Here is a 57,671-nt window from a genome sequence, read left to right on the forward strand (position 1 = left end):
AGCATCGCGACTTTGTAATATTGGGGGCCGCTGCCCGTTTTGTTAATTGGTCCGCTCATTTAAGGTCTCCCCGTCTCCGCGTACAGGTCTTTGTTCATCAGCATCGGCCGGCGGCCGTCCGCCGTGCGGGCGAAGCCGACGCTGCCGTCGGTGTAATAGAACTTGAGCCAGGCCGGGTCGCCGTCGCGCAGCGGCACCGCGGTGAAATTGTTGATCTTCAGCTCCGCCGGGCCGTCGGCCGGCAGGCCGAGCGAACCGAGATACTGCGGCCAGTCGCGGGGCGGCATGGGCATCAGGACGTCGTCTTCTTTCTTGCCGGTCTTGTTGTAGACCAGGGAGAAAGCCACCGGTTTGCCGGCGCGCATTTCCACGACCGCGCCGGTCATGTCTTTCCAGCCCATTGATTCGTTGATGCCGACGTGGGCCGCGGCCCGGTCGATCTGGAACGGCGCGACCCGCTCGATCCCGTCGCTCCCGCGGTAACGCAGTTCGATGTTGGCGTCGATCACGCCGACCCCCTTGCTCAGGTCGAGTTCCTTCAGGGGGAACGGATTGTCGGCCTCGATCGCCCGGTCGCCGACCGGGTAGCGCAGGACCAGGTGGATGAACTTGTCCCGTTTGGCCCGCTTCAGGATGGTCGGCAGCAGGGTGTAAGAATTGACCTGGATGTCGTTCTTGTCCATCATCACGCTGAAATCGAAAGCGGGCGGCGTGAAGACGTACGGTTTAAGGTCGTCATTGGCCAAATGTCCCTGGTAGGGGAACTCGTAGCCGGCCGGCAGGGGCGCGGCGCCGGGGCGGTGGCGCAGGGCCTTGACCGCCGGGTAAGCGTTCTGGTCGCCTTCCGCCACGTAGTAGAAACTGGTGATCGGGACCTGGCGGCCGTTGACGGGCACCACGATCGCCTGGTCCGCCGGAAGCGTAAGCTCGACAAAGCCTTCGTCGCGGCTCGGCCGGTTGTCGACACTGGAGACGAAGCGGGAAGTGGAAAGGTATTTCCGGTTCTTCTTTTGCAGGTCGACCATGACCTCTTCCGCCCGGACCCAGAGGTATTTGGCGCCGGCCAGGGTCCCCGGTTCCGCCGTATAACTGAAGTTCGGGTTCGGCACCTGGGTCCAGTCGCCGCTGATCCAGTCTTCCTGCGGATGGCGGGTCTTGTCTTCTTCCGTTTCGGTGTACCACCCCTTGTAGATCGTCAGGCCGCGCATGATCAGGCCGGCCGCGACGTTCTCCACTTTCCGGACCTTCCGTTCGTCGCCGGCGACCGCTTTGCGGGCGACCGGGATCTTCTTGACCAGGTCGGGATCGTAACAGTGGAGGAGGCGGGTCCACTCCGCGTTGAAATCCTCGGCGGAAATATAGCCCTTGTCCAGCTTGCGCTGGAGCTTGTCGGCCAGCTGGCGGAACTCGTCCCCCCTGATCTCCAGCTGTTCAAAGGCGGCGCGCCGGTACTCGGCGACGTCCTGGAACGGTTCGAACCACCCTTTGTTCTTGGCGGTCAGGGCGTTGAGCGTATCGACCAGCGGGCCGCGGTAGTGGCGGGAGAGGGCGTGGAGATTGGCGATCAGCTGCCGGTATTTGTCGGCAAGCTTCATCGGGCCGGCGATCCCGCCCCGCGCCAGGTCGAAGATCCCGGCCTGGATCCTGGTAACTTCGGCCAGGAACTGTTTCTCCTGCCGGTGGTTGTTCCGGTTCGGCAGGTCCTGTCCGTCCTTTTGCGAGAGGATGTAATCGTACATGCAGATGAAAGAGAGGCCCGGTTTCCGGTTGAGCAAGACGCTGAACAAGAGCCCGTAGGTATGCTCTTTCATCCCGGTGTGCGGGTTAACGGCCAGGATCCGGGCGCTATCGGTCAGTTTTTTCTTCTCGGTCTCGCCGACCAGGTCGCGGCTCGAGGCTTTGAGCGAGGCGATGTAGCCGAGGTTAGTGTTAAGCGAATGGCCGGCGCCGTGCAGTTCGTTCAGGAAGAACGTCGCCAGCGAACCGTAGAAGGTGGCGAAGCCGATCGGGCCGAGCAGCGCGGTCTGCCAGGAGCCGGCGGGCGCCCCCACGGCCAGGCTGATCACGGCGCTGGCGCCGAAACCGATGATCCCGCCCCAGAGCGGGAGGTTGATCTTGGTGTTGTCGAGCTTTTCCGCCTGCTTTTTCTCCGTGTAATAGCCGTCTTGCCAGAACGCGAGCTTTTGCCAGAAGGTCTTATGGACCTCCTTGCCCGGCGCCGCGATGTCGTGGCGGGCGCGCAGCAGGGCGGTGGCGCCGATCACCGCCAGCGGGATGGCCAGCGGGACGATGCCGAGCGTGCCGAGCGAGGCGATGACGTTGCCGCCGATGTAAAAAGCGGCCCCGCCGAGCAGCATCAGGCGGGTGCCGATGTAGTGGAGCTCCGCGGCGGACGAGAGGGCGGCGCTCCGCATCGATTTTTCCATGAAATGCCGGTTGCCGGGGTCCAGCTGTCCGCCGTGGGAGCGGCGCAGCTCGCCGAGTTTTTTGCCGACCCAGGTCTTGATGCCGAGGCCGAGGCCGCCCAGTACCGCCACGCTCCCTTCCAGGCCGAGCGAATCGAAAATGCCGGCGATCCGGAGGTTGTTGTCGTAAACCAGCGAACCAAGGTACAGGCCGTCGATGGCGTAGACGAACGGGGCGATCTTGCGCGAGACGAAGCGGGCGACGCTGCCGACCTTGCCGGCCAGGCCGTGGGTCGGGAAGCTGTCGCCGTACTTGGCGGCCAGGACGCAGAGCGCGGTCGCGGCGCCGAGCCCCAGACCCGCGCTCAGGGTGGGCAGCCCGAAGAACCAGGCGGCGCCGCCGACGCCGAGTACCACCGCCGCCGCTTTCGCGGCTTTGGTACCGGACGAGAAGGCGGCGGACAGGCCTTCCGCCGTGCCGGCGTAATGGCAAATGCTGTAGTAGCCGGAAACGATGCCGCGGCCGAGCTTGGCAACGACGGTCCGGTTCTCGGCGATCAGGGCGGCGGAGTCGAGGCCTTCCACGCCCCAGGCGCCGACGGTCTCGGCGGTGATGTTCGCCTTGAGCATGAACGGCCTCAGCTGGTCGAGCGAAGTTAAATCCTTGGTGAAGCGTTGTTTGATCGTGCCGCTGGCGATCAGTGAATCGAGCAGCAGGTCGTGGCGGTTGGCGGCGCTGGCGCGCAGGCCGGCGACGAGCTGGGAGCGATCGGCGAAACCGAGGTAAGCGCAGCCGCTGGTGACGCGGGGCGTGACTTTTTCCCGGACCAAAGTCCGGAACCTGCCGATTTGACCGATCATGTTGGTTGGGCTCATATCTTCTTCATCCTTCCGTATATATATCGGCAAAAAACGGAAGGAATTTCAGGCAATATCAGGCCTGGAAGAAGCGCTCCACGACCATATCGGCCAGGCGGCTGGAGTTGTTGAACAGGACGTCCCTGATCGGCAGGCCGGTCAAATAATCGATGACCTGGTTGTGGTGGTTGGAGATGCCGGTATCGGCGATCTGCTCCAGCACCCGCTGGAATTTACCAGCGAACAGCTCCGCGATCCGCGCCGGCGCGACCGCTTTGAAGTTCAGGGTCAGGGTGACGATCTCGCCGCCCCGCGCCGACTGCTTGTTCGGCAGGTCGATCACGTCGAAATCGTGCCGCCGGCCGATAAAGATCTTGCCGCCGTCGCGGGCAATGTAAGCCTTGGAATCGGACGCGATGGTCCGTTCCAGCGAATTGGTCTGATAACCGGCGGCCGCTCCCTTCATCGTCGCCGGCAGTGTCCGTAAATAGACGGTATTGTCCGGAGCGATCTCGTATTCGCGGACCAGCGAGCCGGTCACTTCGGCGACCTCGAACAAGGCCTGCAGGTGTTCCCGGGCGGTGACCGAGAGGGCGTTCAGGTAAACGGGGTCGTTGAACAGGGCCAGGGAAAGCGGCTGGTCCGCGCTCCGGGCGTCTTCCGCCAGGCGCGGCAGGGTCGGTTTGAACGGCCGTTCGATGAAGATCGCGCCGCCGGCCGACTGGAGCAAACCGATATATTCGGCGAACTTCACGACCTCGGGATTGTCTTCCATCCGCCGCATCAGAAGAAGCGTCGGCAGGATGTCGACCGGGTCCTTGAGGTTGCTGATCGAGGCGGGCGGGTCGTCCTTGATGAACCGGGTGCGCAGGTAAAGATTGCGGTCGCCCTGCGGGACCTTCGGGTCGATCCGGACCAGCAGCTCTTTCCCCTGCGGTTCGATGGTCGGATGCAGGTCTTCGATCATCCCGCTTTCCATGATCGCGTCGTCGACGGCGTTAGGGTTGAAGAAAGCGTTCCGGTTCAGGTTCAGGTTGGTGATGTCGCGCGGTTTTAAGGCCGGCGCGCGGTTAGACTCGAGCACTGCGTTGGCGACCGCATTGTCCGGCTGGGTGACCGCCGCCAGGAAGCCGCCTTTTTGCGGGTTCTTCTCTTTTTGGCCGACGATCTTCATGAACATCTGGACACCCTGTTCGCGGCCGAGTTTCTCGACGTAAGCCAGGTAGGTGTAGTCGTACGGCTGGACATACTGGCTGGTGTCTTCCACGCTCTCCACCACCAGGGTGGTGACGTTGGCCTGGAAATCCTTGTAGTCGGTAGTGGTGATCCGCTCCTCGCGGTAGCCGCGCGGCGCGCTGTCCGGTATGACCCGGAACCACTGGCCTTCCAGGTTAGATTGGAACGGCAGCAGGCCGTGATTACCCTGCGACATGTTGGCCGCGTCGGGCCGCAACCCCCCGTTCTCGGCGACCTCCCAGGTCGGGTGCTGCGCCTGGTACATGAAGATGACGTTCTCCGGGTTCAGGCCGAAGAAACGGCCTTTAATGAAATTCTCGATGATCACGCCGCCCGATTGCTCGTTGACGATGATCTTGAACTTGAGCGATTGCAGGATCCGCCGGAAGCTTTCGGGGGTCACGCCGAACTTGGTGGAGGCGATCTGATAAATGTCGTGAATCTTGGCGAGGAAGATCCGTTCGCCGATCGTCCAGTCGTGCAGGCCGGCGAATTTGGTCAGGACGGAGGGCAAGCCGCCCTGTTCGGCGAGCTGCTCGCGCAGGGTAACGTAGGTCGGATCGTCACGGAACTGCGGTTCCGCGCTCCGGTCGGCGAATTTTTTCAGGCAGGCCAGCAGGTCGGCGGGGGTCATGGTGAATTTCGGTTTTGGCGATTCCAGGCGGGTGCCCAAACCGGCATAGTGGCCTTCGGAGGCGATCGTCCCGTTGACCAGCGCGGTGTAGACGCCGCCCAGCAATTCGCTGACGTACTTGATGCGCCGCTCCGGCGACAGGCTGGCTTCGCGTTCGATCAGGCCGCCCTTTTTGACGACGAGGAACGATTCGTCCTGCAGCGGCTGGGGATTGAACGGCCGGGGAAACTCCATCAAGCCGGCCTGCTGGCCGGCCAAGGCTTTTTTAATGTCGTCTTTGGACGCGTTCTGGCCCCGCAGTTGCGTGACCTGGTCCTGGAGTTTCCGGGCGAAAATGAAAAGATCGGGCCCGCTCAGGCCCCGGCGGGCGTAAAAGTTCAGGATGCTCCGGCTCATCTCCCGGCGGAAACCCTCGATCGTTCTTGCCATCATTGCCATGCAACTCCCTCCGTAATTGGTTACCCTTGATTATCGTGCCGAATGGCGGGAAATTTCACCAAAAAGCGGCCAGGCGGCCGAGCGGCTGGGCCGGGAGATATTTGATCCGGAGCGGCGGGGGGAGCAAGTCAATATTCCAGCCGCTCTCTTCCTGGGTCCAGCCGGTTTGCTGCGGCAGAAAAAAAGAGAATCTGGTGCCGGCCAGCTGGGAGCCGGTAAAGCGGCGGCCCCAGATCTGGCCGTCCCGTTTTAGCAGAAAGACCCGCTGGCCGCTCGATTCGACAAAGGCCCGGCTCCCGGGGCAGCCGTTCAAGACCTGGTTCAGCGTCAGGAAAATACCGTTGCCTCCTTCGGTGATCCCCAGCAGGAGCCGGCGCGCATACGGTCGGAACGAATAATTGCTCCCCAGGTGGTCCAGGTAACTGCCCAGGCCGGGACCGAGGTCGCGCGCTTCCACCAGATAGTAGTTCGGGAATTTAGCGTAGGTCAGCAGCACGGGAAGCGGGGCAATATGTTCGGCGTTCATGCCGAGATGGTAAGCGCTGTAATGGAGGACCGCTCGCCGTTCGGCCGGCTGTTCCAGGATTTTCAGGGCGTCATAATGCGCCCCTTCACCGGGCCGCGAGAGGACGTCCCAATCGCGGAGGTTATTCGGGTCTTTGACGTCGCAGTAGTTCAGCTGCCAGACCGTGTTGAGGTGGGTCAGGGCTTTACCGGCCGCCCGGTTGTTCCGCAACAGGGCATCCTGCATCCGGTGGATCAGGTGAAAACGGACGGCGCTGCGCGCCTTATTGTGCAAATTGCCGATCACGGGTGGTTATCGGGCGTTCAGCCGCGGAATTTCATTCGGGGATGTGTTAAAATAGGCGGCGAGGGAGAGTGATCTTTATGATGAAGCGTTCGGCTTTGGTTTTACTCGGTTTAATGGTCTTGGCGTTCGCGGCCGCAGCCGTGCCGCAATATGTTAATTATCAAGGATTACTGCGCGACAGCGGCGGCCTGCTGATCAACGGGAACAAGGCGATGGTCTTCAAGCTTTACGACGCCGAAACCGCGGGCAATCTGCTTTGGACGATGACCTCGGCCGAGGTCAAAGTTTCCGGCGGCATCTATTTTGTCCAGCTTGGCCCGTTGACCGCCAGCGAGCTTGGCGCCGGGCGGCGCTGGCTGGAGCTCGCGGTGGGGGGCGAAACGCTCTCCCCACGGATGGAGATTTTAAGTGTTGCTTACGCGGTGACGGCGGATAACGCGGCCACGGCCGGCACGGCGAACTACGCGGCGCTGTCGGGGAGCGCGTCGACCGCCGCTTACGCGACGACCACCGGCAACGTCGATTATTCGACGCTCTCGGGGAGCGCGTCGACCGCTGCTTACGCGACGACCACCGGCAACGTCGATTATTCGACGCTCTCAGGGAGCGCGTCGACCGCCGCTTACGCGACGACCACCGGTAATGTCGATTACGCTGCGCTGTCGGGGACAGCCACGAATGCCGGTTATGCCATTTTGACGGGGACAGCCACTAATGCCGGTATGGTCGACAACTTTAGCGCCAGCAGTACCGAGGCGATTGCCGGTCAGCTTCTCGCTCTTGACGGGAGTAAACGGTTAAAAGGGCTGGCGGTGTCGGCGGAAGCGAGCGGCACGAACAATGCTCTCTACATTCTTGCCGGCAAGATCGGAGTGCAAGCCGGCGCGAACATGTCGGCGGGCAATAACACCGTTCCGTCGGGGACCGCCGGGATAACCGTGACCAATAACAAGGTGACCGCCTCCAGTATTATTCTGTTAATGGTCGGCGAATCGGACGAAAATACCGATGAGGCATTAAAGGTGTCGCAGATCAATGATGGAGTTTCTTTCGTCGTTAAAACCGTTGATGGCACTGCTGGGGCGTCGATCCCGTTCCGTTACCTGATCATTAATTAGATATTAGCGGCTATTCGCAGGTTTCGTAATTGATCGTCACGTCCTGCAGCTGAGGCGTGAGCTGGTCGATCGAGGTTTGCAGGGTGACGATGTAGCGCAAATAGCGGCCCACCACGCTCGACGGTATCAGTTCTCCCAGATTATTCGTCAAGCCCGACTGGCAAACTGCTCCCGCCATTCCCGGGTCGTCGGCGGCGCAGATCTCCAGCGAGATCGCCGTGCCGCTCGGGATCAATTGCGACCAGCTGATAATGGCGCCGCTGCCGATGTTGTTGGCGGCGCTGCCGGTATCGACGATCTCCGAAGTGTAGGTCCCGCTGGGGACATAGGGGAGAACGTCGCCCCCATTGTAATAACAGAGGTAGTCCCAGAAAGCATGACTGTCGTAGGTGCCGGCCGGGTCGTGGAACCGGAGGTTGCTGGTGCCGATGTTGGAAGCGGCCGTGCCGCTGATCCGGACCGTGCCGTCGACCGAGATCGCGTATTCGCCGTCCCGCTCTGTGACCAGGTATTCGTAATAGCTCAGCCGGGGATCCATCATGTATAAATGGCCCACCACGTTGTTGTCGGCGATCCGGTCGTTCTGGAAGCGGAAATCGATGTTAAAATTATCGTCCTGGATCTGGACCGAACAGGCGCTGCCGCCCTGGCTGTTCACCAGCTGGATCCTGGCCCGCACCATCCAGCCGGTCGTGCTGTTGAAAAGCGGATCGAGCGAGTAGTTGGCCGGCTGGTTCAGGTCTTCGCTGTTCAGCTCCAGGATCCCGCCGCTGGTCACTTTAGTCGTCCAGCCGATCGAAGCGGTCTCCGTCCACCCGGCGGTTTCCGGCAGGACGCTGCCGTCGTAGCAGACCCAGGCGGACTGGTCGGGGACCAGTGAGACCGAGCCGCTGCTGACGATCGCGTTGGAGTCGGCCGCCCCGGCGGTGAAAGTCGTGTCGGAATATAAGTGCGGCGTGCAGGCTGGCCCGGTGTCCGTGTCGGTATCGGTGTCGGTATCGGTGCCGCCATCTTCGTCGGTATCCGTATCGGTATCGGTCCCGCCGTCGATGTCGGTATCGGTATCCGTGTCGGAATCGGTGTCGACGTCGGTATCGGTATCCGTGTCGGTATCGGTCCCGCCGTCGATGTCGGTATCGGTATCCGTGTCGGAATCGGTGTCGACGTCGGTATCGGTATCCGTGTCGGTATCGGTGTCGACGTCGGTATCCGTGTCGGTGTCGGAATCGGCGTCAATGTCCGTGTCGCTGTCGGCGTCGACGTCGGGCCCGGCGTCTTGCCCGCCCGATAACGCCTCGCCGATAAAACCGCAGCCGGCGGCGGAAGGGGTAGGGGTAGAGAAGATCGAGCCGATATAATCGACTGCGTCCTCAAACCACGAACTCTCGGTCGGCGCGGCGGAGCACTGCGCCTTGACCTGTATTAAGGGGCGAGGGGCCCCGACCGGGCTAATGCTTGTCATCGTTTCTATATCGCCCCCTGGTTTTGAGAATTTCAGTTAATATGCTAAAATTGGCCATGGCCAAAGATAAACATCTCTTTTCCGGTTTCGGTAAACCGGGAGAAAAAGCGGAAGAACGGGCCGAATCGTATTATCTCTCCGGCAAAGGGACCGACCTGGGCTGCGTCCTGGAGGTCCGCGAAGAGATCGCCAACCCGACCCTGCTCGAGTTCGAGGTCAAAGGGACGATCGAAAAGGAGCAGCACTGGACCCGGCTGCGCGTCGAGATCTGGGACAAAGGGAAGCCGGAGCAGCCGGCCACCTCGTTCGAAGAGGATTACCTGACCAAGGACATTTCCGCCGCCGTCTTCAAGAAGTTCTCCTTCCCGATCCTGGGGATCGTCAAAAAGCCGACCAAGGTCCAGATGATGGTCGTCGGCCCTTCGGAGACCGACCTCGAGATCCGCAATGTCCACCTTCGCTAGAATATGCGTTATTGCCCTGATCATTCCCCTGGTCGGTTGCAGCAGCTCTCCGGTGAATAACGCGACCACGACGACAACGGTCCCGCCCCAAACCTGCGCCATCGGCGCGTTCGTCAACGGCCTGGATAACCTGGCCGATTTTCAGGCCAAGATCGACCGGCAACTGGCCGTCGTCCTCTGGTACGTCCACTGGCAGGAGCCGTTCCCGCAAAGCGAAGCCGACCAGGTCGCCAACAACGGAAGCGTGCCGCTGATCACCTGGGAGCCGTGGATCACCGATCCGGCCGGCACGCTCGAAGCGATCGCGGCGGGGAGTTACGAAAGCTATGTCCGCGCTTTTTTCCAGGCGGCGAAAGAGTGGGGCAAGCCGGTCCTGCTCCGTTTTGCCCACGAAATGAACGGTAACTGGTATCCCTGGGACGGCGCGCACAACGGCGAAAGCGCGGGGCCCGACAGTTATAAAAAAGCTTGGACCTATATATATAATGTAAAGCAAGCGGTCGGCGCCGCCAACGTCGCGCTGGTCTGGTGCCCGAACAACTACAGTTTGCCTGACGCCGACTGGAACGAGCTCGAACGGTATTACCCGGGAGACGCCTGCGTCGATTGGATCGGGATGGACGGCTATAACTGGGGATACGATAAGTGGCAGTCGTTCGACCTGATCTTTGCCGACGCTTACGCCGCGCTGGCGGCGCTGACCGCCAAGCCGCTGATGATCGGCGAATTCGCCTCGGCCGAGAACGGGGGGAGCAAAGAGGCCTGGATCGCCGACGCGTTCGCCCGGATCGGCGCGGATTACCCCCGGATCAAGCTTTTTTGCTGGTTCAACATCAACAAGGAGCGCGATTGGCGGATAGAGTCGTCCGCCGGCGCGCTGGCGGCGTTCAAAAAAGCCTTGCAAAACGAGCATTTTTCCAGTAAAATGTAACTGGTTTTTGCCGCGCGTAGCTCACCGCTAAGCGTTATAAGTCCCAGTGAGGTCTTGAGAAGGGATACTTCCGTTTGAAGAGGCCAAACAACAAGCAGAAAAAAGGACTGTGGCACCGGGTAAAGCAAAGTCGCATTGCTTACTACTTCATTGCGCCTACCGCTCTGGCCATGCTGTTCCTCCACGTCGTGCCGATCGCCCAGGGCATCTACATGTCGTTCCTCAACCTGAACCAAATGACGCTGCAAAGCTACCTGCTTGCCCCCTTCGTCTGGTTCGATAATTATTACAAGGTCCTGATCGACCCGACCAGCCCGATCCGGATCGGATTATTTGAGGCGGTCCGCAACACGGTCATTTACACGGTGGTGGTGACCATCGGCACCCTCGGCGTCGGCATGGTCGTCGCCCTGATGCTGCACCGGAAGTTCTGGGGCCGCTCGCTGGTCCGCACCCTCTTCCTTTTCCCCTGGATCGTGCCGACCTACGTTACCGGCCTGCTCTGGGGGATCATGTGGTTGAAAGAGGGCGGGCTGGTCAACGTCATGCTAGTCGACTGGCTCCACCTGCTGCCGTTCAAACCGTCCTGGCTGACCGGCGGGAACACGATGTGGGCGATCATTATCCCGACGATCTGGCGCTTCTGGCCGCTCTCCATGCTGATGCTCCTGGCCGGCCTGCAAACGATCCCCGACGAGCTGTACGAAGCGGCCGATATCGACGGGGCGGGGCCGTGGACCAAGTTCTGGCGGATCACCTGGCCGATGCTCCGGCCGGTCTGGTTCATCCTGATCCTGTTCGGCCTGATCTACAACACCTATTCGTTCAACATCGTCATCATGATGTTCGGCTTCGGCGCCGGCTTCCCCGGCGAATGGGGCGACCTGATGATGACCAACATCTTCCGCAACTCCTTCCAGCTCTGGAATTTCGGCACCGGCGCGGCCGCTTCGGTCCTCCTGCTCTGCGTGATGATCGCTATCGTCAACGTCTGGTTCCGCTACTTTAAGCGGGCGGAGGAGATGAACTGATGGCCCTGCCGTATTACGCGAAAAAACGGCTTACCGATATCGGCATCAGCATCATCATGCTGATGTTCCTGGCCCTGACCCTGCTGCCGGTCGGCTGGATGGTCTTTTCTTCGCTCAAGAGCTCGTCCGACATCGCCATCGGCCGGGTCGGCCTCTCCCGCAACGTGCAGGGGCAGGTCGAGGTCCACTGGGACAATTACGTTGACATGTGGAAGAACGTCAACTTCGGCCTTTACCTCAAGAACTCGCTGATCATCTGCGGCTCGACGATGGTCCTGGCGATGATCTTTTCCACCCTGGCCGCGTACGCCCTGTCGCGCTTCAAGTTCCCGGGCGCGGACTTCTTTTCCAACACGATCCTGGCGACCCAGATGATCCCGGCGATCATGTACCTGATCCCGCTCTACATCATGTTCGTGAAATTGACCGTCATGACCGGCATCCCGATCAAGGGGACCTACTGGGGGCTGATCCTGATCTATTCCGCCTTCTTTGTCCCGTTCTCGATCTGGATCCTGCGCGGTTTCTTCGCTTCGATCCCCAAAGAGCTGGAAGAGGCGGCCCGGATCGACGGCTGTTCGCCCCTCCAGGTCTTCCGGCACGTGGCCCTGCCGCTGGCGATGCCCGGCATTATCGCCACCGGGATCTATATTTTTCTCCAGGCCTGGGACGAGCTGATGTTCGCCTGGGTGCTGACCAACGGCGACACGATGACGATCCCGGTCGGCATCCGCCTGTTCGTCGGCAATTACCAGAACCGCTTCGACCTGATGATGGCGGCGGCCACCGTTGCCACCATCCCGGTCGTCGTGTTATTCTTTATGCTGCAAAAGCACATCGTGCGCGGCCTGACGGCCGGCGCCGTCAAGGGATAGGGAGGGAAAAATGAAACTACGAAAGAGCGCGATCGTTGGTGGTTTGATCTTAACCCTGGCCGCCGGCGCGGCCGTGGCGATGTCGGCCCAGGCGGGCGCCGCGCCCAAACAGACGGTATTCGTCGGCATTTTCCGCGAAGGGGCGCCCCGCAACCTGAACTATATCAAGCAATTCGAGTCCCAGACCGGCAAAAAACCGGCCATGGTGATGTGGTACCAGGATTGGGCGCAGGAATTCCCCCAGGCCGACGCGCAGAGCGTGATCGACTACGGCGTGGTGCCGCACATCGTCTGGGAGCCGTGGTACTGGGGCGACAAGGAGAAGATCAAGCTCAAGGACATCATCAGCGGCAAGTGGGACAACTACATCCGGGGCTGGGCGCGGTCGATCAGGGACTGGGGACACCCGATCTTCCTGCGGCCGGCGCACGAGTTCAATATCGACGGATATCCGTGGGGGGTCTTGAACAACGACAAGGACCCGGGTATCTATGTCAAAGCTTTCCGGCATATCGTCGACGTTTTCCGGAACGAGAAAGCGACGAACGTCAAATGGGTCTGGGCGCCGATGAACTATTCGTTCCCCGACGAATTGTGGAACGACTGGGAGAAAGCGTACCCGGGCAACGATTACGTCGACTGGGTCGGTTTCGACGGCTACAACTGGGGCACGACCCAGAGCTGGAGCGACTGGCAGGCGTTCAAATACCTGTTCCGCGACCAGGTCCGCAAAGCCCGCAAGCTTTGGCCGAAAAAGCCGATCATGGTCGCCGAGTTCGCGGCGGCGGAAAAGGGCGGCGACAAGGCGACCTGGATCAAGGAGCTGCCCAGCTACCTCAAAACGAGCATGCGCGACATCGACGCGATCATCTGGTTCGACCATAAGAAAGAGACCGATTGGCGGATCGCCTCCTCGGAGCGGTCGCTGGCGGCGTTCAAGGCGATCATGAAGGACCCGCTCTTTACCGGCAACGGCGCGCAAATGGCCGCGTTCACCGTGCCGCAGGAGCGCGAGATCAAGAAAACGGCCGTGGCGGTCAAAGCCTGCGGCCCGGTCAAGATCGACGGCAAGCTGAACGAATGGCAGGCGGCCGTGCCGATCGTCATGGAAGACCCCTCCTACTTTAAGGAAGGATTGAACTGGGCCGGCCTGGCCGACCTGTCGGGGAAGGTCTACTTGATGTGGGACGATAAATATCTCTACCTGGCGGCCCAGGTGACCGACAAGCTCCCGCTGGTCAACAAGCAGGAGCGCCAGGAGATCTGGAACGGCGACGCCATTGAAATGGTGCTGAGCGTCGACCCGGGCGCCGATCCCCGGCGCGAATCGTTCGAGCGCGGCGACAACCAGATCGGTTTCGGCACCGGCAACGGCAAGGCGAACAAGCCGACGATCTGGAGCTGGCAAAGAAGAAGAAGCCCGACGGGCAGTGAAATCGCGGTGAAAAAGGTCGATAAACCGTTAGGGCAGGTGATCGAGGCCAAGATCCCCTGGGAGTTCTTCGGCACGTTCGTGCCGCAGGGCGGGACCAAGGTTGGCTTTGACGTTGCATTAGACGACGCGGATCAGTCCGGTGAACGGGAAAAGCAGTTCATCTGGAACGGCGATTACTACTTCTATAAAGATCCCAGCGGCTGGGGTATTCTGGAATTTAAATAGGAGGATCGGAAAAAATGAATAAATTGATCGCAGCGGTCTGTTTGACGATGGTCTCTTGTTCCCTGGCGGCCGCCATGGGCGGCCCGGCCCCGCAAAAACCGGAAGCGGCGAAGGGCGCCGTGCCGGTGGCGCTGGCCGAAAAAGTGTTCCTGATCGATGATTTTGAGTCGGGGAGCATCAAGCAGCCCCGCGAATGGTGGACATTTGAACTGGCCAAGGTCGAACCGACCTTTAACCGGGACCTGACCGCGGGCGACGAAAAGATCGCCGGGCTGGTCGGCAAATATTCCCTGCTCCTGTCCGGCACCGCCAAGAACTGGTACGGCGGCGGCTGCGGCACCTACATCGCTAAGGAAGGGCTGGACCTCGCCCGCTACTCTTATTTCCAGGCCGACATTTACGGCACCGGCCCGGCCTCCGGCTCGCTCAAAGTTGAACTGGTCGACGACGACAACAACAACTGGCAGGCGGAGCAGGACCCGGCCAAGAACTACGCGCTGACCAAGGACGACAAATACACCTACGAGATCAAGGTGGACTGGACCGGCTGGAAACGGGTCAGCATCCCGCTGGCCGATTTTACCGACGAGAACCCGATGGTGGGCGACGACATCTGGAACCCGCAGCAGCTCAACGGCTCCGGCGGCCTGCTCCAGCTGCAGTTCATCTGCCTGGGGAGCTCCGACAAGGGTAAGATCAACTTTAACGCCGACAATATCGCCCTGACCATCGAGTAATGGCACGCTGGTTGCTGGGCGGCGTGGTCTTACTGCTCCTTTGCGGCGCGGCCGCGGCGGAGACCAAGCCGTTCGCCGAACTGTGGAACAACGTCGCTTATTACGGCACCAATATCGAGCGGCAGGGCTTTTCCTCCGTCCTCGGCCGCTTCGAAGGCAAGCTCGGGCTGACGCTGTTCGATTCCCCGCTGCAGCTCTACGGCGCTTACTACTGCATGGCGTCGCAAAGCCCCGACTATTGGGACAACTCGGTCTTCTACGGCCCGGGCGTCCGGGTCAAACCGTTCGCCGGGCTGCAGTTGTCCGGCTGGGCGATCGAGTGGCTGCCCGACCTTAAAGTGTTCGCCGAATCCCTCTCGGCCGGCTATCTGAAGAACGTCGCCTCGGGGGAAGCGAACCGCCAGACCGACCTGCGCTACGGATTCGACCTCTGGCACGAATGGAACCTGGATAAGCCCGATTACAACCAGTTCTGGGGCGAACTGTGGAGCAATTTTTCTTACCGCTCCACCAATTTCAGCTGGACCGACTTCAACGGGTCTGTCTTCTATTTTCAACCGAAACTCGGGCGGCACCTGGGGCACGGGATGGAGGCTTATCTCAAGGCGGACGTGACGATGTCGAGCCAGGACGATTACTGGCTGAACGTCGCCGACTATGGCGTCGGTTTGCGCTTCGAGCCGTGGCGGAGCGCCTATAAGACCGATGAGGATTCCCTGCTGAAAAAGTTCAAGATGTTCGCCGAAGTGCTCGGCGTCTCGTACCTGAAAGACAAACCGGCCGATCCGCAGAAAACGGTTGCGTCGGATGTCCGCTTTGGTATAGACTTCTCCTACGGTCGCTAAAACGATGTTTTTGGTCGTTGGGCTCGGTAATCCAGGGGCGGAGTACGCTGACACCCGGCATAACTTAGGTTTCCGGGCCGTGGATGAATTGGCCGTCCGCCTCGGGCTCAGGAGCTTCAAGGAAAAACATCAGGCGCTGCTGGCCGAAACTGAGCTGGCCGGGCATAAACTGCTGCTGGTCAAACCCCAAACCTTCATGAACAATTCCGGCCTGGTCGTGCGGGCGGTCGCCGCCTGGCACAAGATCGAGCCGGCCAAAGTGATCGCCGTTTACGACGACGTTGACCTGGCGGTCGGCCAGCTTCGGCTCCGGGAAAAGGGGTCGGCCGGCGGCCACCACGGAGTGGAGTCGCTGATCGCCCAGCTGGGGACGGCCGAATTCCCCCGGGTCCGGATCGGCATCGGCCGGGAAGACCTGGCCGGCGACGTGAGCGCTTACGTCCTGCAAAGGATCCCGCCGGCCGAGCGCGAGCCGCTGGCGGCGGCGGTCACGGCCGCCGCGGAGGCGATCGAGGCTATTTTAGCCCACGGCCTGGCCGCGGCGATGAACCAGTACAACGCTTAGGCCAGCATGCAGCCAACAGAGTTAACTACCGCGATCGCCAGCGAGCTGAGCTCCGCCGCCCGGCGGAAGATCTCCGGCCTGGTCGGTTCGGCCAAAGCGGCCGTCCTGGCCGCCCTGGCCGAGAAAGAAGCTAGCCTCCTTATAATAACCGCTTCCGCGATCAAGGCCGAACGACTGGCGCGCGAGATCGCCATTTTCACGACGCGAACGCCGGCCGTTTTCCCGGCCCTGGACGTGCTGCCCGACGAAGAGCTGCTGCCGAGCAAAGAGCTGGTCGGCGAACGCCTGGCGATCGTCGAACGCTGGCTGCGCGGCGAAAAACAGTGCGTGATCGCGCCGCTCAAAGCGGCGCTGCAGAAGACCAGCGGCCGGCCGGAGAGCTTAAAGCTGGCCGTCGACCAGGCGGTGCGGCTCGACGCGCTGATCGGCAAGCTGGTCGACCTCGGGTATAAGCGCTTCGAGATCGTCGGCGAACGGGGGGAATTCAGCGTGCGCGGCGGGATCATCGACATTTTCCCGATCAACGGCCAGGAGGCGGTCCGCCTGGAACTGATGACCGACACGATCGTTTCGCTCCGCCGGTTCTCCCCGTATTCCCAGCGTTCCACCGGCAAGATCAGGGAGATCGCCGTCCTGCCGGCCAGGGAAAAAGGGGAGCACCTGATCTTTGACCTGCTCCCCGCCGGTTCCCGGCTTTTGCTGGACGAGCCGGTGGAGCTGGAAAAACTGGCCGGTTTTAACGAACTGGCCGGGCGGGGGGCGCTCGAGCTTTCCAGCTTTTTGGACGCGGGGGAGACGCCGTTATTCGACCCGGCGCCCGATTATGCCGGCCGTTTGGAGGATATTCCGCCGGCGGCGCTGATCGTCAGCCGGCACGCGCCGCGCCTGCTGGAGGAGCTGCCCGGACGCCGGATCGTGGCCGGCGAACTGCGCGGCGGTTTCGTTTTCCGCGGCCAGATCGTCCTGAGCGACCGGGAGCTGTTCGGCGAAGAGCCGGCCCCGCCGCGCCGGGAAAAGCCGGTAAGCGAGGGGGTGGCCGAAGAGCTGCTGGCGGACCTGAAACTGGGCGATTTTGTCGTCCATGAGAATTACGGGATCGGGATCTTCCGCGGGCTGCAAGTCCTGGAGCTGGACGACCTGAAACAGGAATACCTGCTGGTGGAGTACGCCGAGGGGGACAAGCTTTACGTCCCGCCGACAATGGCCGGGCTGGTCGAGAAATACAACGGCGGCCGCGAGGCGCGCCCGCGCCTGAGCCGCCTGGGGACCAAGGAGTGGCTGCGGACCAGGAAAGAGGTCAAAGAGTCGGTCCGGGAGATGACCAAAGAACTGGTCCAGATCTACGCGGCGCGGCAAAAGCTGGAGGGGAAGGCGTTCCCGCCCGACGATCTCTGGCAAAAGGAGCTGGAGGCGACTTTCCCTTACGACGAGACGGCCGACCAGCTCAAGGCGATCGGCGACGTGAAGCAGGACATGGAATCGCCCCGCCCGATGGACCGGCTGGTCTGCGGCGACGTCGGCTACGGCAAGACCGAAGTGGCGATCAGGGCGGCGGCCAAGGCGGCCGCGGCCGGCAAACAGGTCGCCGTGCTGGCGCCGACGACGATCCTGGCCGAGCAGCATTACAACAGTTTCCGCGAGCGGTTCCGGAACCTCCCTTACGTCGTGGAAATGCTCTCCCGTTTCCGCTCCAAGGCGGAACAGCAGGCGGTGATCGAAGCGCTGGCGGCGGGCGGGGTGGACATCGTGATCGGCACGCACCGGCTCCTCTCCAAGGACATCAAGTTCCGGGACCTCGGCCTGCTGGTCGTCGACGAGGAACAGAAGTTCGGCGTCACCCACAAGGAAAAGATGAAAAAACTGCGGACTACGGTCGACGTCCTGACGCTGACCGCCACGCCGATCCCGCGGACCCTCTATTTTTCCCTGGCCGGGATCCGGGAGTTCAGCCTCATCGCCACGCCGCCGGTCGACCGTTCGCCGATCCGGACCCATATTCTCCCCTATAACGAAACGGTGATCGCGGAAGCGATCCGGCGCGAGATCGACCGGGGCGGCCAGGTCTATTTTGTCCATAATTTCGTCGAGACGATCGCCGGGATGGCCGCCAAGATCGCCAGGCTGGTCCCGGAGGCGCGGGTCGCCGTCGGCCACGGGCAGATGGACGAAAAAACGCTGGAAAGGACGATGCTCGATTTCCTGGAGAAAAAGTCCGACGTGCTGGTCTGCACGTCGATCATCGAATCGGGCCTGGATATAACCAACGTCAACACGATCCTGATCGACCAGGCGGACCGGCTCGGCCTTTCCCAGCTCTACCAGATCCGCGGGCGGGTGGGGCGCTCGGCGGTCCGGGCTTACGCTTACCTTTTTTACCATCCCGCCCGAAGCCTGTCGGACCAGGCGGTGGAGCGGCTCAAGGCGATCCAGGAGTTCACGGCGCTCGGTTCGGGCTACAAATTGGCCATGAGGGATCTGGAGATCAGGGGGGCCGGTAACCTGCTTGGCGCGCAGCAATCGGGCCATATCTACGAGGTCGGCTTCGATCTCTATTGCGAGCTGCTGGAAGAGGCGGCCAGGGAGATCAGAGGGGAAAAGGTAGTGGCGCCGCGGGAGGTCGAGATCGACCTGAAGGTCGAGGCGTCGATCCCGGTCAACTACGTGACCGACGACCGCCAGCGGATCGCCCTCTACCGGCGGCTTAACCTGATCACGACCCCCGAAGCGCTGGCCGAGATCGGGGGCGAGCTGGCGGACCGCTTTGGGCCGGTCCCGCCGCCGCTGGCGACGCTGCTGCGGATCGTGGAGTTGAAGGTCGAGGCCTTAAAGCGCGAGGTTAAGAGCGTCAAGGAGCGCGACGGCCAGATCAAGATCGAATGGTTGAACAAAAAGAGCGTTTCAGTAGCGGTCGGCGGTCAGGATAAGATCAAGCTCGCGCGGCAAGGTATTGCTGGATAAGCTTCTTGTCGCGGACGATAACGAGCGGTTTCCCCTTGGGGGTCTTGATCGTCAGTTTATCCGGCGTGACCTCGACATTGCCTGTCCCCGAATCCTGTTTGGAGGTCTGGACCAGGTAATTGATCACCAGCAGTTTCAGGATGTCCGGGTTCATCTTGTCGCCCAGAAAGACCATCGGCTCCACGACGAACTCGGTATGCTTGGCGGCGATGACCGAAGCGCTGCCGCTCTGCCGCCAGAGGTCCTTGAGCAGCTCTTCCAGTTTTTCTAAGGCGCTTTTTTCCTGTTCCATCTTATTATTGCCCCGCCAATAAGGACATTTCGGCCTTTACCGCTTTAGCGGCGTTGTAGATCTTTTCCAAGCCGGGGACCCCGCCGGACAACAAAGTGCAGATATCGGTATTGCCGACCAGCTGCTGGTAGGAGGACATGGAATCGTCAAAAATCGGCGTTTCCGGGCTGAGGTCGAGGGTTTGGGCCTTCAGTTCCGGCACGGAGATCGAAGCCCGGTCGACCGGATTGCTCGACATCTGCCGGACTTCCGCGCGATGGATGTCCGGCGTATTAACCTTGCGGAGGTTAACTTGCGTTTGTTTGATATATTCGGTTGACGCGCCTATGCCCATTTTATGCTTCCCAGCCTAATTTGCCCGCTTTCAGGTCCCGTTTGACGACCGAAGCGAGCTGCGGGAGCTCGCTCGGTTTCATGTCGAAATTCTGGGTGAAGAACTTGACCACCTGTTCCGCCTTGACCGCCGGGTTCAGGTGCGCTTTGTCGTCGGTGATCACCGGCTTGCCGTCGATATTCATGGCGCCCAGGATATCGATGACCTCCATCGGGGAATTCAGCCCCAATGATTTGAGGTCGGGTCCATTCGAATTTCCTTGAACCGGTCCAACTGCCATTTTGTTACACTCCCTTTCCACCTTTATTATCGAGTTTGGGGGCCGAAAACTTGCATGGAAATGGGGTATAATTGAGGCCATGGACAGCTTCCGGGAATTTGTGGAGATAGTGCGGAAATTGCGGCGGGAATGCCCCTGGGACCGGGAACAGACGTTCGTGTCCCTTAAGCCGTACCTGGTGGAAGAGGTCTACGAAGCGATCGAGGCGATCGACCAAAAGGACTTCCCCCAGCTGGCCGGGGAGCTCGGCGACATGCTGCTGCACGTCGTCATGCTCTCGGTCTTTGCCGAACAGGAGAAAAAGTTCACCATTGACGACGTGATCGGCTCGATCGCGGCCAAAATGGTCCGCCGCCACCCCCACGTTTTCGGGAAGGCGGAGGCGCGGGACAAGGAAAAGGTTTGGCGGAACTGGGAGAAGATCAAACGGGCGGAGAAGCAGAAAAAGAAAGGGATGCTGGAGTCGATACCGCAAAGTTTACCGGCGCTTTACCGGGCGGATAAGGTGCAGCGGAGGGCGGCCAGGGTCGGGTTTGATTGGGATGAGGTCGCCGGGGCGTGGAACAAGGTGCACGAGGAACTCGACGAGGTCCATGCCCTGCTAAAGTCAAAAGTTAAAGGTCAAAAGTCGAAATTAAGGGATAATATTAAAGAAGAGATCGGTGATCTGCTGTTCTCGATCGTCAACGTTGCCAGGAAGCTCGATCTGGACGCGGAAGAGGCGCTGCAGCTTGCCAATACCAAGTTCATGCGGCGGTTCGCGCGGATCGAAAAAAAGCTGCAAAAAAAGAAATTGACCCTCAAGCAGATGGACGCCCTCTGGGACCGGGCCAAAGCGGCCGAAAAAGTGGTATAATTATCGTCATGAAGTCCAATTGGCGCAATATCTTGACCTATATCCTGTTGACGCTGGTGGGGATCGCGATCGTCGCCCCCCTCTTTCCCAGCGAGAAACCGGTCAAGGAGATCCCGTTCTCCGCGTTCCTCGACCGGGTCGACCGGGGAGAGATCAAGACGGTCAGCATCAATAACGACCTGATCTCCGGGACGGCGGGCGACAAGGCCAAGTTCAAGACCCGGGCGCTGAACTACCCGAACCTGGTCCCGCTGCTCCGGGATAAAGGGGTGGCGATCAACGTCGAGGCGCCGGTCGAATCGAGCTGGGTCGTCAATTTGATCATTCAGCTCTTGGCCCCGGTCGCTTTTTTCGCCTTGCTCTGGTGGCTGATGCTCCGGCAGGCGCAGGGGGCCAATTCCCAGGCGATGTCCTTTGGCCGGGCGAACGTCAAGCCGCAGACCGGCAAGGTCAACGTCACCTTTGCCGACGTGGCCGGGGTTAACGAGGCCAAGGAAGAGCTGCAGGAGATCGTCGAGTTCCTCAAGAAACCGGAAAAGTTCCAGGCGCTGGGGGCCAAGATTCCCAAAGGGCTGCTCCTGATGGGACCGCCCGGGACCGGCAAGACCCTGCTGGCCAGGGCGATCGCCGGCGAAGCGGGAGTCCCGTTCTTTTCCATTTCCGGCTCCGATTTCGTCGAAATGTTCGTCGGCGTCGGCGCCGCTCGCGTCCGCTCGGTCTTTGAGCAGGCCAAAAAACAGACCCCGTCGATCATTTTTATGGACGAGGTTGACGCCGTCGGCCGGCACCGCGGGGCCGGTTTGGGGGGCGGGCACGACGAGCGGGAACAGACCCTTAACCAGCTCCTGGTCGAAATGGACGGCTTCGATCCCAAGGTCAACATCATCGTTATCGCGGCGACCAACCGGCCCGATATCCTCGACCCGGCGCTCCTGCGCCCCGGCCGTTTCGACCGGCAGATCGTGCTCGACAAGCCGGACCTGAAGGGGCGCGAAGATATCCTCAAGATCCACGCCAAAGGAAAACCGTTCGCGGCCGACGTCGACCTTAACGTCGTCGCCCGCCGGACCCCGGGCTTTACCGGCGCCGACCTGGAAAACGTCCTGAACGAAGCGGCGATCCTGGCCGCGCGGGTCGACAAAAAAGAGGTCGGCATGGAAGAGGTGGAGGAAGCGGCCGACCGGGTAATGGCCGGGCCGGAAAAAAAGAGTCGGGTCATCTCCGACCGGGAGAAAAAGATTATCGCTTATCACGAGGTCGGCCACGCGATCCTTTCCACCGTCCTCCCCAACGCCGACCGGGTCCACAAGATCTCGATCCTGCCGCGCGGCCTGGCGCTCGGCTACACGCTCCAGCTCCCGCTGGAAGACAAGTACCTGGTCACCAGGGGGCAGGCGATGGACCAGATCACCGTGCTGATGGGGGGGCGGGTGGCCGAAGAGCTGTTCTTTGCAGAGGTCACGTCCGGCGCCCATAACGACCTGGAACGGGCGACCGACCTGGCCAGGCGGATGGTCACCGAGTTCGGCATGTCCGGCCTCGGACCGCGGACGTTCGGCCACAAGAACCGCCAGATCTTCCTCGGCCGCGATATTACCGAAATGAAAGATTACAGCGAGCAGACGGCCGACGAGATCGACCACGAGATCGAAACGATCATCGACGAGTGTTACGCCCGGGCCAAAGAGGTCCTCGCCAAGAACCGGGCGAAAACGGAGGCGATCGCCCAGGTCTTGATCGAGAAGGAAACTCTGGAGAACAGCGACCTGGAGTCGGCCCTCCAGGGGCTGCAAAGTGCCTAAACTGATCGAGTGCGTCCCGAACTTTTCGGAAGGGACCGACCTCGAGCTGGTCCGGGAAATAGCCGCGGCCGTTAAGACCGCCAAAGTCATCGACCTCCACTCCGATCCCGACCACAACCGCTCCGTCGTCACACTGCTCGGCGAGCCGGGGGCCGTGGGCCAGGCGGCGTTCGACCTGACCGAGCGGGCGATGCAGCTCCTCGACGTCAACCAACATGCCGGCGTCCATCCCTTTATCGGCGTGGTCGACGTCATTCCGTTCATCCCCGTGCGGGATTGCACGATGGGGGAGGCGGTCGACCTGACCTGGGAGCTGGGCAAAAAACTGTGGGAGCATTTGCGCCTGCCGGTCTATTTTTACGGCGAAGCGGCGGCTATCCCGGAGCGGCAGGACCTTCCCTTTGTTCGGCACGGCGGCTATGAAGCGTTGAAAAGCGAGATCAATTCGCCCCGCCGCCGGCCCGACGTCGGCCAGGGGCTCCATCCGACCGCGGGCGCGACGGCGGCCGGCGCCCGCAACTACCTGATCGCCCTTAACTTTGACCTCGACACGGCCGACGTCGATATCGCCCGGTCGATCGCCAAGAATATTCGGGAAAAGAGCGGGGGTCTGCCGGGGGTCAGGGCTTTAGGGGTCGAATTAAAAAGCCGGGGGATCGCCCAGGTAACGGTCAATATCGTCGATCACCAGAAGACCTCGCTCAAGAAATTGAACAAAGAGGTCAAGAAATGGGCGAAAGAGTACGGGGTCGGCATTGCCGGCGCCGAACTGGTCGGCTTGCTCCCGGCGTCGGCCGTCTACGCGGGGCTGAAAGACGAGTTATTGTTGCACAATTTTGCGGAAAATAAGATAATTGATAATTATTTATGAGCGAAGAACTAGCTAAAGTTTATGACCCGGCCCAGGTCGAGCAGAAATGGTACCGGTTCTGGGAAGAGAGCGGCTATTTTAAGCCGAACGATCAAGCCACTAAACCACCGTTCACCATCGTGATCCCGCCGCCGAACGTGACCGGGTCGCTCCACATGGGGCACGCGCTTAATAACTCCATTCAAGACCTGTTGATCCGTTATAAGCGGATGCAGGGCTTCCAAACGCTTTGGGTCCCGGGGACCGACCACGCCGGGATCGCCACGCAGAACGTCGTGGAGCGGGAACTGAAGAAAGAAGGAAAGCGGAAAGAGGACCTCGGCCGGGAAAAGTTCATTGCCAAGGTCTGGGAGTGGAAAAAGGAATACGGCGGCCGGATCACCCAGCAGCTCAGGCGGCTCGGCGCCTCCTGCGACTGGTCGCGCGAACGGTTCACCATGGACGAGGGGTTGAACCGGGCGGTCAAGAAACATTTTGTCCAGCTTTATCACGAAGGGCTGATCTACCGCGGCAAGCGGATCATCAACTGGTGCCCCCGCTGTCAGACCGCGTTATCCGACATTGAGGTCGAACACGAGGCGAAAAAAGGGTCGCTCTGGCACCTCAAGTACGGGCCGCTAACCGTCGCTACCACCAGGCCGGAGACAATGCTCGGCGACACCGCGATCGCCGTTAATCCCCGGGACGAGCGGTACAAGCATATGTGGGGGAAGACCGTTGAGCTCCCGCTGGTCGGCCGGCATATCCCGATCATTCAGGATGACTTTGTCGACCCGGCCTTTGGCACGGGCGCCGTCAAAGTTACTCCCGCTCACGACCCGAACGATTATGATATGGGGATCCGTCATAATCTCCCTTCCCTGAATATCCTCACCCCGGACGGCCGGATAACCGGCTCGGGCATTCCCGAGCTCGACGGCCTGGACCGCTTCAAGGCGCGGGAAGAGATCGTTAAACGGCTGGAAGCGGAAGGGAAACTGGTCAAGATCGAGGATTACGATACCTCGATCGGCCACTGCTACCGCTGCAAAACGGTCATTGAACCTTACCTGTCCGACCAGTGGTTCGTCAAGGTCGGTCCACTCGCTAAACCCGCGATCGAGGCGGTCGAAAGGGGGGAGGTTAAGTTCGTTCCCGAGCGCTGGACCAAGGTCTATCTCCAGTGGATGACCAACCTGCGCGATTGGTGCATTTCGCGCCAGTTGTGGTGGGGGCACCAGATCCCCGCCTGGTATAAGGGGGACGAGATCTACGTCGGTGAAGAGCCGCCCAAAGGCGAGGGGTGGGCCCAGGACCCGGATGTCTTTGATACCTGGTTCTCGTCGGCCTTGTGGCCGTTCTCGACGCTGGGGTGGCCCGACCAGACGGAAGACCTCAAGACTTACTACCCAACCGACGTCTTGGTCACCAGCTATGACATTATCTTCTTCTGGGTGGCGCGGATGATCATGGCCGGCCTCCATTTTATGAAAAAGGCGCCGTTCCACACCGTTTACTTCAACGCCCTGGTCAAGGACGTCCACGGCAAAAAGATGAGCAAGTCGTGGGGGAACGTTATCGACCCGCTCGAGGTGATCGACCGGGCGGGGGCGGATGCCTTGCGGTTTGCCTTTCTCTCGCTGATAACCGGGCAGGGCCAGGACGTTAAACTCTCCGAAGACAAGATCACCGAAGCGCGGAACTTCGCGAATAAAATATGGAACGTTAGCAGGTTCGTTCTGATGGGGGTTACGGATCGCGAGTCGCGGGTCACGGGTCAGGGATTGGAATTGGCTGATAAGTGGATCCTGTCGCGGTATAACCAGACGATCAAGCGGGTCACCGCGAATATTGACGCTTACGAGTTTGGCGAAGCGGCACACGGGCTTTACGAGTTCATCTGGTCGGAATTCTGCGACTGGTACGTCGAGATCGCCAAGATCCGGCTTTACGGCCAGGACGAAAAGGCCAAAGCGGTCGTCCAAAGCGTCCTCTTAACGGTCCTGCAGGGGACGCTCAAGATATTGCATCCGTTCATGCCGTTTATCACGGAGGAGATCCACCAAAGGATCGCGGGGACGGAGGGGCCGGGGACGAAGGGGCTGAAAACGATAATGCTCGAACAGTGGCCGGCGGCGGACGACAAGGCGCTCGACCCGAAAGCGGAAGCGGAGATGGCGGTCGTGATGGACGTTGTCCGGGCGGTCCGCAATATCCGGGCGGAGTTCAACGTGCCGCACGGGAACGAGCTCGAAGTGACGATCGTCGGCGAGAAAACGTTCAACGAAGCATATTTAAAGTCCCTGGCGAAGGTCGGCAAGATCACGGCGGTCAAAAAACTCGACCAGAAACCGGCCCGGTCGGCCTCGGCGGTCGCCGGCGGCCTGGAAGTTTACGCCGTGCTCGCCGGCTTGATCGACCTGGAAAAAGAGACCGCCCGCTTGACCAAGGAGAAGGAAAAACTGGTCTCGGAACTGGCCAAGATCGAGAACCGGTTGCACGACCAGAATTTCCTCGCCAAAGCCAACCCCGAATCGGTGGAAAAAGAGAAACAGCGGGCGGCGGAATTTGCCGCCAAGATCAAGCTGCTGGCGGACCGGCTGACCAGCCTGGCCGGCTAGTCCTGCTTAGCGTTCTTATCCTCTTTAGAGATATTCAGCGGTTCGGTGACGCGGTTGATCCGTTTAATTGCCAGCGCCTTGCCGGTCGCGGTCTCGACGGTCAAGAGGACGGCGTTAAATAGACCGGGCCCGCTGTCATACGGTTCGAATTTCTCCGGCAGGCAGGTGGTGAACCGCTTCAGGATCTGCACCTTATTCATCCCGATCACCGAATCCTGGGCGGCGCACATCCCGGCGTCGGAGATAAAAGCCGTCCCGCCCGTTAAGATCCGCTCATCAGCCGTTTGGACATGGGTGTGGGTGCCGATGACGGCGGAAACCTTGCCGTCGAGATAATACCCCATGGCCGCTTTCTCCGAGGTCGCTTCGCCGTGGAAATCGACGATGATCACTTTTGCTTCGGCCTGAACTTGCGGGATGATCTTGTCCGCCGCCTGGAACGGGCAGTCGACGCAATTCATGAAGACCCGGCCGAGCAGGTTGACGATCCCGACCTTCACCCCCTGGCAGTCGAGCGCCAGGTGGCCCCGTCCCGGGAGGCCCGGCGGGTAGTTGGCGGGCCGGACCAGCCGGTCGAAGGTGTCGATCTTGGCGACGACCTCCTTCTTTTCCCAGACGTGGTTCCCCATCGTGACCGCGTCGATGCCGTGGTCCAGCAGGTCGCGGTAGATCTTTTCGGTAATGCTGTAGCCGTGGGCGGAGTTCTCGCCGTTGGCGATCGTCAGGTCGACGGCGAGCTCTTGCTTCAGCTCCGGCAGCACGTAACGGACGATCTCCCGCCCGTACGAGCCAACGATGTCGCTGATGAACAGGATGTTCAGTTTACTTGGCGACATCCGATGCCCTGGTCTCCCTGATCACCGTCACCTTGATCTCGCCCGGATATTCGAGCTCGCTTTCCACTTTCTTGGCGATGTCGTGGGCGAGCTTGACCGCGCCCAGATCGTCGATCCGGTCGGGCTGGACGACGACGCGGACCTCGCGGCCGGCGGAAATGGCGTAGACCTTTTCCACGCCGGGGAACGATTTGGCGACGGTCTCCAGCTTCTCCAGCCGCTTGACGTAAGCTTCCAGCGTGTCGCGGCGGGCGCCGGGCCGGGCGCTGCTGATCGCGTCGCAGACCTGGACGATCACCGCTTCGATGGTGCGCGGCTCCACGTCGTTGTGGTGGGCCTCGATCGCGTGCAGGACTTCCGGCGATTCGCCCGCTTTTTCCGCGAACGCGACGCCGAGCCGGGTGTGGGTCCCTTCGGTCTCCTGGTCGATCGCCTTGCCGATGTCATGGAGCAGGGCGGCGCGCTTGGCCAGGTTGACGTTGACCCCCAGTTCGGCGGCCAGCATGCCGGCCAGGTGGGACATTTCCACCGAATGCTGCAGCACGTTCTGGCCGTACGAGGTCCGGTAGTGCAGGCGGCCGAGCAGCTGGATGATCACCGGCGGCAGGCCGTGCACGCCGGTCTCGGTGGCGGCGCTTTCGCCGTGGTTCCACATGGCGGCCTTCAGCTCCTGCTTGGCCTTTTCGTAAGTTTCCTCGACGCGGGCCGGGTGGATCCGGCCGTCCGAGATCAATTTCTGCAGCGTCAGCTTGGCGGTCTCGCGCCGCAGCGGATCGAAGCTGGAGAGGATCACCGCTTCCGGCGTATCGTCGACGATCAGGTCGACGCCGGTCAGCGTCTCGAACGCCCGGATGTTGCGGCCCTCGCGGCCGATGATCCGGCCTTTCAGGTCGTCACTGGGGAGCTCGACCATGGAAGTGGTCGTTTCCACCACGTGGTCCACGGCGCAGCGCTGGATGGCGGTCGCCAGGATCTCGCGCGCCCGCTTGTCCGATTCTTTCCGGACCTCTTCTTCCTTGGCCTTGATCATCTTGGCCGCGTCGACCGCCAGCTCCTGCTCCAGGCGGCCGAGCAGTTCGCGCTTGGCGTCTTCCCGCGAGAACGCCGCCGCTTTCTCCAGTTCGGCGATCAACTGGTCCTTGCCTTGCTGCAGGTTGTCCTTGAGCTTGACCAGGTCGTCCTCGATCTTCTTGATCAGCTTCTCGCGGTTCTCGATGTTCTTTTCCTTGTTCTCCAAATGGTCTTCGCGCGACTGGATCCTTCTTTCCATCCCGGTCAATTCGCTCTTGCGTTCCTTGGCTTCCCGTTCAAAGTCGGCGCGGACCTTGATCGCTTCGTCCTTGGCCTCGAGCAGGGCCTCCTTCTTGGCCCGGTCGGCTTCTTTCTTGGCGTCCTCCACGATCCGCTTGGCCGTTTCCTCGGCGATCCGGACCTTCTGTTCCGATAACTGCTTCCTGACCATCAGGTAAGCGACCGCCAACCCAAAGACGACCAGGGCGGCGATGAGCAGATAACTCATTGTGTATATTTCCATGTTTGTTCTTTTCTCCTTTCTTTCGAACCGGCCGGGAACCGGTCCGCCAGCGGCGGACGGTTCCCGGTCCCTTTAGTCCCTATGCTTGCTGCGCGGTGATCGCTTTCCGGACCTCGCCTTCTATCTTGTTCGCCAGTTTCGAGTTCTCTTTCAGGAAGGTAATGGCGCCGTCAAAGCCCTGGCCGAGCTTGGTGTCGCCGTAATTGAACCAGGCGCCGCTTTTTTGCACCACGCCGAGCGCGACTCCCTGGTCGATGATGTCGGCCTCCCGCAACACCCCCTGGCCGTGGATCAGGACGAAACTGGCCTCGCGGAAGGGCGGGGCGACCTTGTTCTTGACGACTTTGACCTTGACCCGGGTGCCGATGATCTTGTCGTTCTCCTTGATCTTCTCGGCGGCGCGGACGTCAAGCCGGACCGACGAGTAGAACTTCAGCGCGCGGCCGCCCGGCGTCGTTTCCGGGTTGCCGAACATGATGCCGATCTTCTCGCGGAGCTGGTTGATGAAGATCATGGTCGTTTTGGACTTGCCGATGACCGCGGTCAGCTTGCGGAGCGCCTGCGACATCAGCCGGGCTTGCAGGCCCATGACCGAGTCGCCCATCTCCCCTTCGACCTCGGTCTTGGGGACCAGCGCCGCGACCGAGTCGACCACGATAATGTCGATCGCGCCGGAGCGGATCAGGGTCTCCGCGATCTCCAGCGCCTGCTCGCCGTAGTCGGGCTGGGAGATCAGGAGATTCTCGATGTCAACGCCGAGCTTCTTGGCGTACTTGGGGTCCATCGAGTGCTCCGCGTCGATGAACGCGGCGGTGCCGCCGCGCCGCTGGGCTTCCGCGATGGCGTGCAGCGAGACGGTCGTCTTGCCGCCCCCTTCCGGGCCAAAGATCTCGACGACCCGGCCGCGCGGCAATCCGCCGACGCCGAGCGCCAGGTCCAGGGACAGGACCCCGGTCGGGACGACTTCCACGTTCAACTTGGTCGTTTCCCCCAGCTTCATGATCGAACCTTTACCGAAATTCTTCTCGATCTGCGCGATCGCCAGGCCCAGGGCTTTGGACTTCCCTTCGGCATTGATGATCGCCGGGCTGACCGTTTTCGACTTCCCTTCGCCTTTTTCTTCTCTACCGATAACTCTCATGACTTTTCCTCCTCTGATATCTTTTCCACTCGCTAAGTTCCCCTTGCCCCCAGCTTGCCCCCTGCCGCCACCTCCCTTATTTCAGAACGTCTTCGCCGCCCAGGTACAACCAGAGCAGCCCGAGACACGCCCGCGCCGCTTTTTCCCTGATCTCGGCGCGGGTCCCCTGCAGGTTCAGTTCCTTGTACTCCACCGTGCTCTTGCCGGCCAGGGCGATAAAGACCTTGCCGACCGGCGCCGGCGGGACCGGGGCGGGGCCGGCCACGCCGGTCGTCGCCAAACCGATATCGGTCCGGAGCCGTTTTTTAACTTCCTCGGCCAGGGCGATCGCCACTTCCTTGCTGACCACGCCGTGCTGGCTGATCAGCGCCGGCGCCACGCCGACCTGGGTCACCTTGACCCGCGGCGAGTAACAGACGATCCCGCCGATAAAATAGTCGGAGCTCCCCGGCACGCTCGTCAGATGGCTCGCCACCAGGCCGCCGGTGACCGATTCCGCGGCCGCCACCGTCTGCTTGCTCTTGCGGAGCAGCTCGGCGATCTGCTGGTCGGTCGCCTTGCCGATCACCGAGAGGAACTTCGTGAAGAAGTCCTCTAGCTTGATCTCAACTGCTTGAGGAATTGGCTCTGCCATAAATACGCCCAACCGGAGACCAGGGACAGGAGCACCGCCAGCCAGAGGACGACGTCCGCCAGCGGCAGCGCGAAAAAGAGCATGAAGACCGCCAGGGTTTGCGTGGCCGTTTTCCACTTGGCGAGCGGACTGGCCGCGAAGAGCTTGCTGGTCCGGATGCTGGCGATCAGGAACTCCCGCGCGGCGATAATGATCACCGGGACCGGATCGGCCCGGCCGATCGCCGTCAGGCCGATCAAGACGCTGATGACGAGGATCTTGTCGGCCAGCGGGTCGAGCATCTTGCCCAGCTCCGAGACCTGGTTATATTTCCTGGCGACGTAACCGTCGACCAGGTCGGTGAGCGAGAGCAGGACAAAAAGGAGCGCGGCTAAGCCGAGCAAGCCGGAAAGCAAGAAGATAACGCAGAGAGGGATTAAGGCAATTCTGCCCAGGGTGATCTTGTTGGCTAACGTCAAGTCAAACAACCGTAGAGATCGTAGGCGGCCGCCTTGGTGACGCGGACCTTGACGATCTCTCCCGGTTGGATGGATTTTTTCGCTCGGACGATGACGCTGCCGTCGATCTCCGGGGCATCCATGCAGCTGCGGCCGACATACTTGCCGGCTCTGCCCCTTTCGATCAACACTGGTATTACCGTTCCGACCATATTATTTGTGGTGACGCGGGCCTGGGCCCGCATCAGCTTCTGAAACCGCTCGATTTTTATTTTCGGGGAAACCTGCTCCCTCATCTTGGCCGCAGGCGTCCCTTTTTCCCGCTGGTAGGTAAAGCAGCCGAGACGCTCGAACTTTGCCCACCGGACGAAATCAAGTAGCTCCCGGAACTCCGCCTCGCCCTCACCGGGAAAACCGACGATGACGGAGGTCCTTAAAGCGATCTTTCGCCTCCTGATTTTTGAGATTAAAGTTTCAAGATCATGGCGCGTATAGCGCCGGTTCATCGACCTTAAAATCTTATCACAAGCGTGCTGGATTGGCAAGTCGATATACTTGACGATTTTCCGCTCTTTGGCGATCAAATCGATGACCCGGTCGGTCAAATGGGCGGGGTGGGCGTACATCAGCCGGAGCCAGCGGAGCCCCGGAACTTTCGCCGCGCCTGCCAGGATATCGGGCAGGCCGGGGTGGGCGGTCGTATCCTGGGCGATCAGGATGACTTCCTTGACCCCCCTTTTGGCCAATCCCTTGATCTCGGCGAGCACGTCGGCCGCCGGGCGGAACTTGAGCCGCCCCCGGATCCGGGGGATCAGGCAGTAAGCGCAGTAATTATTGCACCCTTCGGCGATCTTGACGTAAGCGTACCAGGGCGGGGTCGCTTTGATCCGGGGAGTGCAGTAATTGAAGAGGCCGATCGAATCGATCTCGCCATCAATGTCACGGGTCACGAGTTGCGCGTCACGGGTCTTGGGGAGACATCCGGAAATATATAATTTCTTCCCTTTTTTTCGCCATTTGGCCATCTCTTTGATCGTCGCGATCGCTTCGTCACGGGCGGTCTGGAGAAAAGCGCAAGTGTTGATGATAATAATGTCGGCTTTAGCCGGTGTTTTAACGACTGCGTGACCGGCCGCGGTCAGTTTGCCCATCAGGACTTCCGTGTCGGTCAGGTTCTTGGGACAGCCGAGCGAGATGAAATAGGCTTTCATGCCGCTTTGCCGGCGAGTTGTCCGCAGGCGGCCAGGATATCCTGCCCCTTGCTCTGACGCATCACGGCGTTGATCTTGGCGGCGGCGAGGCCGTTGAGGAAATGATGGATGGCGGCGCGCTTGGACGGGCGGTATTTATTGCCGCAGGGATTGAAAGGGATCAAATTGACGTGGACGTCGAGCCCGGCGCAGAACTTACGGAGCGCCTGCAGGTCGGACTGGCGGTCGTTGACGCCGTCGAGCATGACGTATTCCAGGGTTATCCGCCGTCCGGTCTTCTGAAGATAGTAATCGATCGCGGCGCGCAGCCGGGCGAGGGAGTATTGCCGGTTGACCGGCATCAGCTGGGAGCGGACCTTGTCGTCGGCGGAATTGAGCGAGACCGCCAGGCGGACTTGCAGCTCCTGGTCGGCAAAGTTCATGATCCCTTCCGGTATCCCGCAAGTGGAGACGGTGATCTTGCGCTGGCCGAAGTTCGCCCCTTCCTTGGCGGTCAACAGCTGCAGGCTTTTAAGGACATTGGTGTAGTTCAGGAACGGCTCGCCCATTCCCATGTAAACGATATTGGAAATATCGGGGCCGCCCTCGGCGATCCGGTAGACCTGGCCGATGATCTCGGCCGGGGTCAGGTCCCGCTTGAACCCGCTGCCGCCGGTGGCGCAGAAAGCGCAATTGAGCTGGCAGCCGGCCTGGGTCGAGAGGCAGACCGTTTTCCGGCCGGCGCCGTCCTTGAGCAGCACGCTTTCGACCAGTTTGCCGTCCTTGAGGGCGAACAGGTATTTCTTGGTCCCGTCCCGGGATTTGACGACTTTTTTGACGGTCGGCAAATAGATGGCATAGAGCGTTTTCAGCTCCGCCCGGGACTCCTTGGCCAGGTCGGTCATCAGGTCAAAGTCGAACGTCACTTTTTTGTGCAGCCAGGCAAAGAGCTGTTTCGCCCGGAAGACCGGCCAGTGCCGCTCGGTAAATTGCGCCTGGAGCTCGTTCAAGGTTTTATCGAGGATGTTTTCCACGGTATTAGCGGTAGTTCACGAAGGAGAGGGCGAGCGGCAGGTTCGCCGCTTTGATCTGCGCGATCACGGCCTGCAGGTCGTCCAGTTTCTTGCTCGAGACCCTGATCTCGTCCCCCTGGATCTGGGCCTGGACCTTGAGGCCGGAAGCCTTGATCAGCTTCGTTATCTCCTTGGCTTTTTCCTGCGGAATGCCTTGCTTGATCGTGATGTCCTGCTTGACGGTGCCGCCGAGCGCTTCCTCGATCTTGCCGGGCTCAAAGAACTTGAGCGGGATCTGCCGGCGGGCGAGCTTTTCGTTGAGGATCGACGCGACGTTCTTCAGCTTGAACTCGTCTTCGGAGACGAGCTTGATGATGTCGCCTTTTTCCCCGCCCTTGGTGATGCTGCTGACCGACCCCTTGAAATCGAAGCGGTTGGCAAGCTCCTTGACCGCCATCTGGAGGGCGTTGTCGACCTCCTGCATGTTCGGTTTGCTGACGATATCGAAAGAATGGTCTTGCGGCATGATATAATCATTTTAACGGAAAAAGGGTATAATATCAATAATGAGGAGTGAAAAAGTGAAGCCAAAAACCGTGATCGGCCTGTCGTTCGCCTTATTCGGCGCGCTTTTGCTGGGAGGGGCTTTCATTTTCTTCGGTTGCGGCGGCGGGGGCAGCGACATGCCGGTCACTACCACGACGACCGCCCCGGCCACGACTTCGACGACTGCCGCCGTAACTACTACCACCGTTACCACCATTACCACAACTACCACGACTACGACTACTACGACTACCGTACCGGTCTGGACCTGGACCCAAAAAACCGCCGCCGCCTTTACTTCCGGCGCGCGCGCTTATTCGGCGGGCGCCGTCTTTGCCGGTAAAATGTGGATGATCGGCGGAAAGCTGGCGGACGGCACGTACACTAATGAAGTCTGGTCTTCGTCTGACGGCGAGACCTGGGATCTGGCCGGCTTAGGCGGCTTTAGCGGCCGGATGATGCAGGCATCCGTGGTTTTTAAAGGTAAGCTGTGGGTGATCGGCGGTCAGGCGACCTATCAGGCGACAAGCGAGATCTGGTCTTCCGTCGACGGCCTGACCTGGGAGGCCGCGTCGGTCGGCCAAATTGACAGAGTTTGCGATCTCGCTGCGCTGGTTTATAACAGCAAATTGTGGGTCATCGGCGGTAATAGGTCAGAAGATGGAGAACCTTATTCAAAGGTTTGGTCGTCCGACGACGGCGTGACCTTCACCGAAGTGACGGCGAGCGCCACTTTTGGCAACCGCTGCCGGCACGCCAGCACCGTGCAGGGCGGAAAAATGTGGCTCTTGGGCGGCAACGAATACCCGAGCAAGATCTGGGATACCGCCTGGTATTCGACCGACGGGAGCAGTTGGACCGAGGCCGGCAATATCCGGGCGGCGGCCGCCACCCCGACGGGGAATTCCGCGACGGCGCGGGAATGGCACCGGGCGGTCACGGCGACCGTGAACGGCAGCAGCCGGATCGTCGTAACCGGCGGCTATAATTATTATGGTGCGACCCACTACTATTTTGATGATCTCTGGCTGTCCACCGACGGAGCGGTTTGGAGCACGGCGGAATGCAGTGCCAGGTACGCGCCGCGCTTCGCACACGTCTGCCTGGTCTATAATAACAAGCTCTGGGTGATCGGCGGCAAGAACCAGAAAACTCCGGCCGCCGGCTTTCTCAACGACGTCTGGTCGGCGCCGCTCCTTTGATCGAACTGGTTAAAGGGGACATCACCGCCCAACAGGTTGACGCCATCGTCAACGCGGCGAACTCCTCGCTAATGGGCGGGGGCGGGGTGGACGGCGCGATCCACCGCGCTGGCGGACCGCAGATCCTCGAAGAGTGCAAAACTTACGTCGCCAAGCACGGCCGCTTGCCGACCGGGAAAGCGATGATCACTGCCGGCGGGAATTTGCCGGCAAAGTACGTTATCCATACGGTCGGCCCTATTTACCGCGAGAATAAGGATCAATCCGCATTATTACGCAGTTGTTATGTCGAAAGCCTTAAGCTGGCGGTTGAGCACGGCGTCAGGACGATCGCTTTTCCGTCAATTTCCACCGGCGCTTACCGCTACCCGTTAGCCGAGGCGGCGCCGCTCGCGACCAGGGCGGTCAGCGAGTTCTTGAAGGGAAATAAGTTGATCGCCAGGGTTTTGTTCGTGTTATTTAACGAGGAGGTCTATAACGCTTATGAGCGAGCGCTTGCAGAAATATCTCGCTAGCTGCGGCGTTGCTTCCCGCCGCAAGGCCGAAGAGCTGATCCGGGCCGGCAAAGTGTCGGTCAACGGCCTGGTCGTCACCGCCATGGGGACGAAAGTCGATCCGGACAAGGATAAAGTCCGGGTCGAAGGCCGGAGCGTTAAACCCGAAAGCAAAAAGATCTACTTAAAGCTGAACAAACCGCGCGGTTACGCCAGCTCCTGCGTCAGCCAGAAGGGGGAGCGGACGGTCCTTGATCTGGTCAAAGAGATCGATGAGCGGCTTTACCCGGTCGGCCGCCTCGATATGGGGTCGGAAGGCTTGATCATTTTGACCAATGACGGCGAGCTGGCCAACGAGCTGATGCACCCGCGCTACGAACACGAAAAAGAGTACGAAGTCTGTCTCGAGTCGCCGGTCACCGGCCGCGAGCTGCAGCTGCTTGAGCAGGGGGTCGTGATCGCCGGCGAAAAAACGTTACCGACCAAAGTGACGCTGCTCGGCCCGTACTCGTTCCGGATCATCTTGAAAGAGGGAAAGAACCGGCAGATCAGGAAGATGGTGGAGGCGCTTGGTAATCAGGTCGTCAGCCTGCGGCGGACCAGGATCGGCAAGGTTGTCCTAGGAAAATTGCCGCTTGGCAAAGTGGAAGAGCTGACCCCAGCCGAGGTCCGCGCCCTGCGTCTTGCCGAGCGCTAAGACCCGCATCGGAGCGCCCAGGACATCTTTATACGACGGCGCGATCGTCCCCTCCAGAAATTCGTAATCGTTGACCTCGAACAACACCTGCAGGCCGAAATGACCGGCGATCTTTTTTAACGCGGCGAAGTCGACGTCGGTCGTCACGTCCCGGCCGATCGCCGCGTCGACCGTTTCCGGCTCGAGCGCGACGTGCCGGCCGAAGCGGGTATATTTGATCCCGTGCAATTTCGGGCTTTGCCGGTTGTAATCGATCAGGAAAACCAATCCTTGCTCCAGGCTCTTGGCCAGATTGGCGAGAAAGCGGAAGGCGTCCAAGTTAACCATCCGGGGGGAACTGTCGCGCGGGAGCGGCCCGGTGACCGCGAAGTATTCGGCGAGCAGCGGGTCGGCAGGGGGCCCGATCTCCTCCCTGAGTTCGTCGTTCGTGATGGTCAAGTAGTGTTCGTAGAGCTTCCCCCGCAAGGTCGAGACCTTGTGGACGGGGAATTGGTCAAGCATTTCGTGGGCGTAGACGATCCCGGTCAGTTTTGGCAGGTGGCGGTCGATCGCCAGGGAGGAGTCGTTGATGACCTTGACCCCGCAGGGGGCAAGCCGGGCCTTTTGCTGGCGGGCAAAGCGTTCGGTCAGTTCAATGCTGGTCGGTTCCAGCCGCGGGAAGAGGTCGATGTTCCGCTTCAGTTGCTGCAGGATATCGAAGAAAAATTCGCCGGTCCCGTCGCCGAGCGCGACCAGGTCCAGTTTGCCGGCCGGGAAATTTGCCAGCTCGAATAACCGCTGGAAACGGCGGCCGAACGCCCAGCCGTAGTGCGGGCCGAACTCGAGCGGCCGGGTGGTGAAGTGGTCGCGTCCGGCCCGATTGCCGATCAGGAGATGCTTGGTGTAGAACCCCTGGTCCGGGTCGTACGAAAGCGTCGTCAGCAGTTCGCGGTAAGAGATCCGGCCTTTGGCCCGAATGTCCCGGACGATCCGCTGCCGGATGTAGTCCTTGCTGGCCTGGGGGACGGGAGTTCCGCCAGGCGGCTTGATCGCCGGGAGCATTGCCGAGATCCTCATAACGGTTATTTTTCGGGGCAAATGGACGGCAATTTCAGCATATGTTATAATTTGACCGTCATGGAAGTCATCGTCCACAAATACGGCGGGACCTCGGTTGGCAGCCCGGAAAAGATCAAGCAAGTCGCCCGGCGGGTCAAAGAGGTCAAAGACAACGGCTACGAAGTCGTCGTCATCGTTTCCGCCATGGGGCAGGAGACCGACGAACTGATCTCGCTGATGCACCAGGTGACCGATAATCCCGATCCGCGCGAATACGACATGCTCGTCTCGACCGGCGAACAGGTTTCCGCCGCTCTCCTGGCGATGGCGCTGCAGGCGCAAGGTTGCCCGGCCGTTTCCCTGACCGGCGGTCAGGCCGGCGTGGTGACCGAAGATATTTACCAGAAGGCCCGGATCAAAGACGTGAAGCTCGACCGGATCAAGCGGGAGTTGAAGGCGGGCAAAGTGGTGGTGGTCACCGGTTTCCAGGGAGTGGACAGCAAAGGAGATATCATCACGATCGGCCGGGGCGGTTCCGACACCTCGGCGGTGGCGATCGCCGCGGCGCTCCACGCCCAGGTTTGCGACATTTATACCGACGTGGACGGCGTTTATACGACCGATCCGCGGATCTGTCCCGAAGCGCGGAAACTGAGATATGTTTCTTACGAGGAGATGCTGGAGTTAGCTAGCCTGGGCGCGCAGGTCCTGCACCCGCGCTCGGTCGAATGCGCCAGCATCTACGACATGGTCATCCATCTGCGCAGCAGCCAGAAAGAAGGCGAGGGGACCTATATCATGTCCCCGGAACGAATCATTGAGGAAGGTGGCAAAATGGAAAAGAAAGAAGCGGTCCGGGGTATCGCTCTGGATGAGAATATCGCCAAGATCGGGATCTTTAAAGTGCCGGACAAGCCGGGGACGGCCGCCAGGCTGTTCGGCGCGCTGGCCGCGGAAAAGATCAACGTCGACATGATCGTCCAGTCGATCAATACCGCCGGCTCCCAGGCGGACATGGCCTTTACCGTTGATATGCCGGAGCTGAAAAAAGCGGTGGCGATCACCGAAAAGGTCGCCAAAGAGCTGGGGGCGGAAGGGGTCATTTCCGATCCCGAGGTCTGCAAGATCTCCCTGGTCGGCATCGGCATGGTCAGCCAGCCGGGCACGGCTTCAAAAATGTTCGCCGCTCTGTCGGCGGAAAAGATCAATATCCAGATGATCAGCACTTCCGAGATCAAGATCTCCTGCATCATCAAGTCCGATCAGGGGAAAAAGGCGGTCCAGATCCTGCATAAAGCGTTCGGCCTCGAAAAGGTGGCATGACCTTAGCGGCTTCCCTTCTGGCCTGTTATTTGATCGGTTCGATCCCCTTTAGTTACATCTTTTCCCGGCTCCGCCGCGGCGTCGACCCGCGCCAGGCCGGGACCGGCAATGTCGGTGCCTCCAACGCTTTGATCGTGGCCGGGAAACTGGCGGCGGTCCTGGCGGTGATCGGCGATACCGCCAAGGGGATCCTGGCGGTCGTGATCGCGCGCTGGCTCGGTCTGAACGACTGGGGGATCGTCTTTTCCTCCCTGGCGGTCGTTCTGGGCCACGATTTTCCCGTTTTCCTCGGTTTTCGGGGTGGAAAAGGGGTTGCCACGACCGGCGGAATCCTGATCGGGCTCGATCCGTTTTTTGCCGGCATCATCATCCTGCTGTGGGTGTTCTGCATGCTGATCCTGCAGCGGTTCATTCCCGGTTCGCTGTTAACTTTTCTTCTCCTCCCTTTGATCATGTGGATGGGATTCTGGCGTTTCCCCTACATCGTTTGGGCGATCGTCAATGCGGTTTTGGTTTTTTATGTCCACCGGCAGGATATCAAGCGTTTCCTGGCCGGTAACGAGCTGACTATCCAGGAATCTCTGGCCAAAACATTCAATAAATGATAGAATGACCCTTGTCGGGGCGTAGCTTAGCTTGGTAGAGCGCACGGTTCGGGACCGTGAGGTCGGAGGTTCAAATCCTCTCGCCCCGATATTTAATAATTATGGATAAGAATACTAAAAAGCAAAGGTTTTATACCATCATGGTCGTACCCCATGATGCCCGGGGGAAGCCGGTCAGCATCAAGCTTCCCGCGAGCTGGGTGTACACAGCCGTGACCCTGACCTGCTTTTTCCTCCTGGTCGTCGGTTCCTCGATAGTCTACTCAACTCTCCTTTCCCGCCGGCTGGTCGACTATGCCGACACGGTCTCCAAGAACAAACAGCAGGAGGCGGTGATCAGCTCTTTTTCGGCCAAGACCGACAAAGTCGCCCGCCAGATCGACGAACTGGTCAAAAAGGACAATGAACTGCGTAAACAGCTTGGCCTGAAAGGGTGGGAGATCAAGGAAGTGCGGACCACGGTCCCGACCGCGGAAAAGGTCAACTATCTCCTGGAGAAAGCGGAAGAGCGGTTGGCGCAAAAACGGAAAAGCCACGAAGAATTGCTCCAGTGGGTCAGCTTTGTCCGCTCCCGCTACGCGGCAACCCCGTCGACCTGGCCGATCTACGGGCGGCTGGTCTCTTTCTTCGGTTATCGCCGCTACCCCTGGCGCGGGATGCACACCGGGGTAGATATCCAGGCCGGCTACGGCGCGGGGGTCCGCGCGACCGCTCCCGGCGTCGTGACCTACACCGGCTGGCGCCACGGCTACGGGAAAACCGTCGAGATCAGCCACGGCCACGGCGTGGCCACGCTCTACGCCCACAACTCCAATTACGCGGTCAAGGTCGGCCAGCGCATTAAGAAAGGCCAGATCGTTTGTTACGTCGGCACGACCGGCTGGACCACCGGCCCGCACCTGCATTACGAGGTCCGCCGCTACGACCGGCCGATCAATCCGGTGGCGTTCCTGGACCTGAACATGATGACCGCCAGCCGGCTCTGGAGGGAATAAACCATGGGAATGTTTGCCAACGCTAAACGGCCCCCGCTCCTCAGTGGAGGGATGGATTCGATCATCGGCGAGAACGCCCGGATCAAGGGGGAGCTGATCTCCAAAGGCTCGGTCAACGTGGCCGGCGAGTTCGAAGGCGCGGTCAAGGCCGACGGCGAAGTGATCATTGCGCCCAGCGGTAAAGTGGTCGGCGAGCTGCACGGCGGGACCGTCAGCGTTTCCGGCCGGGTCGACGGCAACATTTACGCCAAAGAGACTCTGGAGGTCTGCAAGACCGGCCGGGTCCACGGCGACCTGTCCGGTGGCCGGATCGTCATCGAAGAAGGGGCGACCTACCACGGCCGGGTCCAGGTCGAATCGGGCCCGAGCGCGGCCGAACCGCCGCAGACTTAGCCGCGCATGGCCGGCACGCTTTTTATCGTTGCCACGCCGATCGGCAACCTGGAAGACATCACCTTCCGCGCCGTCCGGATCCTCTCGGAGGTCGACCTGATCGCCGCCGAAGATACCCGCCACAGTAAAATTCTATTAATGAAATACCAGATCAACACGCCGCTGACCTCTTATCATAAATTTAACATCAAAGGAAAGACGCCGCATTTGCTCGAACAGCTCCAGCTGGGCAAGAACATCGCCCTGATCTCCGATTCGGGCATGCCGGGGATCTCGGACCCGGGGCAGGAGATCATCAAGGCCGCTGTGGAGCAGAACATCCGGGTTGAAGCCATTCCCGGGCCGTCGGCTTCGCTGGCGGCCCTGGCCGTTTCCGGTTTGCCGACCGATCGTTTTTTGTTCCTGGGATTTCTGCCGAAGAAACCGGGGAAAAAACGGAAGGCGCTGGAGCGGGCGCTGGCGGAAGAGGGCTCGCTCATTATTTATGAATCGCCGTTCCGGGTCGTCAAAACGGTGCGGGAGATCCATGCTATAATGGGCGACCGGCAAATAGCCGTTTGCCGCGAGTTGACCAAGAAGTTCGAAGAAGTCATCCGGGGAACGGCGGGGGAGGTGGCCGAACAGTTAGCGGCGAAGAACGTCAAAGGCGAGATCGTGATCGTGGTTTCCGGGCAAGTTACTCAACGGGAGAGTAATTAGTTAATCAGCAGGTTCTAATCCTGCCTTGCGCCGGAAGTGGAGTTGTCCCGCGAACTCCGTACTTCAAAATAAAAGGAGTATGGAGATGTTAAAACGTATTGGCTTGCTTTGCCTCTTGGTTCTCTTCTGTAATGCCGCGCTGGCGCTCGATGCCCCCCGCTTTTACGGTGAAGAGGTCGTCGTGACCGCCGCCAGATTGCCCCAGCTTTCCCAAGGGTCTCCCTGGAACACGTCGGTCATCACGGCCGAGCAGTTAAAACCGTTCCGCACGGTCGGGGAAGCGTTGCGGACGGTCGCCGGGGTCGATTCCCAGTCGTACGGCGCGCCCGGTTCGCTCAATGCGGTCCGCCTGCGCGGCGCCAACGCTTCGCAGGTCGTGATCCTGCTGGACGGCCGGCGCCTGAATTCGCCGGCGCTCGGCATGGTCGACCTGGGCGATATCGCGACCGACGACATCGAGCGGATCGAGGTCGTGCGGGCGCCGCTCTCCGCGGTCTACGGCTCCGACGCGGTCTCCGGCGCGATCAACATCATCACCAAAAAACCGGCCGCGGCCGATCGGACGCTCTCCGTCACGACCGGCTCGCTGGGCGAGCGCAAATACCGCCTGGCGCTGGCCGGCGGCAATTACTCGGTCAATCTCGCCTCGATCCGGAGCGACGGTTTCCGGCGGAACGGCGATTACGCCGCGACCAACGTGGCCGGCAAGGTCGCCGCCCCGCTCGGGATCGGTGAAGTGGCCGTTGATTACGCTTTTTACGACGCCGATAAAGGGGTGCCGGGAGTGCCGACGTCGGAAACTGACCCGTCTTCGGCGACCGAGCCGAGCGACCGGCAAAAAGACCAGAATACCAACGTCGCCGTGGCCTGCAAGGTCGGCGACTACCAGCTGCGCGCTTTTCAAAACACCGCCGACCAGAACCTCTCCCCCTATATTTTCGGCGCGAGCCGGAACCAGACCTGGCAGACCGGCCTGGAATTCCAGCAGGCGATCGACTCGCTCGTTTACGGTGTCGAAGCGCGCGAAGACCGCGGCCGGACGACGATGGCGGGCGACCACACGATCAGGAACTACGCCGTCTACGCGGAGGACACTTTTACCGTCGGCCGGCGCTACCAGCTGACGGCCAGTCTGCGCGGCGACAAACATACCACGGCCGGGACCTCCGTCAATCCCCGCGTCGGCATCGCCTACCAGCCGAGCGCCGGGATGACCCTGCGCGCGTCGGCCGGCACCGCCTTCCGCGCGCCGACGCTCAACGAGCTCTACTTTAACGACGGCTGGATGTTCGGCGATACCGCGTTAAAGCCGGAACGTTCCCAGACCTACGAGCTCGGCCTGGAACGCCGGCTGGGCGGGAATTCTTTCGCCAAGCTCAGTTATTACGCCACCACGGTCACCGACCTGATCCTCTGGGACTGGCAGAGCTCGCTGACCGCGACGCGGGCGAAGAACATCGGCCAGGCCGACATGGAAGGGGTGGAGTTCGAGCTCTCCCGGGGGATCGAAGACCGGGGGACGGCCTTTGTCAATTACACTTACCAGAAGGCGGTCAATAAAAAGGACTTCGACGCGGCCGCCGTCGGCAAGACCATCCGCTACACGCCGCAGAACAAGTACAACGTCGGCGTGACGCTGGGCGGCAGCAGCCTGCTGGTCAAGTACGTCGGCGAGCGGTTCGCCGATACCTATAATACGATCGTGCTCCCTCCTTATACCGTGGTCGATCTCCGGCTGGCCGGCGTGGTCAGCGGGTTCGAGGTCGAGCTGCTCGGCCGCAATCTTTTTGACGAGCAATACAGCGAAGCGATAGGGAACGACCCGGCGACCTTCGCCGCGCGCGGCTACCCGATGCCGGGGCGGACTTATTCGCTCGGCGTGAAATGGGTATTTTAGTCTGCTATAATAAGGAGTGAAAACCATGATCAAAGCAAAAACGATCAACGCGCAAAATCTCGTCCTCTGCCTGTTCGTCGCCCTGGCGGCGTCCGCGGCAACTTACCTGGTCCGGCCGCAGACCGCGGCCCGGCCGGTCCCGGTCTTCTATGGCGAAGCAGTGACGGTCCGCACCACCGCGGCCCCCGTTGTCCTGACCAAAGCCCGCCCGGCAGTCGCCGCGCCGGCGCCCGTTAGCCCGGCTGTGCCGCTGCCGATCGTCCCGCCGTCGGTCACGTTCAAGGTCCTGCCCGAATATCCGGCGGCCGCGCTGGAGCGGGGGACCCAGGGAACTGTCCTGCTGGCGGTTTACGTCGGCTTGACCGGCCGGGCGGAAAAGATCGAGACCAAGCTTTCTTCGGGGGTCAAAGAGCTCGACGCGGCGGCGGCCCAGGCGGTCGCGCAGTGGACGTTCTCGCCCGCGACCCAGGGGAGCGGCGCTTTGGCCAGCTGGTTCGAGGTCCCGGTCCGTTTTGAGTTGAAATAAAATGGCGTACGAATCACTCGGCAGGATGCTGGTCTACATCGGGGTCGTCACGGTCCTGATCGGCGGTTTCTTTATCCTGGTGGCCAAGGTCCCGTGGTTCGGCAAACTGCCGGGTGACTTCGTCTGGCGGCGCGAAGGCCTGACGATCTACGTCCCCTTCGTGACGATGGTCCTGGTCAGCCTGGTGCTGACAATTTTGCTTAATATCATCTGGCGCAGGTAGTTTATTATCGGGGCGTGGCCCAGCTTGGTCTAAGGCGCTACCTTGGGGTGGTAGAGATCGTGGGTTCGAATCCCGCCGCCCCGATTTTATTCTATGAAAACCTCGGAGTTTGATTTCCAGATACCGGACGAGCTGATCGCTCATGAACCGGCCAAAAAGCGCGACGCGTCGCGCCTGATGGTGCTTGACCGCGCGCGGCAAACGATCGAGCACCGGCATTTTTCCGACCTCGTCGACTATCTGCTCCCCGGCGACCTGCTGGTCGTGAACGACACCAAAGTCATCCCCGCGAACCTGGTCGGCCGGAAAGCGGACGGGAGCGCTAAGGTCGAGGTCCTGTTGGCTAAACTGATCGACCCGCAGAAAAATATCTGGGAGTGTCTGGTAAAACCGGGTAAAAGATTGAGCGTCGGCTCCGGCGTGATCTTTGGCGACGGGCAGGCTGCCGGGACGGTGCTGGAGAAAACCGACAGCGGGGAACAGATCATGCGGTTCACCGGCGACCTCGAGGGCTTTATGAGGCGGAGCGGGGAGATCCCGCTGCCGCCTTACATCAACGAGCCTGGCGACCGAACGGAGGAACTGACGGCTAGATACCAGACGGTTTACGCCAAGAAAGAAGGCGCCTCGGCGTCGCCGACGGCGGGGCTGCATTTTACGCCGGAGCTGTTGGCCAGGGCGCAGGCAAAAGGCGTTGGCGTCGCGCACGTTACCCTCCACACCGGCCTGGCGACGTTCAAGCCGATCTACACGGAGAACGTGGAAGACCATACCATGTACTCGGAGCATTACGAGGTTGGCAAGGAGACGGTCGAGGCGGTCAAAAAGGCGAAGCGGATCGTGGCCGTCGGCACGACGAGCGTCCGGACGCTGGAGTCGCTTAGCCAGGGGCGCGCAGGGGAGACGAACTTATTTATTTACCCCGGCTACAAATTCAAGATCGTTAACGCCATGGTCACCAACTTCCACTGGCCGCGGACGAGCCTGATTCTGCTCGTCTCCGCTTTTGCCGGCAAAGATTTTATCAAGCGAGCGTACCGGGAGGCGGTCGAGCAAAAATACCGCTTCTTCTCTTTCGGCGACGCCATGCTAATATTATAGAGATGCCATATAAATTCGAGATCGTCGCCAAGAGCAAAAAGTCAAAAGCCCGCGTCGGCAAGCTCCACACGCCGCACGGCGTCGTCAACACGCCGGCCTTCATGCCGATCGGAACGCAGGGGTCCGTTAAAACGATGACCCCGCGCGACCTGCAGGAGATCGGCGCCGAGATCATCCTGAGCAATACCTACCATCTTAACCTGCGTCCCGGGCCGGAACTGATCAAAGAAGCAGGCGGTCTCCACAAATTCATCAGCTGGGACAAACCGATCCTGACCGATTCGGGCGGTTTCCAGGTCTTTTCCCTGGCGCACATGCGGGAAGTGACTGATGAGGGAGTCGACTTCACCTCCCATATCGACGGGGCAAAGATCTTCCTGACTCCGGAGAAGGTCCTGGAGATCCAAACAGCGTTCGGGTCGGACATAATGATGCCGCTGGACGAATGTGTCGCTTATCCGTGCGATAAGAAATTGGCCGCAGAGGCCCTGGTTAGAACAACGGCCTGGGCCAAACGCTCGAAGTCGTGGGTCGCGGGTCACGAGTCGCCGACGCTGTTCGGGATAGTGCAGGGGTCGACTTATAAAGATTTAAGGATACGATCGGCACAGCAGATCGCCGAATTGGACTTTCCCGGCTACGCGATCGGCGGGTTGTCCGTCGGCGAACCGCAGCCGGAGATGTTCGACATGCTGGGCGCGGTGACCGATATCCTGCCGGACAAAGCGCCGCGCCATCTGATGGGAGTAGGGTATGCCCAGGATGTCTTGGGAGCGGTCAAACTGGGAGCGGACATGTTCGATTGCGTTATCCCGACCCGCCTGGCCCGGCACGGTTCGTTCCTGACCTATGAAGGGAAAACGAGCATCCGGCTGAACAAGTTCGAACGCGACTTTACCCCGATCGACCCGGAGTGCGACTGTTATGCCTGTCAGAACTTTACCAAAGCGTTTATCCGCCACCTCTTCTGGGCGCGGGAGATCTCGGCGATGCACCTGCTCACCATCCATAACCTCCGTTTCTTTGTGCGGATGCTGGCGAAGGTGAGGCAGGATATCCTGGCGGAATAAAGACCGATGCTCTTTAATTCTTTACAATTCGCGTTCTTCTTCCCGGTCGTGACCGTTCTTTATTTTATCCTGCCGCAGCGTTATCGCTGGTTCATGCTGCTGGTCGCCAGCTGCGTTTTTTACGCGGCGTTCATCCCTGCCTATCTGCTGATCCTCTTTGTCCTGATCGCGATCGATTATGCCGCCGGGATCATGATCGAGCGGGCGGCGGCTGACCGGAAACGCTATTTTCTGCTCCTCAGCATCGTTTCCACTTGTTTGGTCCTGTTCGTCTTTAAGTATTACGGGTTTTTTAACGCCAATCTGTCCCGGTTGGCGGGCCTCATTCACTGGAACTACCCGGTTCCGGCCCTTAGTTTGATCTTACCGATCGGCCTGTCGTTCCACACTTTCCAGAGCTTAAGCTACGTGATCGAAGTTTACCGGGGAAAACAGAAAGCGGAGCATAACCTGGGGATCTACGCCCTTTACGTGATGTTCTATCCCCAGCTGGTCGCCGGGCCGATCGAGCGGCCGGGGCACATGCTCCACCAGTTCTACGAACACCACCGGTTCGACTACCGGCGGGTGACCGACGGCTTAAAGCTGATGGCCTGGGGCTTGTTCAAGAAAGTGGTCGTTGCCGACCGGCTGGTCTACTACGTCGACGCGGTCTATAAGCACCCCAACGACCAATTCGGCATCGCGCTGCTGACCGCCACGTTCTTTTTCGCCTTTCAGGTCTATTGCGATTTTTCCGGCTACTCGGACATCGCCGTCGGCGCGGCCAAGGTGATGGGCTTTCGCCTGATGCAAAACTTCAAGCGGCCGTATTTCGCCAAGTCGATCGGCGAGTTCTGGCAGCGCTGGCACATTTCGCTTTCGACCTGGTTCCGCGATTACGTCTACATTCCGCTCGGCGGCAACCGGGTGCCGTTTGGCCGCTGGGAGTTCAACATCATGGTCACTTTTCTTTTGAGCGGCCTGTGGCACGGGGCGAATTGGACCTTCGTGATCTGGGGGATGCTTCACGGCCTATATTACGTCGCCGAAAGCGCCGCCCGCCGGATCGGCTTGGCGGTCAATGCGCGGTTCGTCAGGGCGGCGGGCATTTTTTGCCTGGTCGGTTTTGCCTGGATATTTTTCCGGGCGTCCAGTTTAAGCGACGCGCTTTGCGTGATCAGGCGGCTGCCGACCGGCTACGTTTACATGGTTAATAATCTCGATAACTACCGGTTCTTCGGTCTGATGCTGGCCCGCAAGGGATTGCGGCCGTTCTTGCTTGCCTGGTTGGGGATCATGGTGTTGTTGATAGTTGAGCTGATCCAGCGGCGAGGGAGCATTATCGCCCGGGTCAGGCGCCTGCCGCCGGTCGTTCGGTGGGCGCTGTACTACGGGCTGATCATGAGCATTATCTTGTTCGGGGCGTTCGACCGGAACTACCAGTTCATTTATTTCCAATTTTGACATGAAAATATTCATCGCGAAAATAATGTTAATGGCCGCGCTGGTGTTGGCGGGCTGCTGGCTGATCGCGGTTTATTTGCCGCCGGCGTCCGCCTTAAACGACTATTATGCCTTAATCGTCAATAAACACCGCCGCCTGGAGGCGCTCAAGTCGCCGAAGATTATTTTAGTCGGCGGGTCCAATCTCGTGTTCGGGGTCGACAGCCGGCGGCTGGAAAGGGCGTTCGGGCGTCCGGTGGTCAATATGGCGCTTAATGCCGGGCTTGGCGTCGCCTATGAATTGAACGAAGTTAAGCAGGACCTGAAGCCGGGCGATACCGTGTTGGTCTCCACCGAATATTATGACGGCAAAGCGGACCTTAACGCATTGGCCTTAATGCTGCAGTCACATCCGGCGCTCGAGAAATATGTTGAGCTTAATTTGTTGGACCGGACGGCCCTGCTGTTTGCCGTCGCGCAGCGGCGGGTGATCGAACGGATCCCATTGCGACTGGACGAGATCGTGAAAAAAACTTCGCAAGAGGGGGAAGGCTTGGATGAGGCTTACAAGGAAACAGCTTTAAATCGTTACGGCGACGTCAAGTTATACGTAGCCAGACGGCAAGGGATGACCATCGATCATTACCGGATGCAGCCGTTCAGCTATGAGGAAAATATCCGGCAGATCAACCGTTTCGCGGATTATGCCCGCCGCCGATCGGTAACGGTTTACTATTGTTATCCCAGCACCGCTGCCACCTTTTACCGCCGTAACCGGGCCTTAATATCCGGGGTAGAGCGGCAAATGCGTCAAGGGCTGAAGATCAAGATCGTGGGCGCGCTGCAGGGATACGTGTTCCCGGATAAGCTGTTTTACGATACGAGCTATCATCTGACCGGCCTGGGCCGGGAGATCCGGACCGCCAAGCTGATCAACGAGCTGCGGCAGGCGGGAGTGGGCGCGAAAACCAGGCGTTAAAATCATTGGTCCAATCGGCCAGGGAATAATCGCTTTCGATGTGCCGTTGCGCCCGCTCGCCCAGGGAACGGGCCAGGTCCCGGCGCTCATAGAGCAAGCGCAGGTGAGCGATCGCTTCCTCGAGGTCCGGTTCTCCCCAAACCGTCACATTCTTGTAAGCGGGCAGTTCGTCCCGGGCCGCCGTCCGGCGGCAATTCACCAGCAGCGAATTATCCTTGTTCATGAACTCGGTGTTGCCCCCGTAATTGGAGGCGATCACCGCCTTGCCGAGCGACATCGATTCGAGCATCCCCAGCCCGAGCCCTTCGCCCCGGTGGAGGGATAAATAGCAATCGGCCGCGTTGAGCAGCTCGACCAGCCGGCCCCGGCCGTACGGTTCATCGATCAGCGAAACGGTCTCCTCCAGCCGGTATTGCCGGACCAGGTCCTGGAGCCGGGCCTGTTTTGCGGGGAAGGAGTCGGCGTTGATCGATTTAAGGACCATTTTTACGTCTTTTTTGCCGGCGAACGCGGCGGCGAACGCCCGGACCGCCCCCTCCGGGTTTTTCCGCTCAAAGCTGCTGAAATAATCGAACGAATAGACGACCAGCAGGTCGGCCGGCGCCGCGCCCAGCGCGCGCCGGGTCTGTTCGCGGTTGCTGGTGACCGGCGGCCGGTGGAAAGGATATTTCAGCTTGGTGATCGGCGTTCCCGGCGGCAGGATGTTCCGGAAGTTCCGCCGGATGAAGTCGGAGAAGACGACGACTTCGGCGAAACGCGGCAACGCGTCGGCCACCGGGGAAAATCCGTCCTCGTATTCCCACCACCAGACCACGGAATTGGCGCGTCCCGGGCCGAACAGGGCGGGGTAGCTGCGGTAAAAAAGCTCGGCCGCCGCGGCGTCGATAAAGAGGAGACTTTTTCGATAAGGCGGCCGCTCGGAGAAAAAACGGCGGTACGGCTCGGTCGCTTTCTCTTCCAGCGTCAGGCCGGACAGGTAGTTCACCAGCGAGTAGGGGACTCCACTGCGGGCGAGATTGTCGACAAAGTACCGGGCCGCTTCTCCCGTGCCGTGGAGGTTGGTAAAATAACCGGCGACCGTCAGCCCTGGTCGGCTAGACGGCGGCCAAAGCTGGCGGCGCAGGTATTTCAGGATATTGATCATCGGTAAATTGAATGGGCAGTGCTGGACTCGAACCAGCGACCTCCTCGGTGTAAGCGAGGCATTCTAACCAGCTGAACTAACTGCCCATTTTGGCTCGACCCGTTTTTTGCCGAGCCATCCCTCTGATTATACCCAACAACATACATGGTAGCAAGAAGAAGGATTTACACAGACGTTAATTTGTCGAAGAAGCGGATTTTTCTCCCCCACACCCCCGAAAAATCCGCTTCTCAGTATACCACCTAGCGTAAAACGGTATTTTCGATATGATCAAGGAACGCTTCCTGAATATTCTAACTAAATAAAACCGGGAAAGCCTCGTTCGGTCCTGCTGTACTGCTACCGAGGAATTCATCGATATTGGTTATCCTTAGATATCCAGAAAGTCCGGGCCAAATATCTCGCAATATTCTTCTATGGCTACCTGAGACATGAAGAAGCGCTGCAACAGGGTTTGCCGACGTTCCCATTAAATTATGCCAAAAATCTCTTGAAGAAATTGTATCAATAACAAATAGCTTCATTCCCTTACTGATCCCTTGTAAGATTATTTCGTTTATGTGTTTATCTGCAAAGCTATAACCTATCACCAATAATTTCTTTCCTTCACACATGGACTTGGCAAACAAACTAAAATAGGCCTTAAGTAGGGGTTCTTTATCTATTAATTCTCGTTTGTTTTTGCCTATAACTGGGAAATTCTTACCTTGGGAGTCATACCAATTCTTTGACCCGTGAAGTTTAATATAATTAACAAACTTATCCCCATTTAATGTCGGCATAGAAACAACGTCGGTATCCTTTTGTTCAGGCAACTTAAAGGGGATATCATCATCATTTGGGGAGCTTATGTTTTCTAAGTATGGGAGCGAAAGAATCTGCGTGCTGGGCTCATGCAAATATCTCTCAACAAAAGTATCTTGATTAAGGGTGAAAAAGAGGCCGATATGGTTAAAAACGAAATCCTTAAGTCTACCAACCAAGGAAGCATGATCAGATGCATATCTATTAATGTTTTCCTGCTGCCGATTATAGGTCTCTTCGACAATCACCTTAATCACATCTCGAGAGTCGCGATAATCATCCTCTACCATTACTTTCTGCACTACATCTTCATAGTTAAAATAATCATCGTCACCTCTACTCCCCCTTCTCATTAGGCTCTTAAGCTTGTCCGGCATTTTCGGGTTATTAAAGAACTGCTCCCACATATCACTTGAAAGGAAGCCGTTATAATTCCTTGTAAAACCTGCTCCAGTTAATAAAATAATATCTTTAGGCATTTGTCATATTTTCCTCTTCATCAATCGAAAAAGCTGCTTCTTAATAAGGGGCACATACTAATTAGAAACTGTTATTTCTTAGCATTTTCATTTTTCTCTATGCCAATCTTTTGTAATGAAACTTTATATCCATACATTTCCAGCCTTCTTTTGGCGTTCCTCAAGCTAACTTTGCTAAAGAATGGTATTTCTAGCTCTTTAGATGAAGAACTTATTATGCCGAAGATGATCTGATAATCAGAGGGATTAGGCTTGTCTTTTGGGCTCACTATTTTATAGCCTTCTGGCAATTTATCGTTCACCTTTTGCCTAAATTCTTGGTCGTCAAGTAATAATTCGCCAGATACTACGCCCTGCGAAAACAAATGGCTTAATACTGCGGACCCACCATAATGTTTTACATGAATTAATCTTTTATTTCTAGAATATAAATCACAGAATTCTATTTTACTATAACCGCCACCATGGCTTATTAGCTTTTTATCCATACAGTGAAGGTCATTAATTTGTCTTGCCGCATCTTCGTTATACTCATTCTCGTTTTTATGTTTGTAAGCCGGCAAAGCAACTGAAGCGGCGCCACTTCTTAACTTCTGATAACTGTCATTTACTTGCTTGGCAAAGCCATTTTCTACCTCGTACCATTTACCATTGCTTAAGAGGTATGTCTTCTTTTTTACGTCATCTTGTATTTCGCAGTATAAGCAGTTAAATGCCTTCCACTGATGTTTTAATTCATCGCTGCTCGCGCCGAAGCAATAGATGCGGCGATTAAAAGCATCCAAGCTTAAATTGCTCTTTTCTGAATCAGGTAAAGCCGAAATAAAGTCGGCTAAAATAATGTCTGCCTTAAGATCGTTCTTGTTGTTTTTGTAGGAAAACCCGGAAACGTCTGCCCAATCGACTAATTCCGGAACGGCCATCCATACTTTATCATAATCATTGTTATTTATGCTGCCAATTAAGCCTTTATTAAGACTTTCAGTTGTTTTGGCGTCTTTTACTTCCGAGATTTGATCTATCCAACCAAAATCTTTTTTATATTCAATGCTTTCATACTTCTTGTATGCCCGTTTTAATAAATCTTGGATATTGGATAAATCAACTTTTACGGACAAACTTAGAGAGTCCTTGCCTGTAATAGTTGTTCCAAATCCATCCTCTTTGGTTTTGCCGGTAATGGATTGGATTAAGTCCTGTTCAATATCAATGCCGAAATCCGCAGCAACGCCTTCTCTGCTTAATTGTTCGCTGGTGTCTTTTGGCACCGATGACATATTCTTTTTGTCAATACGCCGTAAATTGTTGGGGTCAATAGTGTTCAGGGTTACTTTCAAGCCAAATCGCTCTTCCCAAACACCATGATTAAGAAATGTCCAGCCATAGCCAAACGGGATTGCAAATACTCTTTCTTTGCCCGTGGCGATTTTAATCTTTGTTAAGAAAATAGCTTTGGCACTGGCGCTAAACAACTTTTCTATGTCATTCCCTAAGGTGGACCCAAAAAACCTTTCTATCCAGGATGGCGTAAAAGTATGAGATTCTCCAAAATAAAGAATGCCAGCTCCAGCGATGTCTTTTGATTGAAACTTATCAATATTCTTTAGGATCTCTTTGTGCTCCGAGTAGTCTTCTTTGATGAGGTAAATTGATAGTTTGTTTGTTGCGGTTTCCGGGCTCATATCAAATCCAAGAACTTCCAATCTTTTAGGTTATTCAGATTGTATTCGTAATTCAAACCATCATGATAACGCCAGCTATTCTTATCTTTGATAACAATTCCGCCAAACAACTTTATGCCTTTTTTGTGCTCGTCTTTGATGTATGCGGCCAATCCTTCCGCGCGCTCCTTAGCGGTTTGCGCATAAATTCCGCCCTTGGTATCAAAAAGGCCTAGGCGGCCGTCCTTCAGCCTTACGATAAAATCAACATAAAATGGTTTTTCAGCCCCATTTTCAACATAGGGGACGGCAAAATAGGTTGCGTCGCTTTTTCCATTTTTAAACCACCATTCGACCGCCTTTGATTTCTCCAAATGCCCGATGAAATCCACCTCAAGATCACTGTCTTCTTCAAATAGGTTTGCCGTACCAACGCCAGACTTTTTCGTGTAATAAGGCTGGATCACTGATTTCTTGTACTCTTTTTTAGCATAAGAAAGGGTATAGTTTATTACGGCCGGAACATTCCAGGGCTCCTCATTTTTAATTAACTCGTTTTTACCTTTACCAACCTCTGCCTGATACATCTCTTTTGCAAGGTTTATGGTATCTATCATAATTTGCTGATTTTCTTCGGCTAGGACGGCAGCCTGAATCTTTGGCCATTCGTCTTCATTCCTCGACGCTTCGAAAAACGAATAGATTGATGCCTTAATACGTCCGATTGAACGTTGTTCCGGCGCAAAGTCCGGCATAATATTATTCCTCGCAAATAGATCGAACGCGTTCTGCAACTCAACTTCATTCTTTGGGATGTCGAGCGTCCCTTCTTTAGTTATGCTTTTTGTTTCCTTGTCCGCATCGCTAATATGACCGCTCCCAATCAAGCTTGTTTTTATGATGCTATGCTTAAAAGAAAACTTATCTTTCAACTTCAATTTACTGCCTGCCTCAATGAATAATGGGGTAAAATCGGAAGAAAGACGCGTCTCCTCCTTAAAGCGCTTCGAGTGATAAGATTGAAGATCAAGGTCTTTGTAGCTTTTAATCCTAAGCCCTGTAAAGGTTGTTATATAATCGCGAGATAAATCTGTAGCGACGTTTATATCCTGTAAGCTTGTAAACACATAGCCGATATTCAAGGCTTGATCGGTGTAATGTTTTTGTTCCGGCATGCGCATAATACGACCAAGCGTTTGTATGGAAAAAGTAATATTTTCTTCGCGCCATTGCCTGAATAGGACCAATATTGCGGCCCGCGGGCAATCCCAACCAAGGGCTATTGCCTGCTTAAAGATCATCACCTCAACCTCATTGTCGTTTTTCTCTATGTTTTCAAGATTTATTTTGTTATCTTTGTCGGAAAGATAGATCGCCAGCAGTCCGTTTTCCGTTGTGTAGCGATATTTCTTCAGTAGGGCAATAATCTCGTCCTTTTTGTCAGATATTCCCTGCATGGCATCAGGCAATTGGATCAACAATAGCGGATTAACTTCCGATCCTTCAGCTTCGAGCTTCTTGCGCAATTCCACCCGCTTTTTTAGCGCACTTTCCAGCACAAGGTCGTCTGCTGTTTTATCGCTTTTCTTCTTATCAATGATGTAATTCTCAAACCCAGGATTTATGATGATCTCTTTTTTGATCATCTCTTCATCTTTTGCATCCTTGAGTTCCACTTCAATGATCCTATTCGCGTTATTCAGCTGTGGGGTAGCGGAAACCTCGATCGTAACTTTTGGCCCGATATCTTGTATGAGTTCCTTTGATTTTTCGCTATTGGCCGTATGATGACTTTCATCGATGATGAGGACAATTGTTCTTCCCTCATGCTTGGTGCGGGCGATAACACTAGATAGATTGTTGTCTCGTTCGTTGGCACGAACATACAAATTGTCTTTTTTATTGATACTTGCCCAGTTCAGGAATAATATCTCGTTTTCACTAATCTTCCGATCATCCAAATCCTCAAAATAAGAGCATTTTAGCCCTACACCATTTTGGTGGTAATATTTCTTAAGGCTGTTCCTGCTCTGGTCGTGCAGTTTATTAACAGCGATCCAGATGAATGAAAACTTCTGGCCATCTATCCGCGAATCAATCAGACGCTTCAAAAACTCTGCCATCATCAATGTTTTGCCTGAGCCGGTAGGGGACTTGAAAATACAGACTTTGTCTCCGTCGGCATCTAAAAGGTCGTTGATCTCCCGCTTTAGCTTTACGACAGCGTTTTCCTGATAATTCTTAAATTCGAATATCATTATTTAAATATCTCCCGATATACCTTTAAAATTACTTCAGGAATCGCGCAAAGTGTTACCTTGCCTTTGACATCGGCGAACTTCTTCGCGTGCGGGTCATCCCCCATCGAGAAGACATAGGTATTAAAATGCCCGTTGATCTTCTTAATGGCCTTTTTGTATTCGTCTATCGCTTCCTCGTAATAAATAACTCCGATATATTTATCGGTATTTTTAAATATTTTGAACTCTAGGGCTTCCTGAACGAGCTCAAAAGCATTTTCTAAGATACAAAGCATGTCCGTTGACTCTTTAACGAGCTTTCTTTTATTCTTATCAGTCGGCTCCGCCTCGACAAAGTCTGTTGTGTAATATTTTAGATTCCCGCCCAATCCCTCTACTTTCTCCCCTTTTTGGTTTTTGTACCCACTAATTACTTTTTTCACGCGAGGATAGCAAATATCTGTACAGATATTATTTTCGTTGTTTGTGCAAAGAATAAATTGACGATCGCCGTCGTCGTCCTTGTTTATACTTAATACCGCTTGTGCTGTGGTCCCTGAACCAGCAAAGAAATCCAAAACTATTGCATTTTGCTTCGCGCCATATTGCAAAAAGAATTTTATTAGTTCCGTCGGTTTTGGGTTTCCAAAAATGTCCTTTTTGCCAAATATTTGCGTTAGTTCATTGGTTCCATCTGCTGTAGTTGCAATATCGTACAATATGCTTCGTTCTTTGATTATTTTGACTTCTCCCTCACTAAAGTAAACTTTTTCATATGGCAACCATTTCTCCCCTTTCTTTTGCCAGAAGATCAAGTCCTTTTCGACCAACATGTCCATTCGTTTCTTTCCTACTCGCCACCGTCCTTCACCACTATCAGGGGCGATTGGGTAATTATTCTTCCCATCGGGGGATTTAATAGGGAAATGCATTTTTGGTCGATCTTCTCGCCGTGCAGTATTCCCCCACTTGGCTAATTTGACTGCTGTAAACTTTCCATTTTCGTCTTCTTTGTTGAATTCCGCTTCTTCAACAGGTATTTCCTCGTCAAGCCATTTAAACTCCCCGGATTTGGCGTAAGCAAGAACATACTCATGCTCAGTCACAAAATATGCGTCTGCTTGGCCTCCTCCCTCCTTTTTTCTCCATATTAGCGTGCCCACATAGTTATTCTCACCAAATATTTCATCACAAAGCATTCTTAATGGCGCCTGTTCGTTATTGTCAATGCTTATAAATATTACGCCAGTAGGTTTTAAAAGAAATCTTGCCAGCTTAAGGCGTTTTTCCATAAACGAAAGCCATTTGCTATGCCGGAAGCCATCCTCCCTATCAACATATTTGTCGTTATATATAAAATCGTTGTTGCCAGTGTTATATGGCGGATCAATATATATTAAATCTATGGCTTCGCGGTGAGTAAAGTTTAGAACTGCAAGAGAATGGTAGTTGTCGCCTTCGATCAAAAGATTTACGAGCTTTGATCTGTCCGATTCAATTGCCTTCCCTTTAACTTCCTTCAGGACAGGGAATGGCTTGCCTGCCATTTCATTGGGGAACATCTCGCTTGGCGTTCGCGCGTCGGGATTAACGAGGATATCGATCTTTTCTTCCGGCAAATCGCGATGCCAAACAAGACCGTAGGTCGTGCTTTTGATTTTTACAATCTCCTTGATCAATTCTTCTCTTGACCAATTATCGTAATTTGTTTTCTTCGCCTTTGCCACCGTATAGGTATTATACGCCACAATATTATCTAATTGAACGAATTTTTCTAGCGGGCGCCATTTATTAGAGTGGGGGAAAATGTACGCGCCCGCTGAGAGGGGTTGGGTATAATCAGAGGGATGGCTCGGCAAAAAACGGGTCGAGCCATTTTATCTGCGCCGCAAACCATTGCGGGTGTTGGGCGGCTTGGAGGCGACGAATGTTGCCGACAAGCCGCCCCATTATTAGGATCGGCTGAAAACTGACCTTCCGCCGCAGGGTCGCGCAGCGGGCCGGAGGCGGCAGCGACGCTATCGGAATACAATAATGACTTCTATGCCTCTTTCGAATCAAATGCCACTTTTCGCTGTGCCTTTTTATACCTTTTTTTCTTTCTCCAGCTTTCTCATGATAGCATTTTTTTCTTCTTTCCTGTCAAGGGGTCGTTCGCTGATATACATCATTTAATCCGCTAAACCTTCTAAGGTAGCTCACGCCCCTCTGCTACGTCGGCAAAATATCATATTCGAAGTATCGAGTAATATTTTGCCTCCTCCGCGCCCTCCGCACATATGCTCGACATCTAACTCGCATATGTGCTTCCGGGTGACAGGAAGAAAAAAATGCTAGGTCCATTTCATCTTGTTTCAGGAGGTGGCTCATATGTCTCGCATAGCTGGTTTCGTTGGTTCCCGCTCGCTTCCCGCTTCTTTTTCTCCGCTTGTTGCCTCTTTGGTCTCCGCGTTTCGGTCCCGTGGCTTCCTGGTGGCCTCCGGTGGCGCAGTTGGGGCTGATCAGTTCGCCCTTTCTGCCCTAGTTGAGCAGGGGGCGTCTGCTTCCGGGGTGGTTTTCTCGGCTTGGTCTTCGGCTTTGGGGTTCCCGGCTCCGGTTCGGCCTTCGGTTGGGCGTTTTCTGGCCGCTGGCGGTCAGGTGGTTTGGGGATCGGCTTCTCCCGGTGCGCCCCGCCAGCAGGCGGTTTCCGCTCTCCTGGGGCGCAATCAGCGGCTTGTTTCTGCCTGCTCGTGCCTGGTTGCTTTCCTGCATGGTTCGTCCCGGGGCACTCTGTTCACGGTGCGCCAGGCAGTCAGGCGCGGCATCCCGGTCTATGTGTTCCTTTGCGGCGGGGGTGCGTCGCTCCCCGCTGATCTCGCCAGTCATTGCTTTGTTTTACAAAAGGAGGTGGTTTAGCATGCCGTTTTATCCCATTCATCCCTGCTGTTATTGCGGCAAGAGGGAAGCTGGGCTTATCTGCAGCATGGCCCAAAAGGTCGAGTGCAGTGATTTCCTGGCTTATATCCAGAAGCTTAATAGCATGAATGCCCAGCAGGTGCTTATTAAAGAGCTTCGATATTTGATCGCTAATAAAGGAGGCAATTAGTCATGAAAGCAGCTATCTATACGAGGGTTTCTACAGATGTTCAGGCCGAGGTTGAGTTCAACTCTTGCGAAACACAGGAATCCAAGATCAGATCGTTCATTTCCAGCCAGGAGAAAATGGACATCTACAAAGTTTATTCAGATCAGGGTTATACCGGCGCTAATCTGGATCGCCCGGCCTTGAAGCATATGCTCGCT

General features: G+C 57.8%; 52 protein-coding genes and 3 tRNA genes (2 of these 55 running past the window's edge). 31 read left to right on the top strand and 24 right to left on the bottom strand.

Annotated features, from left to right (window positions below):
- The 4 genes from WC529_04090 to WC529_04105 all read right to left on the bottom strand — a co-directional run.
- Nucleotides 1-59 carry the beginning of a hypothetical protein gene (locus WC529_04090; GenBank protein ID MFA5113462.1) on the bottom strand. 2,623 nt of this gene lie to the left of the window's left edge, so 59 of the gene's 2,682 nt are visible here — the first part of the coding sequence; its start codon is at nt 57-59; the stop codon falls past the left edge of the window.
- Nucleotides 60-3,266: a hypothetical protein gene (locus WC529_04095; GenBank protein ID MFA5113463.1), complete on the bottom strand. Its 3,207-nt coding sequence runs from the start codon at nt 3,264-3,266 to the stop codon at nt 60-62.
- 73 nt (nt 3,267-3,339) lie between these two features.
- Nucleotides 3,340-5,562, bottom strand: coding sequence for a hypothetical protein (locus WC529_04100; GenBank protein ID MFA5113464.1), 2,223 nt, complete (start codon nt 5,560-5,562; stop codon nt 3,340-3,342).
- 64 nt (nt 5,563-5,626) lie between these two features.
- Nucleotides 5,627-6,382: a hypothetical protein gene (locus tag WC529_04105; GenBank protein MFA5113465.1), complete on the bottom strand. Its 756-nt coding sequence runs from the start codon at nt 6,380-6,382 to the stop codon at nt 5,627-5,629.
- Between the two features lie 77 nt (nt 6,383-6,459).
- On the opposite strand from WC529_04105, the gene WC529_04110 reads away from it, so the two are divergent.
- Nucleotides 6,460-7,500: a hypothetical protein gene (locus WC529_04110; GenBank protein MFA5113466.1), complete on the top strand. Its 1,041-nt coding sequence runs from the start codon at nt 6,460-6,462 to the stop codon at nt 7,498-7,500.
- A 10-nt stretch (nt 7,501-7,510) separates the two neighbouring features.
- Here the strand turns inward: WC529_04110 and WC529_04115 are convergent, their stop codons facing one another.
- Nucleotides 7,511-8,962 carry a hypothetical protein gene (locus tag WC529_04115; GenBank protein ID MFA5113467.1) on the bottom strand — a complete coding sequence of 484 codons (1,452 nt, stop codon included), beginning with the start codon at nt 8,960-8,962 and terminating at the stop codon, nt 7,511-7,513.
- A 56-nt stretch (nt 8,963-9,018) separates the two neighbouring features.
- Here WC529_04115 and WC529_04120 point away from each other — a divergent pair, with 56 nt between their 5' ends.
- From WC529_04120 to mfd, 9 genes are all read left to right on the top strand, one after another.
- Complete coding sequence (locus tag WC529_04120) at nt 9,019-9,426, top strand: hypothetical protein (protein MFA5113468.1); 408 nt, start codon at nt 9,019-9,021, stop codon at nt 9,424-9,426.
- Nucleotides 9,410-10,357: a glycosyl hydrolase gene (locus WC529_04125; protein ID MFA5113469.1), complete on the top strand. Its 948-nt coding sequence runs from the start codon at nt 9,410-9,412 to the stop codon at nt 10,355-10,357. The genes WC529_04120 and WC529_04125 overlap by 17 nt, the downstream gene beginning before the upstream one ends.
- Nucleotides 10,358-10,431: 74 nt before the next feature.
- Nucleotides 10,432-11,388 carry a sugar ABC transporter permease gene (locus WC529_04130; protein ID MFA5113470.1) on the top strand — a complete coding sequence of 319 codons (957 nt, stop codon included), beginning with the start codon at nt 10,432-10,434 and terminating at the stop codon, nt 11,386-11,388.
- The gene (locus tag WC529_04135; protein ID MFA5113471.1) at nt 11,388-12,263 is read left to right on the top strand and encodes a carbohydrate ABC transporter permease; all 876 of its coding nucleotides are present in this window, start codon (nt 11,388-11,390) and stop codon (nt 12,261-12,263) included. The genes WC529_04130 and WC529_04135 overlap by 1 nt, the downstream gene beginning before the upstream one ends.
- Nucleotides 12,264-12,273: 10 nt before the next feature.
- Nucleotides 12,274-13,923, top strand: coding sequence for a sugar-binding protein (locus WC529_04140; protein ID MFA5113472.1), 1,650 nt, complete (start codon nt 12,274-12,276; stop codon nt 13,921-13,923).
- A gap of 14 nt (nt 13,924-13,937) precedes the next feature.
- Nucleotides 13,938-14,660 (top strand): hypothetical protein, encoded by a 723-nt coding sequence (locus tag WC529_04145; GenBank protein MFA5113473.1) that lies wholly within the window; start codon nt 13,938-13,940, stop codon nt 14,658-14,660.
- Nucleotides 14,660-15,505 (top strand): hypothetical protein, encoded by an 846-nt coding sequence (locus tag WC529_04150; GenBank protein MFA5113474.1) that lies wholly within the window; start codon nt 14,660-14,662, stop codon nt 15,503-15,505. Before WC529_04145 ends, WC529_04150 begins: the two co-directional genes overlap by 1 nt.
- 4 nt (nt 15,506-15,509) lie before the next feature.
- Entirely contained in the window at nt 15,510-16,070 is a 561-nt protein-coding gene (gene pth, locus WC529_04155; protein ID MFA5113475.1) for an aminoacyl-tRNA hydrolase, read from the top strand.
- A gap of 6 nt (nt 16,071-16,076) precedes the next feature.
- On the top strand, nt 16,077-19,028 hold the full coding sequence (gene mfd / locus WC529_04160) for a transcription-repair coupling factor (GenBank protein MFA5113476.1): 2,952 nt from the start codon (nt 16,077-16,079) through the stop codon (nt 19,026-19,028).
- Here the strand turns inward: mfd and WC529_04165 are convergent.
- Genes WC529_04165 through WC529_04175 form a run of 3 tightly spaced genes read right to left on the bottom strand, consistent with a single transcriptional unit; the run spans nt 18,997 to nt 19,865 of the window.
- On the bottom strand, nt 18,997-19,320 hold the full coding sequence (locus WC529_04165; GenBank protein ID MFA5113477.1) for a hypothetical protein: 324 nt from the start codon (nt 19,318-19,320) through the stop codon (nt 18,997-18,999). The two genes, mfd and WC529_04165, sit on opposite strands and share 32 nt — an antisense overlap.
- 4 nt (nt 19,321-19,324) lie before the next feature.
- Nucleotides 19,325-19,654, bottom strand: a complete 330-nt coding sequence (locus WC529_04170) for a hypothetical protein (protein MFA5113478.1) — start codon at nt 19,652-19,654, stop codon at nt 19,325-19,327.
- Between the two features lies 1 nt (nt 19,655).
- Complete coding sequence (locus tag WC529_04175; protein MFA5113479.1) at nt 19,656-19,865, bottom strand: hypothetical protein; 210 nt, start codon at nt 19,863-19,865, stop codon at nt 19,656-19,658.
- A gap of 148 nt (nt 19,866-20,013) precedes the next feature.
- On the opposite strand from WC529_04175, the gene mazG reads away from it, so the two are divergent.
- From mazG to WC529_04195, 4 genes are read left to right on the top strand one after another with little or no spacing between them, the layout of a single operon-like run.
- Complete coding sequence (gene mazG, locus WC529_04180; protein MFA5113480.1) at nt 20,014-20,790, top strand: nucleoside triphosphate pyrophosphohydrolase; 777 nt, start codon at nt 20,014-20,016, stop codon at nt 20,788-20,790.
- Between the two features lie 8 nt (nt 20,791-20,798).
- Nucleotides 20,799-22,592 carry an ATP-dependent zinc metalloprotease FtsH gene (gene ftsH / locus WC529_04185; protein MFA5113481.1) on the top strand — a complete coding sequence of 598 codons (1,794 nt, stop codon included), beginning with the start codon at nt 20,799-20,801 and terminating at the stop codon, nt 22,590-22,592.
- Nucleotides 22,585-23,463: a glutamate formimidoyltransferase gene (gene ftcD / locus WC529_04190; GenBank protein ID MFA5113482.1), complete on the top strand. Its 879-nt coding sequence runs from the start codon at nt 22,585-22,587 to the stop codon at nt 23,461-23,463. Before ftsH ends, ftcD begins: the two co-directional genes overlap by 8 nt.
- Nucleotides 23,460-26,063, top strand: coding sequence for a valine--tRNA ligase (locus tag WC529_04195; GenBank protein ID MFA5113483.1), 2,604 nt, complete (start codon nt 23,460-23,462; stop codon nt 26,061-26,063). The genes ftcD and WC529_04195 overlap by 4 nt, the downstream gene beginning before the upstream one ends.
- On the opposite strand, the gene WC529_04200 is transcribed toward WC529_04195, so the two are convergent.
- From WC529_04200 to WC529_04235, 8 genes are all read right to left on the bottom strand, one after another.
- Complete coding sequence (locus tag WC529_04200) at nt 26,060-26,899, bottom strand: TIGR00282 family metallophosphoesterase (GenBank protein MFA5113484.1); 840 nt, start codon at nt 26,897-26,899, stop codon at nt 26,060-26,062. The two genes, WC529_04195 and WC529_04200, sit on opposite strands and share 4 nt — an antisense overlap.
- Nucleotides 26,886-28,418 carry a ribonuclease Y gene (gene rny / locus WC529_04205; protein ID MFA5113485.1) on the bottom strand — a complete coding sequence of 511 codons (1,533 nt, stop codon included), beginning with the start codon at nt 28,416-28,418 and terminating at the stop codon, nt 26,886-26,888. Before rny ends, WC529_04200 begins: the two co-directional genes overlap by 14 nt.
- A 94-nt stretch (nt 28,419-28,512) precedes the next feature.
- Nucleotides 28,513-29,574 carry a recombinase RecA gene (recA, locus tag WC529_04210; GenBank protein ID MFA5113486.1) on the bottom strand — a complete coding sequence of 354 codons (1,062 nt, stop codon included), beginning with the start codon at nt 29,572-29,574 and terminating at the stop codon, nt 28,513-28,515.
- A gap of 76 nt (nt 29,575-29,650) precedes the next feature.
- Nucleotides 29,651-30,208, bottom strand: coding sequence for a CinA family protein (locus WC529_04215; GenBank protein MFA5113487.1), 558 nt, complete (start codon nt 30,206-30,208; stop codon nt 29,651-29,653).
- Nucleotides 30,169-30,675, bottom strand: a complete 507-nt coding sequence (gene pgsA, locus WC529_04220) for a CDP-diacylglycerol--glycerol-3-phosphate 3-phosphatidyltransferase (protein ID MFA5113488.1) — start codon at nt 30,673-30,675, stop codon at nt 30,169-30,171. The genes WC529_04215 and pgsA overlap by 40 nt, the downstream gene beginning before the upstream one ends.
- Entirely contained in the window at nt 30,663-31,856 is a 1,194-nt protein-coding gene (locus WC529_04225) for a MiaB/RimO family radical SAM methylthiotransferase (GenBank protein MFA5113489.1), read from the bottom strand. Before WC529_04225 ends, pgsA begins: the two co-directional genes overlap by 13 nt.
- On the bottom strand, nt 31,853-32,869 hold the full coding sequence (gene rlmN / locus WC529_04230; protein ID MFA5113490.1) for a 23S rRNA (adenine(2503)-C(2))-methyltransferase RlmN: 1,017 nt from the start codon (nt 32,867-32,869) through the stop codon (nt 31,853-31,855). The genes WC529_04225 and rlmN overlap by 4 nt, the downstream gene beginning before the upstream one ends.
- Before the next feature lie 4 nt (nt 32,870-32,873).
- Nucleotides 32,874-33,374 carry a YajQ family cyclic di-GMP-binding protein gene (locus WC529_04235; GenBank protein MFA5113491.1) on the bottom strand — a complete coding sequence of 167 codons (501 nt, stop codon included), beginning with the start codon at nt 33,372-33,374 and terminating at the stop codon, nt 32,874-32,876.
- Nucleotides 33,375-33,429: 55 nt separating this feature from the next.
- On the opposite strand from WC529_04235, the gene WC529_04240 reads away from it, so the two are divergent.
- The 3 genes from WC529_04240 to WC529_04250 are packed head-to-tail and all read left to right on the top strand — an operon-like array spanning nt 33,430 to nt 35,787.
- A complete protein-coding gene (locus WC529_04240) occupies nt 33,430-34,596 on the top strand; it encodes a hypothetical protein (protein ID MFA5113492.1) in 1,167 nt (388 codons plus the stop codon).
- Nucleotides 34,593-35,111 (top strand): O-acetyl-ADP-ribose deacetylase, encoded by a 519-nt coding sequence (locus WC529_04245; protein ID MFA5113493.1) that lies wholly within the window; start codon nt 34,593-34,595, stop codon nt 35,109-35,111. The genes WC529_04240 and WC529_04245 overlap by 4 nt, the downstream gene beginning before the upstream one ends.
- A complete protein-coding gene (locus tag WC529_04250; protein MFA5113494.1) occupies nt 35,080-35,787 on the top strand; it encodes a pseudouridine synthase in 708 nt (235 codons plus the stop codon). Before WC529_04245 ends, WC529_04250 begins: the two co-directional genes overlap by 32 nt.
- On the opposite strand, the gene WC529_04255 is transcribed toward WC529_04250, so the two are convergent.
- Nucleotides 35,710-36,843, bottom strand: a complete 1,134-nt coding sequence (locus tag WC529_04255) for an SAM-dependent methyltransferase (protein ID MFA5113495.1) — start codon at nt 36,841-36,843, stop codon at nt 35,710-35,712. The two genes, WC529_04250 and WC529_04255, sit on opposite strands and share 78 nt — an antisense overlap.
- Nucleotides 36,844-36,903: 60 nt before the next feature.
- Here WC529_04255 and WC529_04260 point away from each other — a divergent pair, with 60 nt between their 5' ends.
- From WC529_04260 to WC529_04325, 14 genes are all read left to right on the top strand, one after another.
- A complete protein-coding gene (locus tag WC529_04260; GenBank protein MFA5113496.1) occupies nt 36,904-38,148 on the top strand; it encodes an aspartate kinase in 1,245 nt (414 codons plus the stop codon).
- Complete coding sequence (gene plsY / locus WC529_04265) at nt 38,145-38,753, top strand: glycerol-3-phosphate 1-O-acyltransferase PlsY (protein ID MFA5113497.1); 609 nt, start codon at nt 38,145-38,147, stop codon at nt 38,751-38,753. The genes WC529_04260 and plsY overlap by 4 nt, the downstream gene beginning before the upstream one ends.
- A 15-nt stretch (nt 38,754-38,768) precedes the next feature.
- Nucleotides 38,769-38,842, top strand: a tRNA-Pro gene (locus WC529_04270).
- Between the two features lie 12 nt (nt 38,843-38,854).
- On the top strand, nt 38,855-39,748 hold the full coding sequence (locus WC529_04275; GenBank protein ID MFA5113498.1) for a M23 family metallopeptidase: 894 nt from the start codon (nt 38,855-38,857) through the stop codon (nt 39,746-39,748).
- A 9-nt stretch (nt 39,749-39,757) separates the two neighbouring features.
- Entirely contained in the window at nt 39,758-40,141 is a 384-nt protein-coding gene (locus tag WC529_04280) for a polymer-forming cytoskeletal protein (protein ID MFA5113499.1), read from the top strand.
- 6 nt (nt 40,142-40,147) lie between these two features.
- Nucleotides 40,148-40,840 carry a 16S rRNA (cytidine(1402)-2'-O)-methyltransferase gene (gene rsmI, locus WC529_04285; GenBank protein MFA5113500.1) on the top strand — a complete coding sequence of 231 codons (693 nt, stop codon included), beginning with the start codon at nt 40,148-40,150 and terminating at the stop codon, nt 40,838-40,840.
- Nucleotides 40,841-40,925: 85 nt separating this feature from the next.
- Nucleotides 40,926-42,737: a TonB-dependent receptor gene (locus WC529_04290; GenBank protein ID MFA5113501.1), complete on the top strand. Its 1,812-nt coding sequence runs from the start codon at nt 40,926-40,928 to the stop codon at nt 42,735-42,737.
- 25 nt (nt 42,738-42,762) lie between these two features.
- Complete coding sequence (locus WC529_04295) at nt 42,763-43,263, top strand: energy transducer TonB (GenBank protein ID MFA5113502.1); 501 nt, start codon at nt 42,763-42,765, stop codon at nt 43,261-43,263.
- 1 nt (nt 43,264) lies between these two features.
- The gene (locus tag WC529_04300; GenBank protein ID MFA5113503.1) at nt 43,265-43,486 is read left to right on the top strand and encodes a DUF2905 domain-containing protein; all 222 of its coding nucleotides are present in this window, start codon (nt 43,265-43,267) and stop codon (nt 43,484-43,486) included.
- 8 nt (nt 43,487-43,494) lie between these two features.
- Nucleotides 43,495-43,570: transfer RNA gene (locus WC529_04305), tRNA-Pro, on the top strand.
- A gap of 9 nt (nt 43,571-43,579) precedes the next feature.
- Nucleotides 43,580-44,587: a tRNA preQ1(34) S-adenosylmethionine ribosyltransferase-isomerase QueA gene (gene queA / locus WC529_04310; protein MFA5113504.1), complete on the top strand. Its 1,008-nt coding sequence runs from the start codon at nt 43,580-43,582 to the stop codon at nt 44,585-44,587.
- Between the two features lie 2 nt (nt 44,588-44,589).
- Entirely contained in the window at nt 44,590-45,657 is a 1,068-nt protein-coding gene (gene tgt / locus WC529_04315) for a tRNA guanosine(34) transglycosylase Tgt (GenBank protein ID MFA5113505.1), read from the top strand.
- 6 nt (nt 45,658-45,663) lie between these two features.
- Nucleotides 45,664-47,103 carry an MBOAT family O-acyltransferase gene (locus WC529_04320; protein ID MFA5113506.1) on the top strand — a complete coding sequence of 480 codons (1,440 nt, stop codon included), beginning with the start codon at nt 45,664-45,666 and terminating at the stop codon, nt 47,101-47,103.
- A gap of 25 nt (nt 47,104-47,128) precedes the next feature.
- Nucleotides 47,129-48,061 carry a hypothetical protein gene (locus WC529_04325; GenBank protein MFA5113507.1) on the top strand — a complete coding sequence of 311 codons (933 nt, stop codon included), beginning with the start codon at nt 47,129-47,131 and terminating at the stop codon, nt 48,059-48,061.
- Here WC529_04325 and WC529_04330 read toward each other — a convergent pair.
- The 7 genes from WC529_04330 to WC529_04360 form a co-directional block, all read right to left on the bottom strand.
- On the bottom strand, nt 48,015-49,205 hold the full coding sequence (locus WC529_04330; GenBank protein ID MFA5113508.1) for a glycosyltransferase: 1,191 nt from the start codon (nt 49,203-49,205) through the stop codon (nt 48,015-48,017). The genes WC529_04325 and WC529_04330 overlap by 47 nt on opposite strands.
- A 12-nt stretch (nt 49,206-49,217) precedes the next feature.
- Nucleotides 49,218-49,291: transfer RNA gene (locus tag WC529_04335), tRNA-Val, on the bottom strand.
- Nucleotides 49,292-49,498: 207 nt separating this feature from the next.
- Nucleotides 49,499-50,488: an SIR2 family protein gene (locus tag WC529_04340; protein MFA5113509.1), complete on the bottom strand. Its 990-nt coding sequence runs from the start codon at nt 50,486-50,488 to the stop codon at nt 49,499-49,501.
- Between the two features lie 71 nt (nt 50,489-50,559).
- Nucleotides 50,560-52,191 carry a TIGR04141 family sporadically distributed protein gene (locus WC529_04345; protein ID MFA5113510.1) on the bottom strand — a complete coding sequence of 544 codons (1,632 nt, stop codon included), beginning with the start codon at nt 52,189-52,191 and terminating at the stop codon, nt 50,560-50,562.
- Complete coding sequence (locus WC529_04350) at nt 52,167-54,407, bottom strand: DEAD/DEAH box helicase family protein (protein ID MFA5113511.1); 2,241 nt, start codon at nt 54,405-54,407, stop codon at nt 52,167-52,169. Before WC529_04350 ends, WC529_04345 begins: the two co-directional genes overlap by 25 nt.
- Nucleotides 54,407-56,116, bottom strand: a complete 1,710-nt coding sequence (locus WC529_04355; GenBank protein ID MFA5113512.1) for a site-specific DNA-methyltransferase — start codon at nt 56,114-56,116, stop codon at nt 54,407-54,409. The genes WC529_04350 and WC529_04355 overlap by 1 nt, the downstream gene beginning before the upstream one ends.
- Before the next feature lie 1,495 nt (nt 56,117-57,611).
- Nucleotides 57,612-57,671 carry the 3' portion of a hypothetical protein gene (locus WC529_04360; GenBank protein ID MFA5113513.1) on the bottom strand. 195 nt of this gene lie beyond the right edge of the window, so 60 of the gene's 255 nt are visible here — the last part of the coding sequence; the start codon falls outside the window, past its right edge; it ends in the stop codon at nt 57,612-57,614.

The sequence above is a fragment of the Candidatus Margulisiibacteriota bacterium genome, from assembly GCA_041650855.1.
GTDB lineage: Bacteria > Margulisbacteria > WOR-1 > O2-12-FULL-45-9 > XYB2-FULL-48-7 > JALOPZ01.

What these genes read in the sequence shown, in the direction of transcription:
- WC529_04290 (MFA5113501.1), top strand. Translation starts at nt 40,926, where the DNA reads ATGTTAAAACGTATTGGCTTGCTTTGCCTCTTGGTTCTCTTCTGTAAT.
- WC529_04150 (MFA5113474.1), top strand. Translation starts at nt 14,660, where the DNA reads ATGGCACGCTGGTTGCTGGGCGGCGTGGTCTTACTGCTCCTTTGCGGC.
- WC529_04200 (MFA5113484.1), bottom strand. Translation starts at nt 26,899, where the DNA reads ATGTCGCCAAGTAAACTGAACATCCTGTTCATCAGCGACATCGTTGGC.
- WC529_04320 (MFA5113506.1), top strand. Translation starts at nt 45,664, where the DNA reads ATGCTCTTTAATTCTTTACAATTCGCGTTCTTCTTCCCGGTCGTGACC.
- rsmI (MFA5113500.1), top strand. Translation starts at nt 40,148, where the DNA reads ATGGCCGGCACGCTTTTTATCGTTGCCACGCCGATCGGCAACCTGGAA.
- mfd (MFA5113476.1), top strand. Translation starts at nt 16,077, where the DNA reads ATGCAGCCAACAGAGTTAACTACCGCGATCGCCAGCGAGCTGAGCTCC.
- pth (MFA5113475.1), top strand. Translation starts at nt 15,510, where the DNA reads ATGTTTTTGGTCGTTGGGCTCGGTAATCCAGGGGCGGAGTACGCTGAC.
- WC529_04340 (MFA5113509.1), bottom strand. Translation starts at nt 50,488, where the DNA reads ATGCCTAAAGATATTATTTTATTAACTGGAGCAGGTTTTACAAGGAAT.
- WC529_04175 (MFA5113479.1), bottom strand. Translation starts at nt 19,865, where the DNA reads ATGGAGGTCATCGATATCCTGGGCGCCATGAATATCGACGGCAAGCCG.
- WC529_04110 (MFA5113466.1), top strand. Translation starts at nt 6,460, where the DNA reads ATGATGAAGCGTTCGGCTTTGGTTTTACTCGGTTTAATGGTCTTGGCG.
- mazG (MFA5113480.1), top strand. Translation starts at nt 20,014, where the DNA reads ATGGACAGCTTCCGGGAATTTGTGGAGATAGTGCGGAAATTGCGGCGG.
- WC529_04250 (MFA5113494.1), top strand. Translation starts at nt 35,080, where the DNA reads ATGAGCGAGCGCTTGCAGAAATATCTCGCTAGCTGCGGCGTTGCTTCC.
- WC529_04140 (MFA5113472.1), top strand. Translation starts at nt 12,274, where the DNA reads ATGAAACTACGAAAGAGCGCGATCGTTGGTGGTTTGATCTTAACCCTG.
- WC529_04280 (MFA5113499.1), top strand. Translation starts at nt 39,758, where the DNA reads ATGTTTGCCAACGCTAAACGGCCCCCGCTCCTCAGTGGAGGGATGGAT.
- WC529_04255 (MFA5113495.1), bottom strand. Translation starts at nt 36,843, where the DNA reads ATGAGGATCTCGGCAATGCTCCCGGCGATCAAGCCGCCTGGCGGAACT.
- WC529_04330 (MFA5113508.1), bottom strand. Translation starts at nt 49,205, where the DNA reads ATGATCAATATCCTGAAATACCTGCGCCGCCAGCTTTGGCCGCCGTCT.
- WC529_04295 (MFA5113502.1), top strand. Translation starts at nt 42,763, where the DNA reads ATGATCAAAGCAAAAACGATCAACGCGCAAAATCTCGTCCTCTGCCTG.
- WC529_04145 (MFA5113473.1), top strand. Translation starts at nt 13,938, where the DNA reads ATGAATAAATTGATCGCAGCGGTCTGTTTGACGATGGTCTCTTGTTCC.
- WC529_04135 (MFA5113471.1), top strand. Translation starts at nt 11,388, where the DNA reads ATGGCCCTGCCGTATTACGCGAAAAAACGGCTTACCGATATCGGCATC.
- WC529_04120 (MFA5113468.1), top strand. Translation starts at nt 9,019, where the DNA reads ATGGCCAAAGATAAACATCTCTTTTCCGGTTTCGGTAAACCGGGAGAA.
- WC529_04225 (MFA5113489.1), bottom strand. Translation starts at nt 31,856, where the DNA reads ATGAAAGCCTATTTCATCTCGCTCGGCTGTCCCAAGAACCTGACCGAC.
- recA (MFA5113486.1), bottom strand. Translation starts at nt 29,574, where the DNA reads ATGAGAGTTATCGGTAGAGAAGAAAAAGGCGAAGGGAAGTCGAAAACG.
- WC529_04350 (MFA5113511.1), bottom strand. Translation starts at nt 54,407, where the DNA reads ATGATATTCGAATTTAAGAATTATCAGGAAAACGCTGTCGTAAAGCTA.
- WC529_04275 (MFA5113498.1), top strand. Translation starts at nt 38,855, where the DNA reads ATGGATAAGAATACTAAAAAGCAAAGGTTTTATACCATCATGGTCGTA.
- ftsH (MFA5113481.1), top strand. Translation starts at nt 20,799, where the DNA reads ATGAAGTCCAATTGGCGCAATATCTTGACCTATATCCTGTTGACGCTG.
- WC529_04170 (MFA5113478.1), bottom strand. Translation starts at nt 19,654, where the DNA reads ATGGGCATAGGCGCGTCAACCGAATATATCAAACAAACGCAAGTTAAC.
- WC529_04125 (MFA5113469.1), top strand. Translation starts at nt 9,410, where the DNA reads ATGTCCACCTTCGCTAGAATATGCGTTATTGCCCTGATCATTCCCCTG.
- WC529_04195 (MFA5113483.1), top strand. Translation starts at nt 23,460, where the DNA reads ATGAGCGAAGAACTAGCTAAAGTTTATGACCCGGCCCAGGTCGAGCAG.
- WC529_04235 (MFA5113491.1), bottom strand. Translation starts at nt 33,374, where the DNA reads ATGCCGCAAGACCATTCTTTCGATATCGTCAGCAAACCGAACATGCAG.
- plsY (MFA5113497.1), top strand. Translation starts at nt 38,145, where the DNA reads ATGACCTTAGCGGCTTCCCTTCTGGCCTGTTATTTGATCGGTTCGATC.
- tgt (MFA5113505.1), top strand. Translation starts at nt 44,590, where the DNA reads ATGCCATATAAATTCGAGATCGTCGCCAAGAGCAAAAAGTCAAAAGCC.
- WC529_04325 (MFA5113507.1), top strand. Translation starts at nt 47,129, where the DNA reads ATGTTAATGGCCGCGCTGGTGTTGGCGGGCTGCTGGCTGATCGCGGTT.
- WC529_04165 (MFA5113477.1), bottom strand. Translation starts at nt 19,320, where the DNA reads ATGGAACAGGAAAAAAGCGCCTTAGAAAAACTGGAAGAGCTGCTCAAG.
- WC529_04260 (MFA5113496.1), top strand. Translation starts at nt 36,904, where the DNA reads ATGGAAGTCATCGTCCACAAATACGGCGGGACCTCGGTTGGCAGCCCG.
- rny (MFA5113485.1), bottom strand. Translation starts at nt 28,418, where the DNA reads ATGAGTTATCTGCTCATCGCCGCCCTGGTCGTCTTTGGGTTGGCGGTC.
- queA (MFA5113504.1), top strand. Translation starts at nt 43,580, where the DNA reads ATGAAAACCTCGGAGTTTGATTTCCAGATACCGGACGAGCTGATCGCT.
- WC529_04215 (MFA5113487.1), bottom strand. Translation starts at nt 30,208, where the DNA reads ATGGCAGAGCCAATTCCTCAAGCAGTTGAGATCAAGCTAGAGGACTTC.
- WC529_04115 (MFA5113467.1), bottom strand. Translation starts at nt 8,962, where the DNA reads ATGACAAGCATTAGCCCGGTCGGGGCCCCTCGCCCCTTAATACAGGTC.
- WC529_04100 (MFA5113464.1), bottom strand. Translation starts at nt 5,562, where the DNA reads ATGGCAAGAACGATCGAGGGTTTCCGCCGGGAGATGAGCCGGAGCATC.
- WC529_04300 (MFA5113503.1), top strand. Translation starts at nt 43,265, where the DNA reads ATGGCGTACGAATCACTCGGCAGGATGCTGGTCTACATCGGGGTCGTC.
- WC529_04095 (MFA5113463.1), bottom strand. Translation starts at nt 3,266, where the DNA reads ATGATCGGTCAAATCGGCAGGTTCCGGACTTTGGTCCGGGAAAAAGTC.